The following is a 57,671-nucleotide window of genomic DNA, read 5'->3' as shown; positions in this document are numbered from 1 at the left end:
CGGCCAGTTGCGCATCGCCCGTGCCGGCGGCGGCGAAGTTCCGCTGGTCTCCCTGGCAAGCATTTCCGCCACCAGCGGCCCGGTCAGCGTCAGCCGCGAGAATGCCTCGCGGTTCGCGTTCGTGCAGGCCAACGTCGACGGTCGCGACCTGGTCGGCTTCGTCGATGAGGCGCGTGCTGCCGTCGACAGGGCCGTGATACTGCCCACCGGTTACCGTCTGGCGTGGGGCGGCCAGTTCGAGAACCAGCAGCGTGCCGCCGCGCGTCTCATGCTGGTGGTGCCGATGGCGCTGGGGCTGATCTTCGTGGTCCTGTTCACCACCTTCGGCTCCGCCCGCCAGGCACTATTGATCCTGTGCAACATACCGTTCGCATTGGTCGGCGGCGTGGTTGCACTGTGGCTGTCGGGACAGTACCTGTCCGTACCGGCCGCCGTCGGCTTCATCGCCCTGATGGGCATCGCGGTGCTCAACGGGCTGGTGCTCGTCACCCAGTTCAACCAGTTGCATCAGCTCGGACTGGCGATGGAAGACGTGGTCCGCCAAGGCGCGCTGCGTCGTGTGCGGCCGGTGCTGATGACCGCCAGCATCGCTGCACTGGCACTGGTTCCGCTGTTGCTGGCCAGCGGTCCGGGGTCGGAGATCCAGCGCCCTCTGGCAATCGTGGTGATCGGCGGACTGGTGACCTCCACCGCGCTGACCCTGCTGCTGTTGCCTGCCCTGTATCAGCGCTTCGGCCAGACACCTCCTTCTGCTGCAAAGGCGGCAACTGCATGAGCACCCTGCTGCGTCTTACCCTGATTTTCCCACCGGCACTCGAGCCGGCCATCACGGCGGTGCTGATATCCGAGCCGCGCTGCCCCGGCTTCACCCTGTTCGACGCGGAGGGCCACACCGGCGACTTTGAAAGCGCCTCGACCATCGAACTCGTGCTCGGCCACGTCAGGCGCAGGGTGCTGTGGATGGTGCTGGACGCACAGCACGGAGACGCGGTGCTCGACCTGTTGCGCGAACGCATCCATTCGCGCCAGGTGCGCTGGTGGCTGGAGCCGGTACTGAACGAAGGACACCTGGCATGAAAAGAAGCATTCTTCCGCGCCTGGGGCTGGCGATCGCGATCGCCCTGGCCTGTGCCACCGCAACCGCCCAGGAATTCCTCCCTCCTCCCGAGCTCGTGATGCGCGCGATCGAGGCCCGCCCCGAGGTCCGCGCCGCCGCGTCGGAAGTCGATGCGGCGGGAGCGCAGGCCCGTGCCTACGCCGTCGGCAGTCACGAGGTCGAGCTGAGCGCGATCCAGCAGCGGCGCCGCGTTGACCAGCCATCCGACACCGGGCGCTACGCCGAGTGGGAAGCCCAGATCAGCCGGCGCTTCCGGCTGCCGGGCAAGGCAGCCCTGGATCGCCGGATCGGCGAGGCCGTCGTGGACGCGGCCGACATGTACCGCGATGACGCTCGCCATCAAGCCGCGCGCAGCCTGCTGGAACGCTGGATGCAGTGGCTGGGAGCATCCGCCACAGCCGATGAGGCGGGACGGCAGTACGACTCGGTCACCAGGGCACACCGCTCGGTGAAGCGCCAGGTGGAACTGGGCGAGGCCGCGCTCAAGGACCTGGAACTGATGGAGGTCGAGGTCGCGCAGGCCGAAGTCCACCGCCTGGGTGCCACCACAGCGCTGGACAAGGCTCGCCGTGCCTTCGAGATCCAGTTCCCGCAGCTGCCCCTGCCCTTGCGGCCGCCGGCCCTGCCCGACCCCGTGCCACTGGAAGGCAGTGACCAGACCTGGATCAACCTGATCATCCAGCGCAGCCACGAGATCCGGGGTCTGGAGGCCCTGGCGGCTGCCCAGGACGCCACGGCCGCCCGTGCCCGCGCGGACCGTATCCCCGACCCGAGCCTTGGCTTGCGGGTGATGAGCGATCGCGATGGCAGCGAGCAGGTGGTTGGCCTGGTCCTCAGCATGCCCATCAGCGGCCGCTATCGCCGCTCGTTGATGGACGCCGGCTATGCCGATGCCGCCGCCTCCCACGCACAAGCCGAGGCGATGCGTCGGCAGGTGACCCAGGACGGCGAACTGGCGGTACACGATGCCGCCGGGACACTGGCGCAATGGCGCGCCCTGAAGTCCGCCTACGACGCCAGTGCCGCCGCGAGCCAGCGCTTGAACCGCGGTTGGCAACTGGGGGAGCTGAGCCTGGCCGAGTGGCTGGTCGCCGAACGCAACCACCGCCAGATCGCATGGGCCGAGACGACCGCCCGTGCCAAGGCAATCGAGGCCTGGCTACGCGTGCATGTGGACAGCCATGAGCTGTGGGCGGTTGGGCACTGAGTCGCGGGACGCACACCAACCGCCCGTCGGCATCGGCGCCGACGGTATCCATCCCCGTTGACGATGCAGGCATGGACGGAAAAATCGCACCACCTGCATGACGCCAACACAGCCACCGCCGATCAGGCGGTCACCCGCACTTGCTGTAACCGCAGTTCAGGCAGGTCGCACAGCCATCCATGATCACGATCGCCTTGGTGCTGCACTTGTGGCACATCGCGGCCGACGGCGGGAACGCGACGCCGCCGTCGCCGGTGACTTCGACATCCTCGCGGCGCGGGGTGTCGGCGATCTTCGGCTCGGGAAACAGGTGCCCGCTGTGCTCGTCGCGCGGGGCGACGTCATCGGTGGCAACGGATCGGGCCGGCTGGCTTATTTCAGGGTTTTTTTTTGACTCGCGCGCGGCATAGGCGGCGCGTTTCTCGGCGATCAGGGCGCGCTGCGCATCGCTCATCTCCGGGTCGTGCAGCAGGCCGATCGACTTCAGGTGCTCCTCGACGATGCTGCCCAGCTCGGCCACCAACGAGGGCATGTAGACGCCGCCGGCCTTGAAATAGCCGCCCTTGGGGTCGAACACGGCCTTCATCTCGTCGACCAGGAAGGTCACGTCGCCGCCCTTGCGGAACACGGCGGACATGATGCGGGTCAGCGCCACGATCCACTGGAAGTGGTCCATGTTCTTGGAGTTGATGAAGATCTCGAACGGGCGGCGCTGCTCGTGCTCGCTGCCGGCATTGAGGACGATGTCGTTGATCGTCACGTACAGCGCGTGCTCGAACAGCGGGGTCTTGAGCTTGTAGGTGGAGCCGATCAAGGTCTCGGGACGCTCGATCTTCTCGTGCATCTGGATGACGTTGTCGCCTGCCCGGGCGTCGGCGGCTTCGTGCGCGGCATCGGCCTTCGCGACCTCGCGGGCCTTGTCTTCGGCACTGACGACGCTGTAACCCTTGATTTTCTGTTCGATCTTCATGGCCATCGGCCAGACTCCTGATGCGGTGGTTCTTGACTGGAACGCCGCCACCGGACCCCTCTGCCGACGGACGCACTTGGCATCGCCGTCGGAGAGGGGAGGTACGGCCTATTTTTTCTTCGCGCGGGTCGTGCTTGCTGCGGTCTTGCTGGTGGTTTTGCTTGCTGCCCTGGCTGGGGAGGCGAGCTTCTTTGCCGGTGCCTTGGCGACGGCCTTCTTGCTGGCCGCCGGCTTTTTCGCGACGGTCTTTTTCGCTACCGTTTTTTTGGCAGCCGGTGCCTTGCCGGTGACCTTCTTTGCCGCGACCTTCTTCGTCGCGACCTTCTTTGCCGTCGCCTTCTTGACCGCAGCCTTTTTCACCACCGCCTTCTTCACTGCAGCCTTCTTCACTGCAGCCTTCTTCACTGCAGCCTTCTTTGCGACGGTCTTCGTGGCCTTGGTCGCCTTCTTGCCGGGCGTCGCCTTGCGGGCTGCGGTCTTGCGCTTCAGGCTCGCCGCTTCCTTCTTGGCCTCGGCGCTGACCTTTTCCAGCTTCCTGCGTGCGTCGGCACCGGCTTTTTCAATCGTCTTCTTCGCGCTGGCGGTGGTTTTGGCCACCGTCTTCCTTACCTCTTTGCCGGCCTTCACCAGCTTCTTCCTGGCGGTGCCGACGGTGGTGGTGGCGGCCTTGCGGGCACGGGTGGCACTGGTACGCACCTTGGCTGCGGTTTCCTCCGCGGTGGACACCATCGCAGTGCCGAGGTTGCCGGCGGTTTCGGTGACGCTGTCGGCTGCCTGCGAGAGGATTGCCGTCACTCCATTACCGTTGCTCATGTGCCCTCCTGACGGGCGTCTTGTTGGCTGGTTGGCAACACGGTGAACCCCTTGTTGCCCGCCGATCCTATACACGAGACGCGCGCAATACGCGATGAAATCCGCGGCGGTCAGAACTTGCCGTAATACCCTTCCTTCAAGGCATCGAACAGGTTGGCGGCGGTGTGCATTTCGCCGTCGTATTCGATCTCCTGGTTGCCCTTGGCCTCCACCACGCTGCCGTCCTCCAGCTCGAACCGGTAGGTGGTGTTTTCCAGGTCGGCCTCCTTGACCAGCACACCCTGGAAGGCGGCCGGGTTGAAGCGGAACGTGGTGCAGCCCTTCAGGCCCTGCGCGTGGGCGTAGGTGTAGATGTCCTTGAAGTCCTCGTACGGGTAGTCGGTGGGGACGTTGGCGGTCTTGGAGATCGAGCTGTCGACCCATTTCTGCGCGGCGGCCTGGACGTCGACGTGCTGCTTCGGGCTGACCTCGTCGGCGGCGATGAAGTAGTCCGGCAGGCGGGTCGCGGCCTCCTCGGAGAACGGCATCGCGGCGGGGTTGACCAGTGCGCGGTAGGCGAGCAGTTCGAACGAGAACACGTCGACCTTTTCCTTCGACTTCTTGCCCTCGCGGATCACGTTGCGGCTGTAGTGGTGCGCGAACGACGGCTCGATGCCGTTGGAGGCGTTGTTGGCCAGCGACAGCGAGATGGTGCCGGTCGGCGCGATCGAGCTGTGGTGGGTGAAGCGCGCACCGACCTCGGTCAGCTCGGCGACCAGTTCGGGCGCGACTTCGGCCACGCGCTGCATGTAACGCGAGTACTTCGCGTGCAGCACCTTGCCGGGCACGTCCTGGCCGATCTTCCAGCCGTCGGCGACCATTTCCGGGCGCTTGCGCAGCATCTCGGCATCGACCTTGAAGGTCTCATCCATGATCGGCGCAGGGCCCTTCTCCTTCGCCAGTTCCAGGCCCATCTCCCAGCCGGCGACGGCCATCTCACGCGCGACGCGCTCGGTGAACTCGCAGGACTCGGCCGAGCCGTACTTCATCTTCAGCATGGTCACGGTCGAGCCCAGGCCGAGGAAGCCCATGCCGTGGCGCCGCTTGCGCAGGATCTCCTCGCGCTGTTTCTCCAGCGGCAGGCCGTTGACCTCCACCACGTTGTCGAGCATGCGGGTGAACACACGCACGACTTCCTTGTACTCGTCCCAGTCGAACTCGGCCTGGTCGGTGAACGCATTGCGCACGAACTTGGTCAGGTTGACCGAACCCAGCAGGCAGGCGCCGTAGGCGGGAAGTGGCTGCTCGCCACAGTTGTGTGCGTGTATGCCGTTGCCGTCGAACGTGTTGATGCCCGGCACCTGCACGTCGTAGACGTCCTCGACGCCGTCGGCGGTCACGCTGTCGACGGTCGCCACGAAGCGCGCGCGATTGAGTGCGCGGCGGTAGCCCGACAGTGCGCGGGTCAGGCGAGCGGCCTTGTCGGTGTCGGCGAAGCCGATCAATTCGGCATAGCGCGCCAGCGCCTCGCCACTGATGACGAGTTCGTGCTGGGCACGGGTGGCGTACCCGGCGCTGCCACCGCGGCCGTCGGGCAGCAGCGCCGTGCCGGCCGGACGACGGTCACGGTAGATCGTTGACGGCACGCCCAGGCGCAGCAGCATCCGTTGGGCGGCTTCCAGACGCGGCAGGTCGGACTGGGCCAGACGCACCGAGATGCCTTTCTCCTGGCTGCCCTGCACCGAGCCATCGGCATCAAAGAGCCCACGCAGGAAACCGCGATAACCCTCGCTGGAGGCACGTTCCAGCGCCGGCGTGATCGACTTGTCGCCGACCGTCATGCCCATGTCGTTGGCAAGATCGCGCAGCGCGGCCGACTTCAGCCGCCATTCGCCGCGTCCCGCCACGGCCGACCAGCCGGCGAAATCGGCGCGGTGCGGCAACGTGCGTGCGCAGCGTTCCGCTTCCTGCATCAGGGCCAGCGTGCCGGTACCGACCTGCGCGGCCGGGCCGTTGGCCTGCGCGACAGCCGACCACACCGACAGCACCGCGGCCTCGTGCTTGAGCGTGCCATCGCCGACCAGCAGGCCGAGCAGATAGCCTTGTTCGAGGTCCAGATCGCCCGCCCAGTGCGCGTTGTCGCGGTGGTCGTTGAGCAGCACCCGGTCGCCGGCAACCAGATCGCCGGCGGCACACCATTCGGTATCCACGCTCCAGCGGGTCAGGCGCGAAACCCGGCGCACCCGGTGATCGGCGGTCAGGCGCAGGCGATGGCCCTCACGGGTCTGCAGGGCAAACACCGGCTTGGTCGCGGTATGGAAAAAGCCCTCCGCGGTGGTGGCATGATCGACGCCATCCACCCGCGCTTCGAATGGCCGGCCGAGCAGCTCCGCCACCTGGCGCGGGCCGGCCGAGGTCTGCACCCAGGTATCGGCGGTCACGCAGGGATTGGTCGCGCGGATGTTCTCGCACCACCAGTTGTTGTTCATCTCGTTGACGCGGTCGATCAGGATGAAGCCCGGCTCGGCGTAGTCGTACGTCGAGACCATGATCATGTCCCACAGGTGGCGGGCCCGGATGTGGCCGTAGACCTTGCAGGCGACCAGGCCGTCGTCGCCGACGATGTAGTTGCGGTGGGTCGGCCAGTCGCGCCAGACCACCTGCGCCGGATCGTCGAAGTCGACGTCGTTCTTTTCCTTGCGGTTGACCGGGAACACCAGCGGCCAGTCGGCGTCGTCCTTGACCGCCTGCATGAAGCCGTCGGTGATCAGCAGCGACAGGTTGAACTGGCGCAGGCGGCCGTCCTCGCGCTTGGCGCGGATGAAGTCCTTCACGTCCGGATGCGACACGTCGAAGGTGCCCATCTGCGCGCCGCGGCGGCCGCCGGCGGACGACACGGTGAAGCACATCTTGTCGTAGATATCCATGAAGGACATCGGGCCGGAGGTGTACGCGCCGGCACCGGCGACGAACGCGCCGCGCGGACGCAGGGTGCTGAACTCGTAGCCGATGCCGCAGCCGGCCTTCAGCGTCAGGCCGGCCTCGTGGACCTTCTGCAGGATGCCGTCCATCGAGTCCTCGATGGTGCCCGACACGGTGCAGTTGATCGTGCTGGTGGCGGGCTTGTGCTCCAGCGCGCCGGCGTTGGAGGTGATGCGGCCGGCGGGGATGGCACCGCGGCGCAGCGCCCAGGCGAAGCGCTCGTTCCAGTACTGGCGCAGCTCGGGCGTCGGCTCCGAATCGGCCAGCGCTTTCGCCACGCGGCGGTAGGTCGCGTCGATGTCGGCATCGACCGGCACGCCGTCCTTGGTGACCAGCCGGTACTTCTTGTCCCAGATATCCAGCGATGCCGGTTGCATCGGGATGTCCGTGGCCACCGCGTCGTCGTTGATCAGCGTGCCCATGTTCGACTTGCCATTGTTCACTGCCTCGAGGCGCACCGTACTCATGCCTGTCCTGTCTCCTCGTGATGGCCGCGCGATGGACGCGGCCGGATTGCTCGATAGGGGCCGGGCGATGGTCCGGCTCCCGGGTTGTGGGGTAGTGCTGTCGTGCTGCGGTGGACCGATACCGGGCTGAGCCGCATGGGAGCCGCCATGTCCGGAAATGGCCGGTGGAGCGCTCGCATCGTGTGCAGGGTTCGCCGCGATGGTGGTTGGTAGTGCGGGTCCTTGCGGACACCCGCAAAACCTCGGGAAAAGCTTGTTTCCGGCAGGGCTGCCCGTAGCGGACAGCCTGAAAAACCCCCAATTCCTAGGTTGTTTCCAGCTTCCCACCACAACATGTTGTGTTCGTGACGGAGATCAAACTACCCCCCGCCCCCGCCGAAGTCAACGCTGTTAAACCGCCCGGAAACACGCTATCGAACACCGGTGACAGGCCGCCGCAAATGTGCCGTCAAGGGCCACTTCATCGACGATTTACCGCGCTTGAACCACACTCCCCTTCTTGTTGCCGACACCGTCATGGAACTCCGTATGCGCACGATGCCGACCCTTCCCCGACCCTCCGGAACCCCGCTGCGCACCCTTGCCGCGCTGGCTTTGGCAGCGTGCTTCGGCGGGCTGGTCGCAGGGGTGGTCATCGACGGCCTGCACGCGCCGGCCGCTGCGTCGCCGGCGGTGCCGGCCGGTATGCAGGACGTGACCGCCGACGGGGCCATTTCGGTGGCGATGCCGATGGTCGGCGGCCTGCCCGCGGCCATTGATGGCCAGCCGCTGCCCTCGCTGGCGCCGATGCTGGCCGGGGTCACCCCGGCGGTGGTCAGCGTGCAGGCCAAGCAGCGGGTGCGGGTCAACAACCCGTTCGCGAACGACCCGATGTTCCGGCGCATGTTTCCGCACATCCCGCAGGAGCGGATCGAGCAGTCGCTCGGCTCCGGCGTCATCGTCGATGCGGCGCGCGGGCTGGTGCTGACCAACCACCACGTGATCGAGGGCGCGGAGGAAGTCACGGTCACGCTCGCCGACGGCCGCACGCTGGCGGCGGAATTCGTCGGCTCCGATCCGGACACCGACGTGGCGGTGATGAAGATCCCGGCGCAGGGACTCGCGCAGGTGCCGCTGGCCAACTCGGGGGAGCTGCGGGTCGGCGACTTCGTGGTCGCGGTCGGCAACCCGTTCGGCATCGGCCAGACGGTCACGTCGGGCATCGTGTCGGCGGTCGGGCGCAGCGGCCTGCGCGGGCTGGGCTACCAGAACTTCATCCAGACCGACGCCTCCATCAACCCCGGCAACTCCGGCGGCGCGCTGGTCAACCTGCGCGGCGAGCTGGTCGGCATCAATACCGCCAGCTTCAACCCGCGCGGCAGCATGGCCGGCAACATCGGCCTGGGTTTCGCGATTCCGGCCAACCTGGCGCGCAACGTGATGGACCAGCTGGTGACCCACGGCGAAGTCCGGCGCGGCACTTTCGGGGTGGACGCGCAGGACGTGGATGCCCGCCTGGCCCAGGCGCTGAAGCTGGACGACCCGCGCGGCGCCCTGGTGACGCGGGTGTACCCGGGCTCGGCGGCGGCGCTCGCGGGGCTGAAATCCGGCGACGTGATCGTATCGGCCGATGGCGAGCGCATCGACAGCCGTGACGGCCTGCGCAATTTCGAGGGGCTGCAGGCCATCGGCAGCCGGGTGGCGCTGGGCGTCCGGCGCGACGGCAAGCTGCTGCAGATGACCGCGACGCTGCGCGAACAGGCGCGCGTCCTGGCCGGCGCGGAGCTGGACCCGCGCCTGGACGGGGCCGTGTTCAACGAACTGCCGGAACGCCTGCGCCAGTCCGGCGCAACCGGCGTGCTGGTGGCCTCGGTCGCCGACGGCAGCCGCGCCGCCATCAACGGCCTGCGCGAGGGCGATCTGGTGGTGGCCACCAACGCCGGCGGATTCGATGATCTGGGCGGCTTCCGCGCCGGCTTCACGCCGACTCCGGCACAGTTGGTGCTGCAGATCGTGCGCGGCAACCGCCAGGGCATCCTGACGATGCAGTGACACGGCGCGCGACGACGCAATATCACCCCCATCCCGAGGAACACCCGAATGAGCCCTACCGACACCACCGCCACCCAGGCCCTGAAAAACAACCTCGGTGAAGCCGGCGACCATCTCAAACAGGCCGCACGCGATGCCGGCGATGCACTCAAGGGTGCCACTGGCGCTGCCGGCGACGAGCTCAAGCTGGGCCGCGCCAACCTCAAGGCCGACCTGGCCGATACGGCGCTGGCCGGCATGGCCGCCGCCGGACACGCTGGAACCGCCGCCCGCGAACAGGCCGACGAGTTGATGGACAAGGGCCGCGAGCTCATCGACAGTGCCGCCGAGTTGATCCGCGAGCGACCGATCGCCTCCTTCGGCGCCGCGTTTGCCGCCGGCTGGATCATCGCCAAGCTCGCCCGCAGCAGCGACCGCTAAGCCGGCACGATGGGCGACCGCACAGCAGGCGACTCCGGCGACGACACGGCATCCCGCGCCACCGCACCGGGCGACGCGGCACGCGATCAGGCACCGGATGGGCGGGGCGGAACCGGACCGGACCGCGACGCCGATGCCAGCGCCTCCGACGCAGACGGTGCTCCCGTTCAGCCCGAACTGCTGGAAGCGCTGCGGCAGATCGGCCTGACCGGCCGCGCCAGCCTGACGGCGGCCGGTGACGCGGCCAAGGCGTTGCGCTCGCTGGTGGCGGCCGACGTGTCGCTCGCACGCAGCGCCCTGGGCCGCACGCTGGCCTTGAGCGGGCTGGCGATCGCGTGCGGCGCGTCGTCCTGGCTGTTCCTGATGGGCGCGCTGGTGGTGGTACTCAACGGCCCGGTCGGCCTGTCGTGGACGATCGCCTTGCTGATCCCGGCGATGCTGAGCCTGCTGGTCACCGCGTTCGCCAGCTGGATGGCGGTGCGGTATTTCGAGCACACCCGCCTGCAGGCCACGCGGCGCCAATTGGCGCGGCTGGGAATCGGCGAGCTGGCCGACTTCATGCCCTCGCCGGCCTCGGCCGAATCGGCGCGTGAACGCGACCGGAAAACGCCGGACGATCCGGATGCGCCGCCATCGGGAAGGCCATCGGGAAGCGATCGCGACGCCCGCACTGGCGCCGCGCCACCGTAAGCCAGACCATCCGTCGCCACGCATGACCAGCGCGGTTGCGGTCGCCGCAAACACACACCGTCGGGGCCCGAACGCCCCACTTGCAGGGGAGTCCAGTGCCATGAGATTCGACACGCTTGTCGCCAAGGTCGCGCGAGCCGAGGACGCACTGGAGGCCCACGAACGCCGGATAGGCGCGGACCTGCGCCAACTCGCGCAATCGTGGAAAGCCGCCTGGACGCCGGGGCGGATCGTCGTTGCCGGACTTGCCAGCGGTTTCCTGATTGGCCGCGCGGAGCCGTTGCGCGCGGTTGCCCGCGGCGGCGGCGCGGTGCGGATCGTGTCCTTGCTGACCAGCGTGTTTGCCAGTACCCGCGCGGCCGTGGCGGCGGACGAGGCCGACGACTCGGCCCGGAACGTGGACGCCGTGGCCGGCGTGATGACGGACCGGGCCGCGCCAACCGACGCTGCGATGGCCGCCGGCGAACGGCTGGCCCACGACTACCTGGAACGGGTCGCTGCCGCCGCCCGCCAGGCCGGCAGCACCCGCGAGCCATGAATACCCCGGCACCGGACCCCACCGCGGCAGCCGATGCTACGCGCGCCGCTGCGGCCGGCGCGCCGCCTGCCGCGTCCGATGAGCCGCCCCTGTCGCCCATGCGCCCGCGCGCCTCCAGCGCGTTGATCGTGCTCGCCACACTCGCCGTCGGCTACACCCTGTGGGCCGCACAGGGCGTGATCCTGCCGATCCTGCTGGCGATGTTCTTCGCCTTGATCGGCAACCCCATCATCCGCGGCCTGCGCAGGCTGTACGTCCCGCGTGCGCTGGGAGCCGTCCTGGTGCTGGTCGGCGGCCTCGTGGGCACGGTCGCGCTGGGCACCCAACTGGTCCAGCCGGCATCCGAGTGGGCCCGTCAGGTCCCGCGCGAACTGAAACAGTTGGCACCGAAGCTGCGCCAAATGAGCAAGCCGGTGCACGCAGCCAACGAGGCCGCGGCCAACATCGCCCGGGCCACCGAGGCCGGCGACGGCAAGCCGGTGCAGGTAGTCCGCACGGAGGCCAACGAGCCCTACAAGTCCCTGACCGCCACGCCCCTGATGATTACCTCGTTGTTGGCGGTGGTGCTGCTGACGTTTTTCTTCATGGTCTACGGCGAGAACCTGCAGCGCAACGCGCTGTCGCTGCTGCCAAGCCGCCAGCAGAAGCGCGTCACCGTCGAGATCATGCAGTCGATCGAGACCGAGATTTCCCGCTACGTGCTGACCATCAGCCTGATCAACCTGCTGGTCGGGTTGGCGCTGGCCGGTGCACTGGTCCTGCTGGAGGTGCCGCTGGCCGAGGCGCTGTTGTGGGGGACGATGGCCGCCGTGCTCAACTTTGCACCCTATGTCGGCCCACTGATCGGCATCGCCATCATGTTGCTGATGGGTTTCGTCGCCTTCGATGAGTTGTGGATGTCCCTGCTGCCGGCGGGCATCTACCTGTTTTTGCACACGCTGGAAGGCCAGCTCATCACCCCCATCGTGCTGGGCCGGCAGATGCGGCTGTCGCCACTGGTGCTGATCCTCGCGTTGATGGCGTTCGGCTCGCTGTGGGGGATCATCGGCCTGCTGCTGGCGGTGCCGTTGCTGGTGTGCGTGAAGATCGTGCTGTCGCGGATCGAGGGACTGGAGGGCTGGGCCAAGCTGCTGGAGTAAGGAAAACCCGTGCTGGCCGCGGCGGTAGAATGGCCGGGTGAGTTTTCCCGTCCATGCCATCACCCTCGATCTCGACGACACGATCTGGCCGATCGCGCCGGCGATCGTCCGCGCCGAGACCGCGCTGGATGCCTGGCTGGCCGAACACGCCCCGCGCGCGGCGGCGATGTGGCCGCTGGCCGAGCGCCAGCGTCTGCGCGAAGTGGCCAACACCGAACGGCCGCGCCTGGCCCACGACATGACCGCCCAGCGCCAGTGGATGCTGGAGCGGATGCTCGCACTGGCCGGTGAGGACGTCGCCCTGACCGGCAGCGCGTATGACGCCTATTTCGCCGCGCGCTGCGATGTCGAGCACTACGCCGACAGCGTGCCGGCGCTGGAGCGGCTGGCCGCGCGGGTACCGCTGGCGGCGCTCAGCAACGGCAACGCCTGCCTGCAGACCATCGGGCTGATGCACCTGTTCGCGTTCCAGCTCGGCGCGCGCGAACACGGCGCCGCCAAGCCGGCAGCGAGCATCTTCCGCGCCGCCTGCGACCGGCTCGGACTCGCCCCCGCGCAGGTGCTGCACGTGGGAGACGATCCGCACATGGACGTCATCGGCGCGCACGAGGCGGGCCTGCGCACCTGCTGGGTCAACCGCGTCGACGACGCCGGAAAAACCCGCGACTGGGAACGCCGCAGCCTCCGTCCCGATCTTGAATTCCCCACCCTCGCCGCGCTGGCCGACTGGCTGGATGCGAACCACCTGGAGCCGATATCCCGATGAGCCTGCCCTCCGGCTTTACCACTGATGCCACTGCCGACGCCGACGCCCTGCCGCTGCATGTCGTCAGCCGCGAACACCTGGCCGACTGGCGCGCGACCCAGCCGACGGCGGTGGGCACCTGGCTGGATGCGCAGGCATTCGACGCTGCGCCGGGCACCGCCCTGCTGCTGCCGGGCAACGACGGTGCGGCCAGCGCGGCGGTGATCGGCATCGGCGATCCGCTCGACCCCTACAGCTACGGCCACGCACCGTTTGCGCTGCCGCCGCGCGCGTTCCGGCTGGCCGATACGCAGGACACCGCGACACTGGCCGCGCTGCAACTGGGCTGGGGTCTGGGCGCATACCGGTTCAACCGCTACAAGCAGCCGCCCCGCCCACCGGCACGGCTCGTGGTCGACGACAACCCCGGGGTGCGCGACGCCCTGGCGGCCTGCGTGCGCGTGCGCGACCTGGTCAACACGCCGACCGAGCACATGGGCCCGGACCAGCTGGAGCAGGTCGCCTGCGAGATTGCGGAACGCCATGGCGCGAAGATCGAGGTGATCAGCGGCGACGACCTGCTGGCCCGGAACTTCCCGACCATCCACGCGGTGGGACGCGCCAGCCATCGCGCGCCGCGGCTGATCGCGCTGCGCTGGGGCGATGACGCGCATCCGCACGTCGCGCTGGTCGGCAAGGGCGTGTGCTTCGACACCGGTGGCCTGGACGTCAAGGGTGCCGACGGCATGCGCAACATGAAGAAGGACATGGGCGGCGCGGCGCACGCGATCGCGCTGGCCGAATGGATGATGGCGCGCCAGCTGCCGCTGCGGATCACCCTGCTGGTGGCGGCGGTGGAGAACGCGATCGGCCCGGACGCCTTCCGCCCCGGCGAGGTGATCACCACCCGCGCCGGGATCAGCGTGGAGATCGACAACACCGACGCCGAAGGCCGGCTGGTGCTGTGCGACGCGCTGGCCTACGCCGGCGAGCAATCGCCGGAGCTGCTGCTCGATTTCGCCACCCTCACCGGCGCGGCGCGGATCGCGCTCGGCCCCGACCTGCCGGCGCTGTACAGCAACGACGACACCGTCGCCGACGCGTGGCTCACCGCCGGCCTCGCCCAGCGCGACCCGCTGTGGCGGATGCCGCTGTGGCAGCCGTACTGGCGTTACCTGGGCAGCCCGATTGCGGACATCGCCAACAGCGGGCCGTCGAAGATGGCCGGCAGCATCAACGCCGCGCTGTACCTGGAGCGCTTCGTTCCGGCCGGGCAGAAGTGGGCGCACCTGGACGTGTACAGCTGGAACGACACCGATCGTCCCGGCCGGCCGGCGGGTGGCGAGGCGCAGGGCCTGCGAGCCGCGTTCGCGATGTTGCAGGCGCGCGCGGGGGGTTGATCGCCCACGCGACACCCAGGACCGCAGGAAGTCCAGTCGGACAACAGCCCACCTGTCGCCCGGGGACCGCGACTGTTTGTCGCCAGCCGACCTGTCACGGTTGACAACTCTGTTTTTTAGAGTACTTTGCGAACCACACTTCCGCGGAGCCCCGCCATGACCAGCACCGACCACCTCCGGCAAGACCTCGACTACGTCGCCCGCGCGGTGCGCCGCAGCGACCGCTGCAGCGGCGTCCCGGCGATCTACTTCCTGTGGGCCGCGATCATAGTCGTCGGCTTCGCCCTGCCCGACTTCGCCCCGCAACTCGCGCCGCTGTTCTGGCTGGTGTTCGGCATCGGGGGCGGGCTCGCCAGCTGGTGGCTGGGCGCGCGCGAGGATCAGCGCAGCGGCACGCTCGATCGCGAACTCGGCCGTCGCCACGGCTACCACTGGCTGGTCGGCGGCATCGGTTTCCTGGTCTGCTGGCTGCCGGTGCTGCGCGGCGCGCCGATCGAGTTGATGGCCGGCAATTTCCTGCTGGTCGCCGGCCTGGTCTATGCGCTCGCCGGCGTGCACCTGGAGCGGCCGCTGCTATGGAGCGGCCTGCTGATGCTCGCCGCGTTCGCGGTGTTGTCGCTGTTCGCGCCGCCCTACACCTGGACCATCACCGGCGTGGTGATCGGCGCGTCGCTGCTCTGGGCCGGCCTCGCCAGCCGCAAGACCCGCGAACCGGCCGTGCACCCATGAAAGCGCTCGATGGCCTCGACCCGGTGTTCGAACACCGCGCGCGGCTGGCGATCAGCGTGCTGCTGGCGCGCCATGGCGAGATCAGTTTCGCCCGCTTCAAACAGCAGCTCGAGATGACCGACGGCAACCTCGGCGCACAACTGCGCAAGCTCGAGGAAGCCGGCTGCATCGAGCTGCGCCGCGACTTCGTCGAGCGCAAGCCGGTGACCTGGTATCGCCTGACCAAAGCCGGCCGCAAGGCGCTCGACCGCCACCTGCAGGCGTTGCAGGCAGTGATCGCCGCGGCCGGTTGAGCCCGGGCCGGCACCCCAGCACGGTACGCCGCGAACACGGCGGGAAACTCAATCCCACCGGCCCGAAGGACTTCCAGCAGGTTGGCGATCGCGCCAATCTGCCGTCACACTCGGCGCTGTCCTGCGTCCTGGGTTGCATATGACTGCACAAACCGACCTGTTGAAGGAACTTCGCATCGACCGCAGCGCCCCGCCACCGGCGCCTTCGCGGCGGGGACTCTGGATTGCCGTGGCCATCGCCGCCGCCGTGGCGTTGCTGGCGCTGGCCGGTTGGGCCTTGTTCGGCCGCGACGACGCGCCGCTGGTGCAGACCGCGCCGGTGGTCGCAATCGGCGGCGGCAACGGTGGCAGCGCCTCGGTGCTCGACGCCACCGGCTACGTGGTCGCGCGGCGGATGGCGACGGTGTCGGCGAAGGTCACCGGCAAGGTGCGCGAGGTGCTGATCGAGGAAGGCCAGCGGGTCGAGGCCGGCGAGGTGATGGCGACGCTCGATCCGGTCGACGCCAACGCCCAGCGCGAACTCGCCGTCGCCCAGCTCAATGCGGCGCGCAGCCAGATCGGCGGCGCCCAGGCCCGGCTGCACGAGGCGGACGCGAACGCCACCCGCCTCGGCGCGCTGGTCGGCCAGCAACTGGTGTCGCAGGCCCAGTACGACCAGGCGGTCGCCGAACGCGACGCGCTGCGCTCACAGCTGCTCACCGCGAAGCGCCAGGCCGAGGTCGCCGCCGAGCAGCTCGCCGTCGCCGACAACGGCGTCGACAACACGGTGGTGCGCGCGCCGTTCGCCGGGGTGGTGATCGCCAAGGCCGCGCAACCCGGCGAGATGATCTCGCCGCTGTCGGCCGGCGGCGGCTTCACCCGCACCGGCATCGGCACGATCGTGGACATGGATTCGCTGGAGGTCGAGGTCGACGTCGGCGAGTCCTACATCGGCCGGGTCACCCCGAAGATGCCGGTCGAGGCGATCCTCAACGCCTACCCGGACTGGCGGATTCCCGGCGAGGTGATCGCGATCATCCCCACCGCCGACCGCGGCAAGGCGACGGTCAAGGTGCGCGTGGCGCTGCACCAGAAGGACCCGCGCATCGTGCCGGACATGGGCGTGCGGGTGAGCTTCCTGGAGCCCGCAGCAGCCGGCGGCGCCGACCAGGGCAAGCCCGGCGTGCTGGCTCCCGCGGCGGCGATCGTGTCGCGCGACGGCGAGCAGGTCGCGTTCGTGGTGGCCACGCCCGCCGCGAAGGAAAGCAAGGTCAGCCGGCGCGTGCTCCATCTCGGCCGCAGCCTTGGCGATGACCGCGAGGTCACCAGCGGTCTGGGCGGCGGCGACGTGGTGGTGCTGGATCCACCGCAGGCCCTGGCCGACGGCGCCAGCGTGCGCGTGGCCACGCAGACGGATTCAGACAAGTAATCCGGACAAGTAATCCCGACAAACAATCCAGACAGGTCATCCGGACAGGTCGTCCAGACAAGCATTCCCGGCAATTCCACCAGGCGATCCATCGCCCCATCCCAACGAGGACGGCCCCATGTCACTGGTATCGATCCGCAACCTCACCAAGGCCTACCAGCGCGGCCCGGAAAAGGTCGAAGTCCTGCACGGCATCGACCTGGACATCGGCGAAGGCGAGTTCGTCGCGTTGATGGGGCCGTCCGGCTCGGGCAAGACCACCCTGCTGAACCTGATCGGCGGGCTCGACTCGCCCAGTGACGGGCAGATCGAGATCGAGGGCCAGCGCATCGAGCAGATGAGCGGCGGCCAGCTGTCGCAGTGGCGCAGCAACCACGTCGGCTTCGTGTTCCAGTTCTACAACCTGATGCCGACGCTGACGGCGCAGAAGAACGTCGAGCTGCCGCTGCTGCTGACCCGGCTGTCGGCGGCGCAGCGCAGGCGCAACGCGGGGATCGCGCTGGAGCTGGTCGGCCTGGCCGATCGCGCCAGGCACCGCCCCAACGAGTTGTCCGGCGGCCAGCAGCAGCGCGTGGCGATCGCCCGCGCGATTGTGTCCGACCCGACCCTGCTGATCTGCGACGAGCCCACCGGCGACCTGGACCGGCAATCGGCCGAGGAGATCCTGGCGTTGCTGCAGTCGCTCAACCGCGACCACGGCAAGACCATCGTGATGGTCACCCACGACCCCAAGGCGGCCGACCACGCGCAACGCACGATCCACCTCGACAAGGGCGTCCTGGTCGACCGTGATGATCAGGACCGCGATCTGGCACTGGAACACTGAGGGCGCCGCCATGAAATACCTGCACCTGATCTGGGCAGCGTTGTTTCGCAGCAAGACGCGCACCCTGCTCACCCTGCTGTCTGTGGTCGCGGCCTTCCTGCTGTTCGGCATGCTCGATTCGGTGCGGGTGGCCTTCAGCTCCGGCGGCAGTGTCGCCGGCGCCGACCGGCTGGTGGTGTCCTCGCGGCTGTCGATCACCCAGCCGTTGCCGTACCGCCTGGTGGCGCAGATCGAAGCCGTTCCCGGCGTGAAACAGGTCGCCTTCGCGAACTGGTTCGGCGGCATCTACCGGGACCCGAAGAACTTCTTCCCCAACTTCGCCGTCTCGCCGAACTACCTCCAGTTGTACCCCGAATACCGGGTGCCGGCGGAACAGCTGAAGGCCTTCCAGGCCGACCAGACCGGCGCAATCGTCGGCGCTTCGCTGGCCAGGCGTTTCGGCTGGAAAATCGGCGACACCATCCCGCTGCAGGCGACGATCTTCCCGAAGAACGGCAGCAACGACTGGAGCTTCACCCTGCGCGGCATCTACGAGATGGAGGACCGCAAGCGCGCCGGCGAGGAGAACCAGCTGATGTTCCACTGGAAGTACTTCGACGAGGCCAACGACTACATGCACGGCCGGATCGGCTGGCTCATGGTCCGGCTCGACGATGTCGACCAGGCCTCGCGCGTGGCGCTGGCGATCGATGCGCTGTCGCAGAACTCCGACCACGAGACCAAGACCCAGACCGAGCAGGCGTTCAACCAGGCCTTCATCAAGCAGTTCGCCGACATCGGGCTGATCGTCAGCGCGATCATGGGCGCGGTGTTCTTCACTCTGCTGCTGCTGACCGGCAACACGATGGCGCAGGCGGTGCGCGAGCGCATCCCGGAACTGGCGGTGATGAAGACGATCGGTTTCAGCGACCGCAGCGTGCTGGGGCTGGTGCTGGCCGAGTCGATCCTGTTGATCGTGCTCGGCGGGCTGCTCGGGCTGGGCCTGGCCTCGGCGCTGATGCCGATGGTGAGCTCCCTCAGTGGCGGCACGATCCAGTTGCCCACCGTGCCGGCGGGCACCTGGCTGGTGGGGTTGGCATTGATGGTCGGCATCGGCGTGGTCGTCGGCGTGCTGCCGGCGTTGCGCGCGATGCGGCTGAATATCGTCGATGCCCTGGCCGGGCGCTGAGCGGAGAATCCGATGAAGCACTTCAAGAAACGCCTGAAGGGATGGCTGCTCAATGCCGGCATCGTGCTGGCGATCCTGGCCGCGCTGGTGGCATGGATCCAGCTGCCGTGGCAGGGAGTGGTCGCGCTGGTGGTGCTGCTGGCCGCATGGCTGGGATTGACCCGCCGCGGCCGGCAGACGCTGGCGGTCGCCGGCGTCGGCATCGCCGGGCTGCCGCAGCGCTGGGGCGCATCGATGGTGATCGTGGTCGGCATCGCCGGCGTGGTCGCGGTGCTGGTGGCGATGCTGGCAATGGGCGAAGGCTTCCAGGCCACCCTCAACCAGACCGGCAGCGACGACGCGGCGATCATCCTGCGCGGTGGCTCGCAGGCGGAAACCAACTCGATCATCAGCCGCGACCAGGTGCCGCTGATTTCCTCATTGCCCGGTATTGCGCGCGGCAGCGACGGCCGCCCGCTGGTGTCGCCGGAGTTGTCGCAGGTCGTCAACATGCGCAGCAAGGGCGACGGCAGTGACGTCAACGCGCAATTGCGCGGCGTCGGTGCGCAGGCGTGGGAACTGCGCCCGCAGGTACGGCTGGTCGAAGGCCGCAAGTTCCAGCCGGGGCTGCGCGAGCTGGTGGTCGGCAAGGGCGCGCAGGCGCAGTTCCTCGGGCTCGACGTGGGTTCGTCGGTCAAGCTCGGCAACCAGCAATGGAGCGTGGTCGGCCTGTTCGCCAGCGGCGATGCGCACGAGTCGGAACTGTGGGCCGATGCCGAGGTGGTCGGATCGGCCTACAACCGCTCCTCCTACCAGTCCGTCACCGTGAAGCTCGCCGGCAAGGACGGTTTCACCCAGCTCAAGGCCGCGCTCGCGGCCGACCCGCGGCTCAAGCTCGACGTGGAAACCACCCGCGCCTACTACTCCAAGCAGTCCGAGGGCCTGACCAGGCTGATCACGGTGCTGGGCACGGTGATCGGGACGATCATGGCGATCGGCGCAGTGTTCGGCGCGCTCAACACCATGTTCGCCGCCGTCGCCGGTCGCGCGCGCGAGATCGCGACCATGCGCGCGCTCGGCTTCCGCGGCCTGCCGGTGGTGGTGGCGGTGATGCTGGAGACGATGCTGCTTGCGTTGCTGGGCGGCCTGCTCGGCGCCGGACTCGCGTGGCTGGTCTTCAACGGCTACACGGTGTCGACGCTGGGCAACAACTTCAGCCAGGTCGTGTTCCAGTTCAAGGTCTCCCCCGAACTGCTGTGGAACGGCCTGAAGTGGGCGCTCGGCATCGGCCTGGTCGGTGGCCTGTTTCCGGCATTGCGGGCGGCAAGGTTGCCGGTGACCGAGGCGTTGCGGGCGGCGTGAGACGGTCGCTGCGATCTGTATGGCCGCTGGGCCAACCGGGGCCGGTAGCGGCCGGGCTCGACTGGCTGCATTGACTGTTGCGCTGGCTGCATCGGCTGGCCGCCAATTTGGAGCGTCAGCAATTGACGGGCTGATGATTGGTGCGCGCGGGAGCCGCGGTGCGGGGCATTGCTGCACCCCTCGGTCAGGGCGTCCTGCCCTGACTCGGGGCCGCAGGCCATCCATGGCCTGCTTTCCGCAACAACCCCACACCACGCCTCCCGCCGGATGTCTCGTCGCTTCGGTGGATGAGCCGGCCTCGTCGTAGCAGCGACGTCAGTCGCGAATCTGCGGATGCTGGAAGCGGTGGTCAGGTCGCGACTCACGCGGCTTTGCTCCGCTCCTACTGGACACCATGAAAACCAAGCGACGGGGCGGCGTCCTGGGTGGGCATTGCGTAGAGCGGACATGGATGTCCGCGGCGGCGAGCCGGCCAAGGGTGAGCGCAGGTGGCTTGCGCGGCACTGCCGCGCGCCTGTGCGAACGCCCGGCGTGCCGCGCCGGGCTGGACCGCAGAGCGGGCCGACCGAGCCGAGGAGCAATACCCACCCAGGGCGACGCTCCCACCCGAAGCCATTCATCGCACACCTTGCCCTTGGTCGTTGCCCCTTGGCTGCCGTTGCCGTTGCCACGATCCACCGACCCACCGCACAAACGGCTTCCCGACGGCCGCTGAAGACATCCGCTCGATAGGCAGACAGCCGCACATCTGGCATTCGCGTCACGCAAAACAACACGGGCACCCGAAGGTGCCCGTGAGTCTGCGTCGCTATCGCGTGGGCTTCAGTCAGCCCAGTGCCCGGCCCGCGTGGAAGCCGGCAACACGACCGCCGACAGCTTGCGGTCGTTGTCGAGCAGGTACACGGCGTCGGCGAGGATCGCGGCGGATTCCTGCAGCAACGGGTCCGGCCGATCCTCGGCGGCCTTCTCGCGCGCGGTGTCCTGGCGGATGTCGCGTTCGTTGGCGGTCAGGCCATCGTCGGCGGAGGCCAGGGCCAGCGGATCCAGCGCGAGACCCAGCTCCTTGCGGGTTTCCTGGCGCTTCTGGCGGCGCGCTTCGTTCGTGTCCCGCTCGGTCCGGCGCTCGGTTTCGTTCAACGAGATCGACGTCTTCGCCGTCTCGGCACGGAACCTGGCAACGTCCTCCCTCCACCACTGGAACTCCAGGTTGTTCGCCACGCGCCGGCTGTGCAGCTGTTCCAGCGTCGGCAACATCGGGGCGAAATTGCCGTACGTCACATGCGGCACCGCGGCGATGCGGGTCCAGGGCAGCGCGTTGTCGTAGGTGCTCTCGCCGTATTCGCTGGCGTCCACCGAGGCCGGGAAGCTGATGTCCGGCACCACGCCCTTGTTCTGGGTCGAGCTGCCGCCGGGCAGGAAGAACTGGGCGACGGTCAGCTTGACCTGGCCGAAGCGCTCTTCCTCGTTGGCCGGCCAGCGGTCCAGGTCGACCAGGTTCTGCACGGTGCCCTTGCCGAACGTGGTTTCGCCGATCACCAGCCCGCGGCCGTAGTCCTGGATCGCGCCGGCGAAGATCTCCGACGCCGAGGCCGAACCGCGGTTGACCAGCACCGCGAACGGGCCGTCCCACGCCACGCCGGGTTCCTCGTCGCTGTTGACCGAGATCCGGCCGCCGGACTCACGCACCTGCACCACCGGGCCGCGGTCGATGAACAGGCCGGTCAACTCGATGGCTTCGTTCAACGAGCCGCCGCCGTTGTTGCGCAGGTCCAGCACCACGCCGTCCACCTTCTTGGTTTTCAGCTCGCGCAGCAGCCTGGCCACGTCGCGGGTGGCGGAGGCGTAGTCGTCCTTGTTGAGGCGACGGCCTTCGAAGTCCTGATAGAAGCCGGGCAGTTCAATGATGCCGATCTGCTTTTCGGGCATGTTCCCCTTGGCCGGGATGTCGAGCACCTTCGACTTGGCGGCCTGGTCCTCCAGGCGCACCCGGTCGCGGGTGATCAATACCCGCACAGGCTTGCTGTCCATGCCCGCTTCGGCAGGCACCATGTCCAACCGCACCTGCGAGCCCTTCGGCCCGCGGATCAACGCGACCACGTTGTCGATGCGCCAGCCGATCACGTCCTCCATCGCGCCACTGGTGCCCTGGCCGACGGCGACCACGCGGTCACCCGGGGCGAGGAGGCCGGACTTGTCGGCCGGACCGCCGGGCATGATCTCGCGGATCGCGACCACGTCGTCCTGCTTCTGCAGCACCGCCCCGATGCCTTCCAGCGACAGCGACATCGACAGGTTGAAGTTCTCCGCCGAGCGCGGGGTGAAGTAGCTGGTGTGCGGGTCGATCGCGCTGGTGTAGCTGTTGAGGAAGGTCTGGAACACGTCCTGGCCTTCCAGCTGGGCGACGTTGTCGGCCAGGCCGGCGTAGCGCTTGTCGAGCGTCTCGCGGATCTTGTCGGCCTCCTTGCCGGCCAGCTTCAGCCGCAGCCAGTCGTTGCGCACCGACTGTTTCCACAGTTCGTCCAGCTCCGCCCGGTCGGCCGCCCACGGCGCTTTCTTGCGGTCGTAACGGAACTCGTCGTTGCCGTCGAAGGTGAAGATGTCCTGTTTCAGCAGTGCACGGGCGTAGGCGATGCGCTCGTCGACGCGCTGGCGGTAGGTCGCGAAGATCGCGTAACCCGGCTCCAGCTCGCCGCTCTTGATCGCGTCGTCGAGCCGGGTCTTGTACTGGTCGAAACTGTCGATGTCGGCCTGGGTAAAGAATTGCTTGCCACCGTCGAGCGCTTCCAGGTAGCGCTTGTACATGTCGGCCGACAGCGCGTCGTCGAGCGGCCGCGGGCGGTAGGCGTAGCGGCTGTCGGACAGCAGCCCGTAGACCAGTTTGGCCGCCGTGGCCTGGTCGGCCGTCGGCGCGCTGGGCAGGGCGCCGGCTTTTTTCGGGGTGACCGGCTGGGCCAGCGTGGCCGGCGGATCGACCGCAAGCGGGGAAACAACCGGACCGTTGTCGGCACGCGCCAGCAACGCCAGGGGCGCGGTCAACAGCAACGCAAGCAGGTGGGTCTTGGCAATCATCGGGAAAGGCTGGGCGGCCGGCAGTGAAGGGGGATGGCGCGGGGACGGCGGGGTGACTGGGAGGCCTGGCGCGGGACTGCGAGGCTCAGGTTGCAAGGGGATTGGACAGTTCGACAGTGCCTAAAGTTGCGCCGGCTGTCATGCATGCCGGCGGAATGCAGCGGGCCAATCACGGGGCTTCGGCCGCATCCGCGCGGCGTGTCGGACACCGTAAGGCATTCGATGTGACGCGAATACGACGGCCGGACGGCCAACGCCGCCGGCGCTCACTGTCCGGCACGAAGGCGGCGTCAGGATGAATCAGGCGGTAACCGCCAGTCCGGCTTCGGCCGCCGAGCGGTCCGCGTGGTACGAGGAACGCACCAGCGGCCCGGAGGCGACATGGCTGAAGCCGAGCCCCATGCCGAACACCTCCAGCAGCTTGTACTCCTCCGGCGTCCAGTAGCGCATCACCGGGTGGTGGTGGGCGCTGGGCTGCAGGTACTGGCCGATGGTGATCATGTCGACGTCGTGCGCGCGCAGGTCGCGCAGGGTCTGCTGCACCTGCTCCATGGTCTCGCCCAGGCCGAGCATGATGCCGGACTTGGTGACGACCTCGGGGTGCTGCGCCTTGAACCTCGAAAGCAGGGTCAGCGACCACTGGTAGTCGGCGCCGGGGCGGACGTTGCGGTACAGCTCCGGCACGGTTTCCAAGTTGTGGTTGAACACGTCCGGCGGACTGGTGACGAGGATCTCCAGCGCGCGCTCCATGCGGCCTTTGCCGCGGAAATCCGGGGTCAGGATCTCGATCCGGGTGCCGGGGCTCTGTGCGCGGATCGCCTCGATGCAGTCGACGAAGTGCTGGGCCCCGCCATCGCGCAGGTCGTCGCGGTCGACCGAGGTGACCACCACGTACTTCAGGCCCATGTCGGCGACGGTGCGGGCCAGGTTCGCCGGCTCGGACGCGTCCGGCGGCTTGGGCCGGCCGTGGGCCACGTCGCAGAAGCTGCAGCGGCGCGTGCAGACCTCGCCCAGGATCATGAAGGTCGCGGTGCCGTGGCCGAAGCACTCGTGGATGTTCGGGCAGCTGGCTTCCTCACACACGGTGACCAGCCGGTTCTCGCGCAGCTTGGCCTTGAGCTTGGCGACCGCGTTGCCGGACGGAATCCGCACCCGGATCCACGACGGCTTGCGCAGCACCGGCGCGTCGGCGAACTGCACCGGCGAGCGGTTGATCTTGTCCCCGGCGAGCTGCTTCACGCCGGGCTGCAGGGAGGCCGGGGCATCGCTGCTGATGACCGCAAGCGGGATGGTTCTGGTGGCGTTATCGGTCATGTCGATGCGGAACTCTTGATGTTGACCCCCTCTTCCGTTTGCGGAAGACGGCCGGGGTGAGGGTGTGCGAAACGGACTGGCGTCGAACGCGCGGGTCGCCTGCCCTCACACCCCAAGGGTGCTTCCTTCGGGGCCTCCGCCCCCGGATCAAGTCCGGGGCAGGCCCTTCGGGCACCTTCTCCCGCTCGCGGGAGCAGGGAAGAACAAAAAGGAGAGGCTCACCAGGTCGCCACACATTCCGGCAACGGCGCGCTTTCGACGGCCAAGCCGAACTGCGCGGCCAGGTGTTCGACCAGCGCCGGCTTGACCGCCTGCAGCCCCGAAGGGCCGCCCAAGTCTACCATCGAGGTCACCTGCAACCCCGCGTAACCACAGGGATTGATGCGCCGGAACGGCGACAGGTCCATGTCGATGTTGAACGCCAGCCCGTGGAAGCTGCAGCCGCGCCGCACCCGGATCCCGAGCGCGGCGATCTTGGCGCCGGCGACGTAGACCCCGGGGGCGCCTTCGCGGCGGACCGCCTCGATGTTCCAGTCGGCCAGGGTGTCGATGATCGACTGCTCGATCCGGCACACGTACTCGCGCACGCCGACCTTCAGCCGGCGCAGGTCCAGCAGCGGATACAGCACCAGCTGGCCGGGGCCGTGGTAGGTCACCTGGCCGCCGCGATCGACCTGGATCACCGGGATGTCGCCGGCCATCAGCACGTGCTCGGGCTTGCCGGCCTGGCCGAGGGTGAACACCGGTTCGTGCTCGACCAGCCACAGCTCGTCGGCGGTATCGGCATCGCGCGCGTCGGTGAACGCCTGCATCGCGTGCCAGACCGGCTCGTAGGGCTGGCGGCCGAGGTCACGCACCAGCGCCACCGGCAACCGGCGGCGCTTGTCGATCCTGCCGGCGGTCCCGGCTGGGTCGGCGGCATCGGAAACCGCGGGTTCAGCGGCCATGACGGTATCTGCTACAGCGTCCACTTCACTTCCGGATGATCGCGCAGCAACTGATGCGCCCTGTCGTATTGCTCGCGGCTGTCGGCCAGGAACACCACCCGCACCGACACGTACTTGCCGTTGGAGGAATGTTTCCACTCGACCTGCTCGCTGCGCACCTCGATGCCGGCGTCGATCAGGCGCTGCGGCAGTTCGCGCTCCAGCCCGGCATCGGCCGCGCCCATCGCGCTGAGCTGGAACTCGCCCGGAAACTGGAAGCCGTGTTCAGGGTTGTCGGATTTGATTTCCATCCGCCGATTATGGGCGCGATGGCGGGCCAACCCAAGGGCGGATGAGATGACCGGGAAAGCCCAGTGCCGCAACCGCGGCATGACGGACGATGCGCGGGAACCGCATCCATCACACGCCTGCCGTGCCCGTCGGGTGGCCCACGGATCCGGCTTGCAGCGCGCACGGCGCCAAACGCGAACGACCGGCTTGCGCCGGCCGTTCGTGGGTTCCTGCCCGGGGATCATCGCGGCACCGCCACCATCGCGGCGATGCCCATGGCCCGGCTCAGGCCGACTGCCACCACATCAGCAGCTCGTGCCACAGGCGCTTGAAGAAGCCGCCCTCCTCGACCGCGGCCAGCGCCACCAGCGGCCGCTCGGCAACGACCTTGCCGTCGAGCATGACCTTCACCGTGCCGATCGCCTGGCCTTGGCTGATCGGTGCCACCAGGGTCCTGGGCACGTCCATGGTCGGCTTGAGCTGGTCGTACCTGCCGCGCGGGACCGTCACCAGCAGCGGCTCGGCCAGCCCGAGCTGGATTTCGTTGGCGACACCCTTCCACACTTTCTGGTCGGCGATCGAGACGTCCGCGTCATACAGCTTGTGGGTCTCGTAGAAGCGGAAACCCCAGTTCAGCAGCGCCTGGCTGTCGCTGGCACGCTGCTTTTCCGAGGTCGAGCCGAGCACCACCGATACCAGGCGCTGCTCGCCGCGCTGGGCCGAGGCCATCAGGCAGTAGCCGGCGCCGGAGGTGTGGCCGGTCTTGATGCCGTCCACGCTGCTGTCGCGCCACAGCAGCACGTTGCGGTTGGGCTGGGTGATCGGCCCGACGGTGAACTCCTTGATCTTGTTGTAGGCGTAGGTTTCGGGGAAGTGCAGCGCCAGGGCGCGGCCCAGCAACGCCAGGTCGCGCGCGCTGGACAGGTGGCCCTGGTCCGGCAGGCCGGTCGCGTTGGCGAAGTGGGTGTTCTTCATGCCGATACGCGCCGCGTACTGGTTCATCAGCGCGGCGAACGCCTCCTCGCTGCCGGCGACGTGCTCGGCCAGGGCGATCGCGGCGTCGTTGCCGGACTGCACCACCATGCCCTTCTCCATCTCCAGCAGCGGCGCGGTCTGGTTGACCTGGAAACCCGAGTAGCTGCCGTCGGTGCCGGCGCCGCCCTTGCGCCAGGCGTTCTCGCTCATCATCACCTGGTCGTCGGGCTTGATCTTGCCGCCGGCCATCTCGGCGGCGATCACGTAGCTGGTCATGACCTTGGTGATACTGGCCGGCTCCAGCGGGGTGTCGATGTTCTCGCCTGCCAGCACGTCGCCGCTGGCCGCATCCATCACCACCCACGCCGTGCCGACCACTTCGGGTGGCGGCGGGACGGGCAGCGCTTCGCTGGCCGGGGCCTGTTCGGTCGGCTTCGGCAGCGCGGGCGTCTGCGCGAAGGCGAAGCCGACGGCAAGGGTGGTCAATGCGGCAAGGCCGATCACGCGGAAAGCGGCGGGAGACTTCATCGTTCAAAACTCCGGATCGGCCCGTGGCCGACGTGTATCAAGGTGTCTGGGAAGGGAGCGCGGCTATTCGTTGACGCGCTGGGGTGCGCCGAAGCCCAGGCCGGCGATGCGGTTGGCCAGTCCGTTGGCGGTTGTGGCCTCCAGCGGCCCGACCCGCAATCGCCAGACCCGTTGGCCGTTGGCGGTGGCGTCATGCAGGCTGGCGCGGTCGATACCCGCGCCGCGCAGGATCGCCAATGCGCGGTCGGCGTTGTCGCGGGCGGCGAAGCTGGCGACCTGCAGGGTCACGTTGTCGGCCTGGTTGGTGCCGGTGACGATTTGAACGGCCGGCGCGGTGCCCGCGGCGACCCGGGCGGTCGATGCAGCCGGCCTGCCGCCCCGGCCGGTGGCGACGCGCACCTTGCGCTGCGTCATCCAGGCATCGAATTCGTCGGCCGTCATTGTCCGGCCGTCCTGGTTCATGTCGAAACGCCAGCTCTCGTCCGCGCTTGCGGGCGGTGGCGCCGTCGACGATGGAACGCTCGCCGTCGTTGCGCCTGCCGCCGCAGAGCTCCCGGCCCGGTCCAGCCGGGTGGGCTTGCCGGTGGCGATGCGCACGCCGGGCGGCAACGACAATGCGCCGGCACCCGTGGCACCCTTCGGCAGCGCGGCCACCAGGGTGTCCATCGAGCTGGGCGGTGCCGGCTTTGGTGCCACCGCAGCGACCGCGCGGGCGGCGTCCTCGCGGTCGCGCTTGCCGGCGCGACCCGCGTCGTCCTCACCCGGCTGCAACGCACGCACCTCGACCCGGCCGGTACCGGCGCGGGTGATGCCCAGCTTGAGGGCGGCGGCGTAACTCAGGTCGATCACCCGGCCCTCGTGGAAGGGGCCGCGGTCGTTCACCCGGACCACCACGGATTCGCCGTTGTCCAGGTTGGTGACGCGCGCGAAGCTCGGCAGTGGCAGCGACTTGTGCGCGGCGGTGAACGCGTACATGTCGTAGACCTCCATGTTGGAGGTGCGCCGGCCATGGAACTTGTTGCCGTAGAACGAGGCCACGCCCTGTTCGAGGTAGCCGTCGGTGTCGTCCAGGACCCGGTAGCTCTTGCCCAGCACGGTGTAGACCGGCCGGTTGCCGTAGGCCGAGCGGGGTTCGGCGACCACCTCCGGCTCGGGGATCAGCGACACGTCGATGTCGATGTCCGGGGTGGAGTCGGCGATATGCGGCGCGTACAGGCCCCCGGCGGTGTAGTGGCCACGCTTGCCGGGGTCTTCCTGGGCCGGCGGGTACGGCGACTTCCTGCCCGCCTGCGGCGTGGTCGCGCCGGCCGCTTTGCCGGCCACGGCCTTGGCGCCGGTGTCGGGCTTTTTCGGGGCGCTGGCGCAGGCCGCCAGGCCGAGCACCAACGTCGCGGCCAGCAGCCGCTTCATGCGCCCGGCTGACCCGCGGCGGCGTTGGCGGCGAGCGGGTTCTCACGGCCCGCAATCGCCTCCGACAGCTGGTAGACCGCCATCGCGTAGTGCTTGGAAATGTTGTAGCGGGTGATCGCGTAGAAGTTCTGGTACGCGATCCAGTGCTCCTTGCCGTTCACGCCGTCCAGGTTCACCAGGGTGACGTCACCGGCATGGGCGGCGCGGACGCTGGGCGTGTAGCCGCGGGCGGCCAGCTGGTCGAGCGTGTAGCGCGGCTCCAGGCCTTCCGGCTCGAAATCCGCGGCGCCCTTGGCACGCTTCGCGCGCACGGTGACCGGTTCGCCGCGCTGCCAGCCGCCCTTCTTGACGAAGTAGTTGGCGACCGAGGCGAATACGTCGTCGAGGTTGTTGAACAGGTCGACCTTGCCATCGCCATTGCCGTCGACCGCGTAGTCGCGGTAGCTGGACGGCATGAACTGCCCCCAGCCCATCGCGCCGGCGTAGCTGCCCTTCAGGGTGGTGATGTCGAAACCGGTTTCCTTGCCCAGCGCGAACAACTGCGCGAGCTCGTCGCGGAAGAACGCCTCGCGGGTGTTCTCGCGCGCGATCTTGTCGGGCTGGTTGGTGCGCGGGTAGGCGAACGCCAGCGTGTACAGCGCGTCCACCACCGGATAGCTGCCGGCGTTGCCGCCGTAACTGGTCTCCACCCCGAGGATGGCGACGATGATCTCCGCCGGCACGCCGTATTCCGCCTCGACCCTGGCCAGCGCGTCGCGGTGCTGGGCCAGGAACGCCTTGCCGGCATTGATGCGCGGCTGGGTGATGAAGATCGGACGGTAGTCGCTCCACGGTTTGGCCTCGGCCGGGCGTGACATCGCCTTGATGATGCTGTCGCGGATTTCCGCCTGCTCCATCACCGAGCGCACATAGGCCGCATCGACGTCATATTTGGCCGATGTGGCGCGCACGAATTCGGGCAGTGCGGTTTCGACCGGCTGCGCGTTCGACACGGCAGCCGGAGCCGGCTGCGGTGGCGCGGCGGGTTCGACCACGGCAGCCGGCCGGGGCTGCGGATTCGGCGGCGGGGTCTGCGTGGCGCAGGCCACCAGCGCGAGCGGGAGCGCACATACCAGGGCGCGTCTGGCGAGGTATCGAGTCATCGCAACGAGGTTAGCACTTGTTCGCAAAGGCCTGAACCGGCTCGCCCAGTCAGGTTGGTGTTGTCATTCACGCGCGCCACCTGCCGACGTGATTCAACGGCCATGCACCGGCCGATGCGCGCGCACCGCCATCACCACGCCCATGCCGGCCAGCAGTGATATCGCCGAGGTGCCGCCGTAGCTGAGCAGCGGCATCGGCACCCCGACCACCGGCAGCAGGCCCGCCACCATGCCGCCGTTGACCAGCACGTAGACGCAGAACGCCAGCGCCAGGGCACCGGCCAGCAGGCGCGAATAGCCGTCGCGCGCCTCCGCCGCGATCCACAGGCAGCGCCCGACCACGAACAGGTACAGCCCCAGCGTCACCACGACCCCGATCCAGCCGAACTCCTCGCTGAGCACGGCGAAGATGAAGTCGGTGGTGTGCTCGGGGATGTAGTTCAGGTGGGCCTGGGTGCCATCGCCCCAGCCCTTGCCCGACATGCCGCCACCACCGATCGCGATTTTCGACTGGATGATGTTCCAACCCGCACCCAGCGGGTCGCTCTCGGGGTCGAGGAAGGTCAGGATGCGGTCCTTCTGGTACGGCATCAGCAACCAGAACCAGGCCGCCGGCGCACCCGCGGCGATGGTGCCGAGCGCGGCGGCGAACCACCACCACGACAACCCGGCCAGATACAGCACAAACGCCCCGCTGATGCCGACCAGCATCGCGGTGCCGAAGTCGGGCTGCAGCAGGATCAGTCCGGTCGGCACGCCGATCAGCACCGCGGCTACCAGCACGGCCCGTAGCGAGGGCGGCGAAGGCTCGCGGTTGAGGTACCAGGCCACCATCATCGGCAGGCTCAGCTTGAGCAGCTCGGCGGGCTGGAAATAGAACACGCCCAGGTTGATCCAGTGCGCGCCATGCTTGCCCTGGCCGATGAACAGCACCGCGACCAACGGCAGCAGGCAGACGGCGTAGACCAGCGGCGTGATGTTGCGCAACTGGATCGGCGAGACCCGCGACAGCGCCCACAGCACGACCAGGCCGACGGCGAAACGCGAACCCTGGGCCATCACCAGCGCTTCCGATTTCCCGCCCGCGCTGTACAACACCGCCAGGCCGATCCCCATCAGCGCCAGCAACGCGCCCAGCAGCGGCAGGTCGAGGGTGCGCATGGCGCGCCACAGCAGGTCGAACAACCAGCGCAGGATCACGCTCATGGCGCAGGCTCCGGGCCGCCGGCCGCATCGGAACCGGTGACATCCCCGGCAACGCCGGCACCAGTGGCCGCCGCCTCGGCACCGTCCGGATCTGCCGCCTCCAGCGGATCGGCCGGCGTGCCGTCGAGCGGCTCCAGGCCTTCGGGCAGCTTGCCCAGCAGCCAGGCATCGAACACCGCGCGCGCGATCGGCGCGGCCGCACTGCCGCCGTAGCCGCCGTGCTCGACCACCACCGAAATGGCGATCTGCGGGTCTTCCGCCGGCGCGTAGCCGACAAACAAGGCGGTGTGCCGCAGGTGGTACGGCAGGGTGTGCGGGTTGAGGCTGATGTTGCCCTTGCGGCTGGAACGCTGGGCGGTGCCGGTCTTGCCGGCCATCGTGTACTCCGCACCGCGCGCCATCGCCCGCGCGGTGCCGCGCGCGCCGTGGATGGTGTCCACCATGCCTTCCTGCACCGCGCGCAGGTTGGCGGGGTGGTCGCTGATGCGGGTGCTCGGGGTCGCCGGCAGCGCCTGCCAGGGCGCCTGGTAGCCGTCGCGCCGCGATGCCAGCAGACGCAGCTGGTGCAGGTCGCCGCCATTGGCGATCGCCGCGGTGGCGCGCGCCAGCTGCAACGCGGTCGCGATCCAGTAGCCCTGGCCGATGCCGGAGATCACCGTCTCGCCGGGGTACCAGGGCTCCCTGCTGATCGTGCGCTTGTACTCGCGCGAGGGCACCACGCCGGCACTCTCGCCGGCCAGGTCGATGCCGGTCTTCTCGCCGAAACCATAGCGGTGCATGTACTCCGAAAACCGGTCGATGCCCATGTCCAGGGCCAGCTTGTAGTAGTAGGTATTGACCGACTGCGAGATCGAGTCGCGCAGATCGGTCCAGCCGTGGCCGCCGCGGCTGGCATCGCGGTAGCCGCGGCTCTGGCCGGCGATGTGGAACTCGCCGCTGGAGAAGATCCGGTCGGACGGCGTGCGCAGGCCGCTGTCGACCCCGGCCAATGCGACCATCGGCTTCACGGTCGAACCCGGCGGCCCGCCGCCCAGCACGTTGCGGTTGAACAGCGGCCGCGACGGGTTGTCGATCAGCGCGTTGTAGTCGGCGTGGGAGATCCCGTTGACGAACAGGTTGGTGTCGTAGGACGGCAGGCTGACCATCGCCAGCACCTGTCCGGTCTTCGCGTCCACCGCCACCGCCGAGCCGTCGGCATCGCCGAACGCGGCGGCCATCGCGCGCTGCAGGTCCAGGTCGATCGACAGGCGCAGGTCCGCGCCCGGCACCGCCGGCACCCGGCCGACCACCCGCATCGGCCGCCCGTCGACATTGGTCTCGACCTTCTCGTAGCCGACCTTGCCGCGCAGCGCCGCCTCGTAGGAGCGCTCCATGCCGGTCTTGCCGGTATGGCTGAAGGCGGAACTGGTCTCGCCCATCTCCTTCAGGTCATCGACATCGATCCGGCCGACGTAGCCGATGATGTGGGCGAACAGTTCGCCGTACAGGTAGCGGCGCTGCAGGTAGGACACCACCTCCACGCCCGGATACCGCCAGCGGTCGACCGCCAGCCGCGCGACTTCCTCGGGCGTCACCCGCAGCTTCAGGATGATCGGCTTGTAGCCGCGGGTGACCTTGCGGGTCTCCAGGAAGTCCTCGATCTCCTGCGGCGACAGATCGACGATCCCGGCCAATGCCGGCAGCCAGGTGTCGGGGTCTCCGGCCTCGCCCGGGGTGACCTCCAGCCGGAATGCGGGCACGTTGTCGGCCAGGATCCGGCCGTTGCGGTCGTAGATCAGCCCCCGGCCGGGCACCACCGGGCGCAGCTTGATGCGGTTCTGCTCCGCGCGCGTGGCGTACTCGTCGTACTGCCAGACCTGCAGGCGGAAATAGCCCAGCGCCAGCCCCCCCAGCGCGAGCACCACGCCGAGGAAGGCGATGCCGGCACGCACCCGGAAATGGCTGGCCTCGACGCCGGCGTCCTTGATCACGCGGCGGGGGCGACGCGGACGCACGGCCTAGCTCCTGCGCCAGCTGCCCAGACGCAGCGCGTCCAGCAGCAGGAACACCGGTGGCCACAAGGCCATGCCCGTCAACGGCGCGAGCCAGAACATCATCGGCAGCGGCTGGATGCCCAGGGCGACATGGATCGCCGCCACCACAATGCGGTCGTTCAGCAGCAGCCCGCCGATCGCCAGCGCCTGCTGCCACAACGGGAAGAACCGCAGCCGCGCGCGGAAGCGTTGCAGGATGAACGCCATCACCACCAGCCGCAGCGCCTGCTCGCCCAGCAGGCTGCCGAAGCTGATGTCGGCCACCACCCCGACGATGAAGGCGAACCCCAGGCCGATGCGGTCGGGATCCTCGATCACCCAGTAGGCGACCACCAGCGCGAGCCAGTACGGACGCAGCGGCTGCATCGCCGGCGGCAGCGGCAGCAGGCCCAGCAGCAGCCCGACGATCACGCTGACCGGCAACAGCCAGGACTGGTAGCGGCGACTCATCGGCGGGCACCGTTGCTGGCGGGCACCGGCGAGGGCGTGACGGCCTCACCGGTATCGGCGGCAACCGGCGCTGGCATCGACGCCGGCGCCGCACTTTCCGGGCGTTCCGTATCGGGCCCGGTCGACGCCGTTTCCCCGTCGCGCGGCAGCACGCCGCGCAGCAGCAGCACGTCGCGCCCGCGATCCAGCTGCGCCGCCGGCCGTACCTCGCCAACGAGGAACGCGCGGCTGTCGTCGGGATGCAGGGTGACGATCGTGCCGACCGGAAAACCCGCCGGGAAACGACCGCCCAGGCCGGATGTCAGCAGCTTGTCGCCGACCTTGACGTCGCTCGACAGCGGCACGCTGGGCAGGCGCAACAGATCGCTGCGGCCCTCGCCATAGACCACCAGCCGCACGCCGTTGCGCTCGATCGCCACCGGCACCGCATGCGCGGCGTCGGTCACCAGCAGCACGGTGGCGAGCATCGGTTGCACCTCGATGATCTGGCCCAGCAGACCGCCGGCATCGATCACGCTCTGGCCCAGATGGACGCCGTCATTGCCGCCGGCATCGACCACCAACCGCTGCCGGGCCGGGTCCAGGTCGATATCCAGGATCGGTGCGAGCTGCACGTCCAGGCGGTTCCTGTCGGCCGCGTCCAGCAGGCCGCGCAGGCGGGCGTTGTCGGCGGCGAGGGTCTGCAGCCGCGCGATGCGCGCACTGTTGACCAGCAACTCGTTGCGCAGGCGGGCGTTGTCGGCACGTAACTGGCCCATCGTGCCGGCATCGTCGTAGAGCCGGGTCACCACCCGGCCGGGCCAGCCGGCCACCACCCACAGCGGCTGCACCAGCATTGACGCCTGCCCCCGCGCCTGGGTCAGCCAGCCGCCGCGGTGGTCGAGCACGATCAACACCACCGCCAGCACCAGGTAGGCCAACAGCCACAGCGTCGCGGCAACGTCGCCCGGGCGGTTGGGCGTGGAGGAATTGGCGTAGGGGCGCACGGTGGTTGGTCAGTCGGCCTGCACCGGTCTATTCGGGGGCAAAGAACTCGTTGCCGTGCATGTCGAGCAGGTCCAGCGCGCGGCCGCCGCCACGGGCAACGCAGCTCAACGGGTCGTCGGCGACCTGCACGTGCACGCCGGTCTCCTCGCTGACGAGGCGGTCGAAATCCTTCAGCAGCGCGCCGCCACCGGTCAGCACGATGCCGCGCTCGGCGACGTCGGCGCCCAGCTCCGGCGGGGTCTGCTCCAGTGCCAGCTTGATCGCGGTGACGATCCCGGCCAGCGGCTCGCGCAGCGCGTCGAGCACTTCGTTGGCGGTGATGGTGATCATCTTCGGCACGCCCTCGGCGAGGTTGCGCCCGGTGATCTCCATGCTGGTGTTCTCGGCCTGCGGGTACGCACAGCCGAGGGTTTCCTTGACCCGCTCCGCGGTCGCCTCGCCAATCAGGGTGCCGTAGGTGCGACGCACGTAGGCGATGATGGATTCGTCGAACCGGTCGCCGCCGATCCGCACCGACGCCGCGTAGACGATGCCGTTGAGCGCGATCACCGCGACCTCGGTGGTGCCGCCGCCGATGTCCACCACCATCGACCCGCGCGCCTCGGCCACCGGCATGCCGGCGCCGATCGCGGCCGCCATCGGCTCCTCGATCAGGTACACCTCGCGCGCACCGGCCTCCTCGGCCGATTCCTTGATCGCGCGGCGCTCGACCTGGGTCGATCCGCACGGCACGCACACCAGCACCCGCGGGCTGGGACGCAGGAAACGCGACTTGTGCACCTTGCGGATGAAGTGCTTGAGCATCTCCTCGGTGTAGGTGAAGTCGGCGATGACGCCGTCCTTCATCGGCCGGATCGTGGTGATGTGGCCCGGCGTGCGGCCGAGCATCTGCTTGGCCTCGGTGCCGACCGCCGCGACGGTGCGGTTGCCGCCGACCACCCGGTCCTGGCGCACCGCGACCACGGAGGGCTCGTTCAGCACGATTCCCTGTCCGCGCACGTAGATCAACGTGTTGGCCGTGCCCAGATCGATGGACAGGTCGTTGGAGAACATGCCGCGAAACTTCTTGAACATCGTCGATTGGGCCGTGGAAGGGGTGCCGGAAGCGGTCGACTAGACTAGCAACCGCCCCCTTGCCGGGCAAGGGAAAATGGCGTACTCCGGCGCTTTCCGACGTTGATGGTCGCTTTGCCGAATCCGGCGCGTGCACGATGCGCGCCTGGCGCGCGGGCGGCGTGCGAACCAACCGGCCTGGACCGCGGCCGCGCCACTTCGCGACTGGCCGCAACCCGGGCCAACGGCTAATCTATGCGCCGCGCGCCGTCCGGCGTCGAAACCCGTCAATCCCCAACCCTGCCTGCACTCCGGCGGCGGGTGCCTCCCGGAGTGTGATTACCGATGTCTGCCCTGATCTGCGGCTCGCTGGCGTACGACACCATCATGGTGTTTCCCGACCAGTTCAAGAACCACATCCTGCCGGACAAGGTGCACATCCTGAACGTCTCGTTCCTGGTGCCGCGGATGCGCCGCGAGTTCGGCGGCTGCGCCGGCAACATCGCCTACAACCTCAAGCTGCTGGGCGGCGACCCGATCCCGATGGCGACCGTGGGCCAGGACTTCGGCCCGTACCGGGAGTGGTTCGAGCAGCAGGAGATCCGCCTGGAGCACGTCAAGGTCATCGACGAGCTGTTCACCCCGCAGGCGTTCATCACCACCGACCACGACAACAACCAGATCACCGCGTTCCACCCCGGCGCGATGATGCGCTCCTACGAGAACCACGTGCGCGACGTGCCCGGCGTGAGCATCGGCATCGTCAGTCCGGACGGTTACGAGGGCATGATCCAGAACGCGAACGAGTTCGCCGAGGCCGGCATTCCCTTCATCTTCGATCCGGGCCAGGCCATGCCGCTGTTCAACGGCGATGAGCTGCGCGCGTTCATCGAGCAGGCCGACTACGTCACCGTCAACGACTACGAATCCAACCTGCTGCAGGAGCGCACCGGCTGGAGCGAGAAAGAGATCGCCAGCAAGGTGAAGGCCTACATCGCCACGCGCGGGCCGAAGGGCGCGGTGATCCATACCGGCGGCGAGGTGCACGACATCCCGCCCGCGCACGAGCGCCGCATCACCGACCCGACCGGCTGCGGCGACGCGTTCCGCGCCGGCCTGATCTTCGGCATCCAGAAGAACTACGACTGGCTGACGATCGGCCGCATCGGCAACCTGATGGGCGCGCTCAAGGTCGAGCACCCCGGCACCCAGAACCAGCGCTTCGACTACGACGAGTTCGCCGGGCAGTTCCGCCAGCAGTTCGGTTACGCGCTGTAGAAGGTTTTTTCGGGGCCCCCGGCTGCCCCCATCCGCCCTTCGGGCACCTTCCCCCGCTGAAGCAGGGGAAGGGAAGAGGCGCACGACGCCGAGTTACGACTTTCCTGGCCGTCACCTGCAAGGGAGTGGCGGATCGCTCATTCCGGCAATACTTCCTTCCCCCGCTGCGGGGGAAGGTGGGCACAGGCGCTGATCATGGACATGCTGGAGGATTCCTACCTCCCGCCTGCGGGGGAAGGTGCCCCGGAGGGGCGGATGGGGGCGTGCCGCCTAGTTCCAGCCCGGCATCCGCTCCGGATCCAGGCCGCCGACCTCGAATGACGCGGTGCGTTTGCCGCCGGCCTTGACCGGGAACTCGATGCTGAGCACGCCGGCCTGTTTGGCCAGCTTCCACAGCGTCTTCTCGTCCTCGATGAACATCGCGATCGCCTCGTCGGTGTCGGGCCGGCTGCCGGCCATCGTGCGCGTGACGTCGTCGGCGCTGACCTTGAGCTTGCAGCCGCGGTAGCAGTCGAAGTCGCCCGCCTCCAGCACCAGATAGCTGCTGCGGCCCCACTCCGGATGGTCGCGGAAGATCAGCCGCACCGGCCGCGCGACCTTGCCATCGGTCTCGACGTTCTCGCGCGCATAGATGGCGGCCGACAACTGCTGTTTCTTGCCAACCGGCTGGGTCTGATAGGCCCACAACGCCGCCGTGCGGCGCGCTTCCCGGATGGCGCGGGCCTTTTCTGCGGCCTGCTCATGCTGCGCCTTGATGCGCTCGGCGGCCCGGCTGTCGGGATACTCGGCAAGCAACACATCGCCGTGCGCCTTGGCCAGGTCCCAGTTCTCCGCCGCGAACTGCTCGTCGAACTGTTGCGCCATCGCCTCGGCCTTCCGTTCGGCCGCGGCAGCCTGTTCGGCGCGGACGACCTCCGGATCCGGTGCCGGCTCGCAGCCGCCAAGCACCATCGCGCATACCAGGGCAACGAGCAGCGGTGATCCCGCCCGCACCATTCGCCGATCGAGTTGCGATGGATGGGCGGCGGTCCGGGTACGCGTAAGGGTCATTGCGGGGTTCTCTTGGATGTCGGGTTCAAGCCTGTCTGAATCTTAATGGTTCTTCTCCGATCCGAAGGGGGGGAGCGTCGCAGGGGTGGTGTGGGCGGGGTGGCGCCTCCGGGGCGCAGGGGGTGAATGCCCTTGGTGCGAATGTCCCCCGGCACCGATGAAGCCGGTGCCTCCTCCTTTATTTCGCACCAAGAGCATTCACCCCCGTCGTTCCAGCATGACGGTGGTTGTAGAAGCGCAAATCCACCAACACAGGCGTGTCCTGTATGTCTTCGGGGCGAAATAAAGGAGGAGGCACCCGCCGCAGGCGGGGCCGGGGGACATTCGCCCGGAAGGCGTACAGGTCGCGCCCAGGCACCAGCCCGGATGGGTGCGGACGCACAAGCTGGATACGACGCGACCGCCCGGAGGCGGTCGCGAAGCAGGCTTTCAACCGATGACAGCGATCAGTCGACCGGCTTGACCACCGTGTCATCACCCTTGGCCTTGGCGATCACCGACTCGACCGAGCCGGTGGTGATCGGGTGATAGCCCGGTCGCGCCTTCTCCAGGATCGTCTCGGCCATCGCCAGACCGGCCGGGCTTTTCACCAGCTCGGCATAGGTCGGCATGATCAGCTTGCGGCGGCCGACGCGCTCGAGGAACTCGGCGATCGCCTCGTTCGCTTCCGGATAGCCGCTGCGCACGGTCAGCGGGTACCAGCGCATCGCGATTTCGCCGTTCGGCGTGCCGGTGAATGCGTACGCGGCATCCAGCGCTGCGAGCTGGTCATGGCTCAGCGTGGCCGGCATGCCTTCCAGGAAGTGCAGCCATTCCTGGGTGCTCCACTTCGCGGTGACCTCCGTGGACGGCAGCGCACCGCCATCGATCCAGGCCTGGCGCACGGCATCGACCGCATCGAACTGCGGCGAAACGGTGACCGGCGCCGACTCCGGGATGCCCGGGCCGTAGATCCACTCGTCCAGCTCGGCCTCGGTGACCTTGCCGGGATGCTTGGCCAGCAGATTGTCCTTGGCGTACTGCACGAAGGTGGTGGTCGGGATCGACTGGAACGCGAAGTGGTCGAAGTAGCCGCGCAGGAACGGGTCGAAGTCCTCGCGGCCGAAACGGTGCTCCAGGAACATCATGAACCACGCGCCCTTGTCGTACGCCACCTCGGTCAGGGTGTCGCCGGCCTTGACGTGGATGTCGGGACGGATCGCCAGCGCCTGCGCCTGCGGCTCCATGTCACCGATGGTCTTGCGCAGTTCGTTCTGCGCGATCGCCGCTTCCATGTTGGCGAAGTCCTTGCCGTACAGCGCCTCGATGATGCGGTTCTCGACGTAGCTGGTGATGCCCTCGTTCATCCACTGGTCTTTCGGGCTGGAGAAGGTCACCAGGTTGCCGGCCCAGCTGTGCGCCAGCTCGTGCGCGATCAGCGACACCAGCGACTTGTCGCCGACGATCACGGTCGGGGTGGCGAAGGTGATGCGCGGGTTTTCCATGCCGCCGTAAGGGAACGACGGCGGCAGCACGAGGATGTCGTAGCGGCCCCAGCGGTACGGGCCGTACATGGCTTCGGTGGCCTCGATCATCTTCTCGGTATCGGCGAACTCGGCCGTGGCCTTGTCGACCATCGCCGGCTCGGCCCACACGCCGCTGCGGTCGGAAATCGGCTTGAACACCAGGTCGCCGGCGGCGATCGCGAGCAGGTAGGACGGGATCGCCTGCGGCATCTCGAAGGTGTAATCGCCGTCACGCACGGCCTTGGGATCGTTGTCGGCGCTCATCAACACCATCACGTCCTTCGGGCTGGTCACGTGCGCGGTGTAGGTGAAACGCACCCGCGGAGTGTCCTGCAGCGGCACCCAGGAACGGGCGTGGATCTGCTGCGACTGGCTGAACATGAAGGGCTGCTTGCCACCCTCGGTCATTGCCGGGGTCAGCCACTGCAGGCCCGAGGCCTGCGGCGCGGTGTGGTAGGTCACGCGGATGCGCCCGTTGCGCTCCGGGGCCTGGATGCTGAGCTTGCTGCCCAGCAGCTTGTCGGCGTCGGCCAGCTCGTACTTCAGGTCGACCCACTTGCCGTCGCTGCGCTCGCCGACCACTTTCTCGATGGTCAGGTCACGGGTGTCCAGCACCAGCTCGGTGGCCTCGGGATCGACCCAGTCCAGGTCGTAGGTGGCGCTGCCGCTGATCTGCTTGTCGTTGAAATCGACATCCAGCGCGAGCGCGAGGTCCCTGATCCGGACCTTGTCGGGCTCGGCATAGGACAGCGAATCGTATTCGGCACCCGGCGCGGTGACGGCGTCGGATTTGGCGGCGGTGTCGGCGGCCGGCGCGGCATCGCGCGAGCAACCGCCGAGCACGACGGCGGCGGCAAAACACAGGGTCAGGATCGAGGAACGCATTGGCGGGCCCACAGTTTCAGGTGAGCCCGCGAGTGTAGCCGCGACCGGCCACGCGCGCGAAGTGCCGCCTTTCCTACACCTTGTAGCCGGTATGCACCGCGACGATGCCGCCCGACAGGTTGCGGTAGTCGCAACGCGCGAAACCGGCCGCCTGCATCATCGCCTTCAGCTCGTCCTGCGGTGGATGCTTGCGGATGCTCTCGGCCAGGTACTGGTAGCTGTCCGCATCGTTGGCGAACAGCTTGCCCAGCCGCGGCAGGACCTTGAACGAGTGGAAGTCGTAGATCGGCTTGAACCAGTCGTACTTCACTTCCGAGAACTCCAGCACCCGCGCCTGCCCGCCGACCTTCAGCACCCGGTGCATCTCGGCCAACGCCGCGTCCTTGTCGGTGACGTTGCGCAGGCCGAACGCGATGGTGACCAGGTCGAAGGTCGCATCCGGGAACGGCAGCTTCTCGGCGTTCATCTGCACGTATTCGAAGCCGCCGACCTTGCCCCTGTCGGTCATCCGGTCGCGGCCGACACGCAGCATCGAACCGTTGATGTCGCCCAGCACGATCGAGCCGGTATCGCCGACGCGGTCCTTCAGCAGCAGCGCGATATCCCCGGTGCCACCGGCCAGATCAAGCACCCGGTCGCCGCGCCGCACCTGCGCGGTGGCGACGAAGTAGCGCTTCCAGACCCGGTGGATGCCCAGCGACATCAGGTCGTTCATCAGGTCGTAGCTGCCGGCCACCGAAGAGAACACCTCGGCCACCAGCTTCTGCTTGTCCCCGGTGGGAACGTCGCGGAAACCGAAGTGGGTGGTGCCGTTCCGGTTGGCGTCCGGGGCCGCGGAAGCGCCGGACTGATCGGGGCTGCGGTGATCGTTGGGAGTCGGATCGTTCATGTGCCGATTATCGCACCGGCCCGCCGGCCGCGTCGCCGCTCCCTCAGTACCGACCTTTTGCCTACAGGGACTTCCCAGACGTAGGAGCGGCTTCAGCCGCGACCTGTACATAGTGGCCACCGTCCGGCGTGCTTTGACCAACTGGAAGACAACGCCGGAGCCATGCTCTTTCCCGCTCCATACAGGGTCGCGTCACCCATCCTCGACATCCCGCATCACCACGACGACGATCAACCCATCCATTCCTTACGGACCCATCCGGATGATCGCCACCCCCGACTACCGCGCCCTGCTCGCCACCGCCGTCGCCGAAGCCCGCCAGGGGCTGGCCGAAGGCGGCATTCCGATCGGCGCCGCGCTGTACCACGCCGACGGCCGCCTGCTCGGCTGCGGCCACAACCGCCGCGTGCAGGAAAACGACCCCTCGATCCACGGCGAGACCGACGCCTTCCGCAAGGCCGGCCGCCAGCGCAGCTACCGCGACACCATCATGGTCACCACGCTGGCCCCGTGCTGGTACTGCAGCGGCCTGGTGCGGCAGTTCAACATCGGCACCGTGGTGGTCGGCGAATCGGAGACCTTCCGCGGCGGCATCGACTGGCTGCGCGAAGCCGGCGTCACGGTCATCGACCTCGCGGATCGCGAATGCATCGAGATGATGCAGGGGTATATCGCCGCGAATCCGGACGTGTGGAATGAGGATATCGGCGAGGGGTGAGGCTGCTCAGGCTCCCGTCTTGACGGCCTCGGCCAGCGTTGAAACCAACTCTCGCACCAGCTTGCGCTGTGTCGACGGCAGGCCGACGAAAGCCTGGATCATCTCGCGATCCTGAGGCCCCAGCTGCGCGGTCCAATCCAACCTTGCCTCCCCGACCCGCAGCTTTCCGCCGAACCGCAGCACATGCGGCTCGACATTGAACAGCGCCGCCAGCACCTGCAGCCTGTCCTGCCGCGGGAGCGCCTGTCCGCTCAGCCACTTGGAGGCTGTCGAGAAAGCGACCGACTGCCCCTCGTAATGACTGTTGAAGAGCTTGTGCAGCACCCCCGGCCTGGGCGCATAGCCCTTTCCGCGCATCGCCGCGGCCAGCCGTAAAGAGAACTCGTGTCGCTCATCGCCCATGGCCGTTGAAGGTACGGACGCGGGCCGCTGAGAATTCGCTTATCGGGCTTATTTGAATTAGCGTATCGGGCTAATTTGCTCGATACGCTCATGCCCAAGTCCCTGCTCGAACCACTACTGGACATCGCTGCCAAGCGCGGGCGCGAGTGCGTGTGGGCGCGCAGGCGGCACGTGCTGTGGGATTCCTCGGCGGGGAACCGCTAGATGCCGGTACTGGACTGGATCGGGAAGTCTGCTGTGGTCAAGCACCACAAGGACGTGCCCTACCGGCTGCTCGAACCGGTGCCCGCGTTGAGCTGCAGTGCGGATGACGGTACTGACAGCGGAAACCTGATCATCCAGGGCGACAACCTGCACGCCCTGAAGGCGCTTCTGCCGCGCTACGCGGGACAGGTGAAATGCATCTACATCGACCCGCCGTACAACACCGGCAACGAGGGCTGGGCCTACAACGACAACGTCAACAGCCCGGAAATCCGCCGGTGGCTGGGCGAGGTGGTGGGCAAGGAAGGTGAGACGCTCGACCGCCACGACCGCTGGCTCTGCATGATGTATCCGCGGCTGGTGCTGCTGCGGCAGTTTCTGCGGGATGACGGCGTAATTTTCGTTTCGATCGACGACAACGAGATCCACCATCTTCGATCCGTTGCCAAAGAGATCGGCCAGCTTTCCTTTGTTGGTTGCATCGTATGGGAGCGCAAGAGGAAAGGTTCCCATCTGTCCAAGAAGCTGACAAAGAAAACCGAGTACATCGTTGTCCTGAGCGGGAAATCCAACGATATCGAGTTGGTCGGCGAAGACGTGGGGGAGGACGAGGACTTCCCCTTGGTAAAGCGGACGAATGCGGTAAAGGAACTCAAGATCCCGGCCGAGTATCTGGGCCCAACCAAACTTCAAGACGGCATCTATCCGCGAGGTCGCTATGGGCGCGGTGGTACGGCGGTGGAGTTGTTGACGGAGGCGACGGTCAAGGGCGGCAACTTCGTGTCCGATGTCCACCTGAGAGGACCATTCGTCTGGACCCAGTCAAACCTGGACGATGAGCTGGGAAAAGGCGGCAGGTGCTTCCTTCGCACCAAGAACATGTCTCTGCGCGCGGTTAAGGCCGCGGCGAGCCAGGGTCAAAAGGGCCTGAGTAGCCTGCTCACGAAGGAAGTCGGGACCAACGAGGACGCCTCGTCTGAGTTGGCCGAAATACTCGGCGTGGATCTCAACTCCGTCTTCCAGTATTCGAAGCCGGCAAACCTGATCCAGACCCTTGTCCGGGCAGCGACTTTTGCCGACCGGGATGCCATTGTCCTCGACAGCTTCGCCGGCTCTGGCACTACCGCCCACGCCGTCCTGAAGCAGAACGCCCAAGACAGAGGCAAACGGCGCTTCATCCTGGTCGAAATGGATGAAGACATCGCCCGAAACGTCACGTCCGAGCGAGTCACACGCGTCGCACACGGCTACACCAATGCAAAAGGCGAGCGCGTCAAAGGCCTTGGCGGCGGCTTCCAGTTCTGCCGCCTGAGCAAGGAGCCACTGTTCACCGCCGACGGCCGGATTCGCGAAGACGTGCGCTTCGCCGAACTCGCCGAGTTCGTCTGGTTCGCCGAAACCGGATCGGGCCGCGTGCGCAACAAGCGACATAAATCGAACTCCCCGCTGCTCGGTACTGCCAATGGCAAGGCGATCTTCCTGCTCTACAACGGCATCCTCGGTGACCGCAGCGACCCGGGCGGCAACGTGCTCAATGGCCGCACGCTGGAATTGCTGCAGGAAGAGGTCGGCGACTTCGAAGGCCCATGGGTGGTGTATGGCGCCCGTACCCGCTTCGACCCGGTCCGGCTCAACCAGCTGGAGATCGACTTCAAGTTGCTGCCCTACCGGCTGAGAGAACTGTCGTGGGCCTGAAGGACTATCAGCAACGCCTGCTCGACGACTACGAGTCCTTCCTGTCGCGTACCCGTGAACTGGGCGACCCGGCGCGGGCCTTCGCCGAAAGCACGCTGCAGGCCTTCGGCCATTCGCTTCCGTATCACCCGCTGCCCGACGCGGCGTCCGTTCCCTATGTCTGCCTGCGCGTGCCGACGGGTGGCGGCAAGACCCGGCTGGCCGGACAGGCGATCGATTGCGTGCGTCGTACTTTCCTGTCGGCAGACTTTCCGCTGGTGATCTGGCTGGTGCCTTCGGATCCCATCCGCGAACAGACGCTGTATGCGCTGACCACGCCGGGCGAGTTGCTTTACGAAGACATGCGCTCGCTGTTCGGTGGCGTCAACGTCCTGAATATCGACCAGGCCCTGTCCGTCCAACCGGCCACGCTGGATACCGCGCCAACCATCGTCGTCACCACAATGCAGTCATTCAAGCGCGAAAGCGCCGAGGGCCTGCGCGTAAACCGCCAGAACGGCAGCCTGATGGCGCACTTCACCGATGTGCCGGAGCAACTGCGCGGCGAACAGTCGCTGGTGGATGTCATCCGTATGCGCCGCCCCTTCATCGTGGTCGACGAAGCACACAGTCAGGGCGCGCCGCTGGCGATGGAAACGCTGGTGAAGCTCGGCCCGAGCTGTGTACTGGAACTGACTGCCACGCCAGACCGCAACCACCATCCATCCAACGTCCTGCGCAGCGTGTCCGCCTCCACCCTGCAGGGCGAGGACATGCTCAAGCTGCCGCTGGAACTGGCCGTGCACGCGGAATGGCGTGTCACCCTGACCGAGGCCATCGCGCGGCTGCGTGCGCTGGAGCAGGACGCCGCCGCTGAAACCGCGCAGACCGGCGAAATCATCCATCCGGTCGTGATGCTGATCCAGGCCGAACGCAGGAGCGCGCACACGGCAACCTTCACTCCGGACGTGGTGAAGCAGCACCTGATCGCCGACTTCCAGGTTCCGGCCGAGTCCATCGCCATCGCCACCGGCGAGCTGGACGAGCTGTCCGGCAAGCGCGTTGGCGACCCGGACTATCCGCAATTCATCATCACCGTCGACAAGCTGCGCGAAGGCTGGGATTGCCCCAACGCCTATGTGCTGTTCACCTTCCGCAACACGACCTCGGCCACGGCGGTGGAGCAGATACTCGGCCGCGTGCTGCGCATGCCGAGCGTGAAGCGCAAGCAGCACGAGAGCTTGAACCGCAGCTACGCCTACGTGGTGTCCAGCGAACTGGCCGCCACCGTGCAGGGGCTGCGCGATGGACTGGTACAAAGCGGCTTCGAGCGGTTGGACACGAAGCAGCTGATCCGGTTGCCGGATGACGTGGTATCAACCGGCAACGTGTTTTCGCAGGACGTGACCGTGCCGCTCCCGGAAGCGGACAACGCCGTCGTGCTGCCCGACCCGGACGCGATCGCCAACCTGTCCGCCTCGCTGCGCAAGCGCGTGGAGGTATCCCCTGAGACCGGCACGCTGACGATCAAGGGCGACACGACAGCACAGGACATCCGGAAGATTGCCGCGACCTTCTCCCTATCGAGTGCTGCGATGGCAGTACAGCACGGACTGGATGCCGCGCTGGCGGCCCGGATTTCGCCATCGCCTGCGGAGCGGACGCCAGCCGAACGTGGTGAGGAAGCACGGATCCCGCAGCTTGTCCTGAAACAGGGCAGCTTCTTCGGGATATTCAATGAGACCGCGTTGCTGGACGCGGATTGGGAGATCGACAGCTTCGATCCGGAGCTGACCGAAGGCGAGTTCGCCCATGACCTTGAAGCCATGCGCCGCGCGCAACTCTCGATCTCCGAGCTGGAAAAAGTGGAGTGCGGCATCTACGACCGGCTGGACAGTCAACTGGCGCTGTTCTCGGTGGAGGACGACTGGAGCGCGACCGAACTGGTGCACTGGCTCGATGCCAACATCCACTTCCCCTACGCCGACCGCGACCAGAAGGTGGCCTGGATCAATGCGGTGGTGACGTGGCTGCTCGAACGACGCCAACCGCAGTTCACCATCGCCGAACTGGCTTATCGCAAATACCGCCTGCGCGGCGCGGTGGAGCGGAAGCTGGTCGCAGGCTTGAAAGTCGCCAAGCAGACGGTGTTTGATGCCCTGCTCAGCGACGAATTCCGCTTCCAGACCTCAGACGACAAGGCGCTGCTGATCAAGCAGGGCCGCTACGCCTACGACACGCCGTATACCGGCCTGATCCCGCTGAAGCGGCACTTCTTCCCGGTGATCGGCAACCTCAAGGATCGGGGCGAGGAGTTCGAGTGCGCCGAGTACATCGCGAACCAGTTGCCCGGCGTTGCATGGTGGATACGGAACGTCGAGCGCAAGCCGACCTCGTTCTCATTGCAGACGGCGTCGGATCGCTTCTATCCGGATTTCCTCGTCGGACTGGAGAACGGCGGCATCGTCGCGGTGGAATACAAGGGTGGCCACCTCGCCGATGCCGGCGACAGCCAGGAGAAAAAGCGCATCGGCCAGCTGTGGGAACGTCGCAGCAAGAACTGCGCATTCGCCTGGGTCGAGCGAGGCGATTGGGATGCGATCAAGGAGGCTGGAACGCGTATCGCCAGCAAGGGCCTGCAAGGTGACCCTACAAACGGCACGCCGGCCGCCCCACAAATCCCAACCCGGGGAGGTAGCAATCATTCATCCGATCGACGTGATTAGCGAACGCCTCGGTCGCCGTAGCGAGTGAAAGCGCGACGTAGTCAAACCAGTTGCCCACCGATCTGGGCCGCAGTGCCGCAAATAGCGAGAGAACCATCCCGCTTTGCGTCATGATGGGCGCGATCCCATCTGCGATGCCGGCGTCATTCGTGCCCCACTCCCAACCCGCCTCCCCGTCCCGCCTTGGTCGTCGGCCTTCGATCACGCGCGAGGATCTGCTCACTGCCGCGCTCGCACTGCTTGGGCCGAACCGCAGCGTTTCCACGCTGGGTCTGCGCGAGGTGGCGCGCGAGGCGAACATCGCCCCCAACAGCTTCTATCGTCATTTCCGCGATATCGACGAACTGGCGGTGGTCTTGATCGATCGGGCCGGCAGCTCGTTGCGCACGATCATCGGCCAGGCGCGCAATCGCGCGAGCACGGGGCGCGGCGTGGTCCGCAGCTCGGTGGAGGCCTTCTTTGACCGCCTGCGCGCCGACGACAGGTACCTGCACCTGCTGCTGCGCGAGGGTCTGGCCGGCTCGAACGCATACAAGCAGGCGGTCGATCGGCAGCTCAGCTTCTTCGAGGAGGAGCTGCAAGAAGACCTCATCCGCCTGGCAACAAGTAGCGGCATACCGCTGCACGAACCTGAACTGGTGGCCCGTGCCATTACCCGCCTGGTGTTTGCGGTTGGCGGCAGCGCGATCGACCTCCCGCGCTCGAGCGACCCGGAGCAGATCGACCAGCTGACCACGATGGTCAAGATGATCGTCGTTGGCGCGCAGCGGATGCATCCGCAGGCCAAATGACAACGCCGGACCAATGTCCGGCGCTGCCATTTCAACAAGAGCCAAACACCCCGACGCGTCAGCGCCGGGGTGACGTCAGTTACTGCACGCCGCAGCTGGGCGCGTAGCCCGAGAAGTACCCATCGTTACCGCAGCGCCCGCCGGTGGTGCTGTAGGACTGCCCGCGCACCGCACGGACCTGCACCGATGAATCGTCGTGGCAGTTGTGGCCACCCGCCGTGCTGAACACGTTGTACTGCGTTGAGCAGGTATGTCCACCCGCGTCTGTCCGGATGGTTGGACGGCGGTAATAGGTCAGGCGCGGCCCGGTATAGGTGCACCTGTGCGTCATTGGAGACACGGTGGCGCAGGTACCGTGGTTACAGAAACTGCGCCAGCCCGCATGCGTTTTAACGCTGGACGTGGTGCTGTTGTAAAGCCAATGGCCAACGCGGGTTCCCGAGTGTTGGGCGATAAGCACGAACGGTTTGCTCCAGACCTGGATATAGGTCTGATAACGGCCACCGGCGGCAATCTGGTTGTCCGGCCCACCCAGTAGCGGCTGAGGTGTGGTGTCGCGCACCGGCAACAGGTGGGTCACCATCGTCTGCGCCAAGCGGTGCATCGCCGCCAGTTCGGCCGGATTGCCCAGCGTCACGCCCGAAGTCGAGCCGGAGTTATATGCCAGAGCATTCAACGCCGTTGCCGCACGACCGAAGTCCGCCGCGATGGCATCCGGGTCCCGCGCGGTCTCGAGTTCCATCTCATCCGCCCAGCCCTCCGGTACCAGATCGCCGCCCAGCTCGCTGGCCAAGACGTAACCGTCGACGGCCTTCACCATCGAGTAGGCGTCGATACGACCCATCTCACCCGTCACCGGATCCGGCTCGTCGACGACAAACTGCTGCGAGCTCACGAACGCGATGCCGTTGCCCAGCTTCGCCTCCAGCATGCCGTCGCGGGTACGGGTCATCTGGATGTCCCTTGCCGATTGCCGATAGAAGTCGACCACCTGCATGACATCGGGAGTGAACGACGCCCGCATGCGCTCGGTGGCACGGGCGGGGTAGCTGCCCGCCGACGTGGTCGACGCCTGCCGGGCGAGGTCGGCCAGACCGGATTTCTCGGCCGACAACGACACATGCAGATCGGCGGCCTCCAGCGCCTTGCCCAGTCCGGTCAGTGATCGCGCATAGGAAAAGCCCTCCCTGGCTGTGAACTCTCCCTGCTGTGGAACCCAGTTCGTGGCATACGACTCGCCGCCAAGCGCCACGGTGCGCGCCTCGCCGTCCACCACCCGGAGGCTGAGCGCACCCGGCGCGCCGCTCACTTCGTCCACCGACCGGCGGGCTTCGAAGTAGAGATCGACCCCATTGGCGTTGTAGACACCGGCCAACCCGAGCTCCGGATCGGCCAGGAAGAACTTGATCTTGCCATTGGACAGTTGGGCTCCATCAGAGGGAGCGGCGGCGGCGTTACCCGCAAAGGCCATTGCAATGGCCATCGCGATGCCTCCCACGAACATTCCTTTGTATTTCATATCGGTATTCCCCGAGGTTGTTTCGCTGGATAAGAAAACCCGAACAACATGAGCAACCGATCCCGGGACCGACCTGAAATACCCCCCTGTGGCAGGCACCGGACAATGGCTTGTGGCCGCTCAAGGACAACTGTACACAAACAATACAGTTGTGCATCTTGCGCTGCAGCATTGCCGGACTTACGCTAAATCAGCGTGAAAACAGTGGCTTGTGGAACCGCCTGCTCCCAGGTGGTTGCGGAAATGCTTTCAATGCGCCGTCACCGCGATAGACCGGCAGCGCCTTCATACCGCCAACGACATCTCCTGGGTGAGATCGCGTCGCGTGCCGCTCCCAATGTGTAGAGGGGCTACCGGGCGCCTCTAACGGCATGGATCCACGCCTTCGCGGGGATGACGATCAGACGCGAGCCGCCTAATACATCTCCACCGGCCCCAGCGGCACGATGCCGGTCGGGTTGATGGTCGGATGACTCTCGTAGTAATGCCGCTTGATGTGGTCGAAGTGCACCGTATCGCGGACGCCGGGAAGTTCCATCATCCGCGCGGTGAATGCGTGCAGTGCGGGGTAGTCGGCGATCCGTCGCAGGTTGCATTTGAAGTGGCCGTGGTAGACGGCATCGAAGCGCACCAGAGTGGTGAACAGGCGGATGTCCGCCTCGGTCAGCCGGCTACCGACCAGCCAATGCTCTGCCGCCAGTCGCGACTCCAGCCAGTCGAGGGTGTCGAACAGGGGCCGCACGGCCTCTTCGTAGGCGGCCTGGGTGGTCGCGAAGCCGGCGCGGTACACGCCGTTGTTGACGTCCCGATAGACGCGGGTGTTGATCGCGTCGATCTGCCCCCGCAATGCCTCGGGATAGAAGTTGCTCGGCTTCGCGCCCAGCCCGTCATAGGCGGTGTTGAACATGCGGATGATCTCGGACGATTCGTTGTTGACGATCGTGTCCGTGGCCTGGTCCCACAGCAGCGGCACCGTCACCCGGCCGGTCATGCCGGGGCGGGCACGGGCATACAGCTGGTGCATGTACATCGCGCCCATCACCGGGTCGGGGATGACACCGGGGGCGTCCTCGAAAGTCCAGCCATGGTCGCGCATCCGCCAGTGCACGGCCGAGACCGGCACCAGATCCTCCAGTCCCTTCAGCACGCGCACGATCAAGGTGCGATGCGCCCATGGGCAGGCGTAGCTGACGTACAGCCGGTAGCGGCCGGGCTCGGCGCGATGGCCGGCCTGCCCATCCGGACCCGGGCCGCCGTCGGCGCTCAGCCAGTCGCGGAAGCCCGCTTCCTCGCGCCGGAACTTGCCGTCACCGGCCGTGTCGTACCACTTGTCCTGCCACTCACCGTCAACCAGCAATCCCATGAAAGTCTCCTCGTTGGTCGACGGCTACAGGATGTAGCGACTCAGATCCGGATCCTTCACCAGCTCGCCCAGGTTCGCATCGACGTAATTGCGGTCGATGGTGATGGCCTGGCCGTCGCGGTCGGGGGCTTCGTAGCTGAGGGTGTCGAGCAGGCGTTCGAGCACGGTGTGCAGGCGGCGGGCGCCGATGTTTTCCTGGCGCTCGTTGACGATGGCGGCGATCTCCGCGATGCGTTCGATCGCGTCGTCGGTGAAGGCGACGCTGACGCCTTCGGTCTTCATCAGCTCGACGTACTGCACGGTCAGCGCGGCCTTGGGTTCGGTCAGGATGCGGATGAAGTCGGCCTTGCTGAGCGCGGACAGTTCGACCCGGATCGGGAAGCGGCCCTGCAGCTCGGGGATCAGGTCGGACGGCTTGGCCATGTGGAACGCGCCCGAGGCGATGAACAGGATGTGGTCGGTCTTCACCGAGCCGTACTTGGTGCTGACGGTGGAGCCTTCCACCAGCGGCAGCAGGTCGCGCTGCACGCCTTCGCGGGAGACGTCGCCGCCGCCGATGTTGTCGCCGCGCTTGGCGACCTTGTCGATCTCGTCGATGAACACGATGCCGTGCTGCTCGCAGGCCTCGATCGCGGCCTCGCGGATCTCCTCCTCGTTGACCAGCTTGCCGGCCTCTTCCTCGATCAGCAGCGGGCGCGCGGCCTTGATCGCGAGGGTCTTTTTGTTGACCTTGCTGCCGGCCATCTGCGAGAACATCTGCCGCAGCTGCTGGCCCATCTCCTCCATGCCCGGGGGCGCCATGATGTCGACGCCGACGTTCATCGCGGTCTCGATGTCGATCTCGCGCTCGTCCAGTTCGCCGGCGCGCAGCTGGCGGCGCAGCTTGATGCGGGTTTCGGACTCCTGCGCCGAAGGCTCGGCCGCCGCGACGTGCGGATCGAAGCCGATGCCGCCGCCAAGACCCTTGGTCCGGGTCGGCAGCAGCGCATCCAGGATGCGGTCTTCGGCACGCTCCTCGGCGTGGGTGCGGACCTTGTGCTTGGCCTGTTCGCGGTACAGCTTGACCGCGGTGTCGGCCAGGTCGCGGATGATCTGCTCGACGTCCTTGCCGACATAGCCGACCTCGGTGAAGCGGGTCGCCTCGACCTTCACGAACGGGGCGTTGGCCAGGGTCGCCAGCCGCCGCGCGATCTCGGTCTTGCCCACGCCGGTGGGGCCGATCATGAGGATGTTCTTGGGCATGACCTCGTTGCGCAGCTCCTCGTCGAGCTGGCTGCGCCGCCAGCGGTTGCGCAGCGCGATGGCGACCGCGCGCTTGGCGTCCTGCTGGCCGACGATGTGGGTGTCCAACGCCTGCACGATCTCGCGCGGGGTCATGGTGGCGTTCGTGTTGTCCAGTTTCATGCTCACAGTTCTTCCACCACGACGTTGCGGTTGGTGTAGATACAGACATCGCCGGCGATGTTGATGGCTTCGGTGGCGATGGCTTTGGCGTCCAGTTGGGAGTGCGCCATCAGCGCGCGCGCGGCGGACAGGGCGAACATGCCGCCGGAGCCGATCGCGAGGATGCCGTCGTCGGACTCGATCACGTCGCCGGTGCCGCTGATGACCAGCGAGGTCTCCTTGTCGGCGACGACCAGCAGGGCTTCGAGCTTTCCGAAGCGGCGTTCGGTGCGCCAGTCCTTGGCCATCTCGACGGCGGCGCGGGTCAGTTGGCCGTGCTTTTCGAGCTTGGCTTCGAAGACTTCGAACAGGGTGAAGGCATCGGCGGCGGCGCCGGCGAAACCGGCGATGACCTGGCCGTCGCGGCCGAGCCGGCGCACCTTGCGGGCGTTGGATTTCATCACCGTGTTGCCGAGTGTCACCTGGCCGTCGCCGGCGATGGCAACGCGGCCGTCGCGACGCACCGAGACGATGGTGGTGGCGTGGAACACGTGGGGGTTCTGGCTGGGGTCCATGTGGCCTCCGTTGGTGTCCGCAAGAGGTGGGGTTCGCGGGCGGCGGGTTCAAGGTTGGGGGGTGTTGCTGCCTGGAGGCAACGGCAGCGGCAGCGGCAGCGGCAGGGGCAACAGCAACAGCAACAGCAACAGCAACAGCAACAGCGACGGTAGCGGCGGATACAGATTGGGGGCGGCCATCGGGTGCCGTTTTCAGTCGCTCCACGATATTCGCTTGGTGAAAACGGCACCCGACGGCCGCTACCTGCGTTCAGGGCGGTTGTTGGAGCCAGGTGCTGATCTGCTGCGACGGATTGCCGCACTCCGGACTGCGGGCTGCTCCTGTCGCGTCGTGCGACATTTCTGCGGAGGTCGTGCCGGGTGTCCATTCCACCAAGCGAGTATCGGGGAGCGACTGGAATGGATACCCGGCACGACCTGTCCACGCGGCATCAGCGTCGATGTCATACAACGAGCCTCGACGTTCCCTTCAGAGCGAAGTGGGAGCCCGGTTCAACCAGGCGGATATCCGTTGAGCAACTTGAGCCGGATGCCCGGCTCGCCGCGCGTAACTTTGTTCAGTCTTCGTCCGCAGACTTCCGCTTCGCGCGCGGATGGGTCGCGTCGTAAACGCTGGCCAGGTGCTGGAAGTCGAGGTGGGTGTAGATCTGGGTGGTCGCAATATCGGCGTGGCCGAGCAGTTCCTGCACGCCACGCAGGTCGCCGGAGGACTCCAGGATGTGGCTGGCGAAACTGTGGCGGAGCATGTGCGGGTGGACGCGTTTGGAAAGGCCTTGCCGCAGGGCCAGCTGACCCAGGCGGTACTGCACCGCGCGCGGGGTGATCGGGCCGTTGCGGCCGGGGAATACCGGGCTGTCGTTGGCGGCGCCGGTGGAGGCGCGCCATTCGGCCAATGCCGCGCGGGCGAACGAGCCCAGCGGCACGCTGCGCTGCTTGCCGCCCTTGCCGAGCACGGTGACCAGGCCGTCGTCCAGATCGAGATCATGCCAGCGCAGGGCACACAGCTCGCCCAGGCGCAGGCCGGAGGAATAGAACAGCTCCAGCAATGCGCGGTCGCGCAGGCCCAACGGCGCGTCGGTGGGCACCTCGACCAGCACCTTGACCTCGTCGGCGTCGAGCACCTGCGGCAGTTTTCTCGGCGCTTTCGGGGCACGGATCGCGGCGGCCGGGCTGGCCTCGATGCGGCCGTGCTTCAGCAGCCAGCCGTAGAAACTCCGGCACGCGGACAGGCGTCGCTGGAGGCTTTTGGGCGACAGCTTGCGGCGGTGCTCGGCGGCGATGAATGCGCGCAGCGATTCGGTTTGCAGGCCGACCAGATCCAGTTGCTGCGCGTCCGCCCACTGCGCCAGCGCGGTCAGGTCACGCCGGTACGCGTCGAGCGTGTGCGGCGACATCCTCCGCTCCACCGCCAGATGGGACAGGAAGTCCTCGACTGGTGTGCTCATGGCCACGGAGCGAAAGTCCCTGGATCTTGCGATCCCCGGCTCTCGCGCGTAGCGCTCGTGCGTTCAATCAGGCGCGAGCCAGCGGCTCGCAAGCGCCTGATCTCACCCCCGCCTTCGCGGGGATGACGACAGGTGGCGGGGCCGGTAGCGGGCAACGGGCGACCGATAGCAGCCTGGGTGTGGTCAATTGAACGGCGACGTGGCGTCCTGTCGGGAGTTTGCGGACAGCAGGCCATGGATGGTCTGCGGCGGCGAGTCAGGCCAGGGATGGCCTGACCGAGCCGGGTAGCAAACCCCCGACAGGGCGCCGCCCCCGCCAGAGCCGGGAATCCGCTCTTGCCGTTGCCGTTGCCGTTGCCGACACGGTCGCGGTCATGGCAACTAGCGCGCATACCTCGCCAGCGCCGTTTCCAGCGCCTCGCCCATCATCCGCAGGAACAGCGTGCCCATGCCCGGGAAGAACCGGTTCGGGTCGTGGCTGCCCACCGCGATCAGGCCCAGGTTCGGCAGCGGCAGCAAGGCGGTCGACTGCACTTCCCCGGCACGCAGGCCGTACAGCAGGTCGTGCTTTTCCGGCTGCAACCGGCCGCACAGGGGCTCGCCATCGGCCAGGCAATCGCGGAATGCCTGCAGGCGGATGTCGGCGGCATCGACCACCTGCAGCCAGTCGCCCTCGTCCAGGCCATCGATCGGCTTGAACAGCACCAGCCGCACCAGGTCGCCGTTGAAATCCTCCGCCAGCGTGGCGGCCATTGCGCGCACGGTGTCGGCGGCGTTGTCCTGCCGCATCAGGGCCAGGGCCAACTGGTGGGTGCGTACCGCGAGGCGCTCGTTCTCCTGCGCGTTGCCGAACAGCTCGCGCAGCCGCTTGGACAGTTCGCGGTTCTTGTCGCGCAGCACTTCCAGCTGGTAGCTCGCCAGCGACGCCGCCGAGCCCTCCTCGCGCGGCACCACCAGGGTCAGCGACAGGTCGGGGAACTGCTGCAGGAATGTGGGATGGCGACGCAGCCAGGCCGCGACGTCGTGGGCACCCAGGGTCTCGATTGTCTCGCTCATGCCATCCACTCTCCTTCAAACACGAATGTCGCCGGGCCGGTCATCGTCATCGGGGCGTCGTCGGCCGGCCAGGCGATGCACAGGTCACCACCGGGCAGGGACACCCGCACCTCGCGATCGACCCGGCCACGGCGGCCCAGGATCGCGACCGCCGCACAGGCGCCGCTGCCGCAGGCCAGGGTCTCGCCGACACCGCGCTCGTACACGCGCAGGCGGATGTGGTCGCGCGCGACCACCTGGGCAAAGCCGACATTGACCGATTGCGGGAAGGCCGCGTGCTGCTGCAGGCCCTGCCCCATCAATTCGACCGTTACGGTCCCGACGTCATCGACCTCGATCAGCGCATGCGGGTTGCCCATCGACACCGCACCGACCGAGATGATCGAGCCGCGCACCGGCAGCACGTACGCCTCGCGCACGGCATCGAAACCACGCAGTGGAATGCGCTCCGGTTCGAACTCGGGAACGCCCATGACCACCCGGACGCCGCCGTCGTCGTGCCGGTCCACGACATGGGTGCCGTTCGGGCTGTCGAGGTTGAACGCACCGGTGGCCGGCGCGGCACCATCGCGGACCAGCCAGGCGGCGATGCAGCGCGCACCGTTGCCGCATTGTCCGGCCGGCGAGCCATCGGCATTCCAGATGCCATAGCTGGCGACCGAGCCAGGTTCGCGCGGGTCCTCGACGGTGAGGATCTGGTCGCAACCGACACCGCGGTGGCGATCGCCCAATGCGCGGCACTTTTCGGGGCTCGGGGCCGCGATGCCACCGCGCAGGTCCAGCACGACGAAGTCGTTGCCTGCGCCGTGCATCTTGCTGAAACGCAGCACGGGACCGGCCGCGGGGTTGGCGGGTTCAGCCATTCCCGTCGTCGGCGCCGGGGTCGACATCGTCGGGAATGGCGTCCGGTTCGGGGGCGTCATCGTCGACCGGCAGCAACTGATCGGCATCGATATCCGACTCCGCGTCGGTATCGGCCGCCGGGACGGCGTCGGGCATCACCAGCGGGCCGCTGTTGCCGCAACCGGCAAGCATCAACGGCAGCGCAACGAGGAGGGACGCCAGGCAAAGCGGGAGTCGTGTGTTCATCGCCGAAGTGTAACGGCGGCGGCGGGGGCTGCGAAGTCCGGGGTGGCGAAGTCCGGGGTCGCCAAGTCCGGGGGAGCGAAGTCCGGTGCCGCGACCTTCATGACTGCGCCGGCTCCGGTCGCAGCCACAGCCACAATGCGACCACCGCCATGATCGCTGTGCCGGTGGCCGCCATCCACCAGCGCGGCGCGGTCAGGAACAGGATCGCCGCGCACACTGCCATCGAGCCGCTGGCCAGCCACTTGGCCCGGCGCGCGACGGCACCGAAGCGCTGCCAGTCCCGGATCATCGGCCCGAACACGCGGTGCGCCTGCAGCCGGTCGTGCAGGCGCTGCGAACCGCGAGCAGCGGCGTAGGCGGACAGCAGGACGAACGGGACGGTCGGCAGTCCCGGCACCACGACGCCGACCACGCCCAGCCCCAGCGCGAGATAGGCCACCAGCCACCAGACCCAGCGCAGGCGACCGGGCCGGGGAGCAGGCGGTGGTGGAAGATCAGGCATGGATGCGTAGTCGCGGCGTCACTCGCCGGCCGGCGCTACTCCCAACTGGTCGAGCATGAACGCGTACATCTCGGCCAGTTCGCGGTAGCGGCGGAAGCGGCCGGACTTGCCGCCGTGGCCGGCGTCCATGTTGATGCGGAACAGGACCGGCGCGGCGCTGGTGTCCAGGTCGCGCAGGCGGGCGACGTACTTGGCCGGCTCCCAGTACTGCACCTGCGAATCCCACAGGCCGGTGCCGATGAACATCGCCGGGTAGTCCTGCGCGACCAGGTTGTCGTATGGCGAGTAGGCCAGCATGACGTCGTAGAACGCCCTGTCTTCCGGATTACCCCACTGGTCGTACTCGTTGGTGGTCAGCGGGATGCTCGCATCGAGCATGGTGGTGACCACATCGACGAACGGCACCTGCGACAGGATCACCCGGTAGTCGGCCGGCGCCTGGTTGGAGATCGCGCCCATCAGCAGGCCGCCGGCGCTGCCGCCGTAGGCCGCCACGCGGTCCTTCGCCGCGTAGCCTTCGCCGACCAGGAAACGGGTCACGTCGATGAAGTCGGAGAAGGTGTTCTGCTTGTGCATCAGCTTGCCGGCGTCGTACCACTTGCGGCCCATCTCCTGGCCGCCGCGGACGTGGGCGATCGCGTAGACCATGCCGCGGTCGAGCAGGCTCACCACCGGCAGGTTGAAGGCCGGGTCCATCGAGTAGCCGTAGCTGCCGTAGGCGTACTGCAGCAACGCCGCCTGGCCGTTCTTCTCGAAGCCCTTTTTGTAGACCAGCGACACCGGCACCTTCGCGCCGTCGCGCGCGGTCGCCCACACGCGCTCGGTCACGTAACGCTCCGGGTCGTAGCCGATCACCGGCTGCTGCTTGAGCAGACGGCGCTCGCCGGTTTTCGTATTCAGCTCGTAGGTGGTCGCCGGGGTGGTCAGCGAGGTGTAGCTGTAGCGCAGCCAGTCGGTGTCGGGCTCGGCG

At 67.5% G+C, this 57,671-nt stretch carries 50 protein-coding genes and 1 pseudogene (2 of these 51 cut by a window edge); 21 read left to right on the top strand and 30 right to left on the bottom strand.

What is annotated here, in order from left to right:
* The 3 genes in view from N792_RS01160 to N792_RS01150 are tightly spaced (each overlapping or abutting the next) and all read left to right on the top strand, a layout consistent with a single transcriptional unit that may run on beyond the window.
* Positions 1-775, top strand: the 3' end of a protein-coding gene (locus tag N792_RS01160) for an efflux RND transporter permease subunit (RefSeq protein ID WP_036191679.1). 2,315 nt of this gene lie to the left of the window's left edge; the window shows 775 of its 3,090 coding nt (coding positions 2,316-3,090); the start codon falls outside the window, past its left edge; its stop codon occupies positions 773-775.
* Positions 772-1,077: a DUF3240 family protein gene (locus N792_RS01155; protein ID WP_036191677.1), complete on the top strand. Its 306-nt coding sequence runs from the start codon at positions 772-774 to the stop codon at positions 1,075-1,077. The genes N792_RS01160 and N792_RS01155 overlap by 4 nt, the downstream gene beginning before the upstream one ends.
* On the top strand, positions 1,074-2,324 hold the full coding sequence (locus tag N792_RS01150) for a TolC family protein (RefSeq protein ID WP_084105261.1): 1,251 nt from the start codon (positions 1,074-1,076) through the stop codon (positions 2,322-2,324). Before N792_RS01155 ends, N792_RS01150 begins: the two co-directional genes overlap by 4 nt.
* Before the next feature lie 130 nt (positions 2,325-2,454).
* Here N792_RS01150 and N792_RS01145 read toward each other — a convergent pair whose 3' ends face one another.
* The 3 genes from N792_RS01145 to N792_RS01135 all read right to left on the bottom strand — a co-directional run bounded on the left by N792_RS01145 (position 2,455) and on the right by N792_RS01135 (position 7,535).
* Positions 2,455-3,300: a TSCPD domain-containing protein gene (locus tag N792_RS01145; protein WP_036191675.1), complete on the bottom strand. Its 846-nt coding sequence runs from the start codon at positions 3,298-3,300 to the stop codon at positions 2,455-2,457.
* Between the two features lie 102 nt (positions 3,301-3,402).
* Entirely contained in the window at positions 3,403-4,182 is a 780-nt protein-coding gene (locus N792_RS01140; protein WP_224743897.1) for a hypothetical protein, read from the bottom strand.
* Positions 4,183-4,217: 35 nt separating this feature from the next.
* The gene (locus N792_RS01135; protein WP_084105259.1) at positions 4,218-7,535 is read right to left on the bottom strand and encodes an LAGLIDADG family homing endonuclease; all 3,318 of its coding nucleotides are present in this window, start codon (positions 7,533-7,535) and stop codon (positions 4,218-4,220) included.
* A 537-nt stretch (positions 7,536-8,072) separates the two neighbouring features.
* Here N792_RS01135 and N792_RS01130 point away from each other — a divergent pair.
* The 13 genes and pseudogenes from N792_RS01130 to N792_RS01070 all read left to right on the top strand — a co-directional run bounded on the left by N792_RS01130 (position 8,073) and on the right by N792_RS01070 (position 20,263).
* Complete coding sequence (locus tag N792_RS01130) at positions 8,073-9,566, top strand: Do family serine endopeptidase (RefSeq protein WP_036192298.1); 1,494 nt, start codon at positions 8,073-8,075, stop codon at positions 9,564-9,566.
* Between the two features lie 48 nt (positions 9,567-9,614).
* Positions 9,615-9,986 (top strand): hypothetical protein, encoded by a 372-nt coding sequence (locus N792_RS01125; protein WP_036191670.1) that lies wholly within the window; start codon positions 9,615-9,617, stop codon positions 9,984-9,986.
* A 120-nt stretch (positions 9,987-10,106) separates the two neighbouring features.
* A pseudogene (locus N792_RS14295) lies at positions 10,107-10,526 on the top strand (phage holin family protein); the annotation flags it as partial.
* A 250-nt stretch (positions 10,527-10,776) separates the two neighbouring features.
* Positions 10,777-11,214 carry a hypothetical protein gene (locus tag N792_RS01115; RefSeq protein WP_036191667.1) on the top strand — a complete coding sequence of 146 codons (438 nt, stop codon included), beginning with the start codon at positions 10,777-10,779 and terminating at the stop codon, positions 11,212-11,214.
* A 98-nt stretch (positions 11,215-11,312) separates the two neighbouring features.
* Entirely contained in the window at positions 11,313-12,353 is a 1,041-nt protein-coding gene (locus tag N792_RS01110; protein ID WP_224743966.1) for an AI-2E family transporter, read from the top strand.
* Positions 12,354-12,390: 37 nt separating this feature from the next.
* Positions 12,391-13,119 (top strand): HAD family hydrolase, encoded by a 729-nt coding sequence (locus N792_RS01105; protein ID WP_036191662.1) that lies wholly within the window; start codon positions 12,391-12,393, stop codon positions 13,117-13,119.
* Positions 13,116-14,498 (top strand): leucyl aminopeptidase family protein, encoded by a 1,383-nt coding sequence (locus tag N792_RS01100; protein ID WP_036191660.1) that lies wholly within the window; start codon positions 13,116-13,118, stop codon positions 14,496-14,498. Before N792_RS01105 ends, N792_RS01100 begins: the two co-directional genes overlap by 4 nt.
* Before the next feature lie 156 nt (positions 14,499-14,654).
* Positions 14,655-15,227 (top strand): hypothetical protein, encoded by a 573-nt coding sequence (locus tag N792_RS01095; protein ID WP_036191658.1) that lies wholly within the window; start codon positions 14,655-14,657, stop codon positions 15,225-15,227.
* Positions 15,224-15,520, top strand: a complete 297-nt coding sequence (locus N792_RS01090; RefSeq protein WP_036191656.1) for a transcriptional regulator — start codon at positions 15,224-15,226, stop codon at positions 15,518-15,520. Before N792_RS01095 ends, N792_RS01090 begins: the two co-directional genes overlap by 4 nt.
* Positions 15,521-15,659: 139 nt before the next feature.
* Complete coding sequence (locus tag N792_RS01085; RefSeq protein ID WP_036191653.1) at positions 15,660-16,928, top strand: efflux RND transporter periplasmic adaptor subunit; 1,269 nt, start codon at positions 15,660-15,662, stop codon at positions 16,926-16,928.
* A gap of 118 nt (positions 16,929-17,046) precedes the next feature.
* Positions 17,047-17,754, top strand: coding sequence for an ABC transporter ATP-binding protein (locus N792_RS01080; protein ID WP_052103235.1), 708 nt, complete (start codon positions 17,047-17,049; stop codon positions 17,752-17,754).
* A gap of 10 nt (positions 17,755-17,764) precedes the next feature.
* Positions 17,765-18,922, top strand: coding sequence for an ABC transporter permease (locus N792_RS01075; RefSeq protein ID WP_036192289.1), 1,158 nt, complete (start codon positions 17,765-17,767; stop codon positions 18,920-18,922).
* Between the two features lie 12 nt (positions 18,923-18,934).
* On the top strand, positions 18,935-20,263 hold the full coding sequence (locus N792_RS01070) for an ABC transporter permease (RefSeq protein WP_036191650.1): 1,329 nt from the start codon (positions 18,935-18,937) through the stop codon (positions 20,261-20,263).
* 822 nt (positions 20,264-21,085) lie between these two features.
* Here N792_RS01070 and N792_RS01065 read toward each other — a convergent pair.
* The 12 genes from N792_RS01065 to N792_RS01010 all read right to left on the bottom strand — a co-directional run bounded on the left by N792_RS01065 (position 21,086) and on the right by N792_RS01010 (position 35,668).
* Positions 21,086-23,332, bottom strand: coding sequence for a carboxy terminal-processing peptidase (locus N792_RS01065; RefSeq protein ID WP_084105257.1), 2,247 nt, complete (start codon positions 23,330-23,332; stop codon positions 21,086-21,088).
* 300 nt (positions 23,333-23,632) lie between these two features.
* On the bottom strand, positions 23,633-24,646 hold the full coding sequence (gene lipA / locus N792_RS01060; RefSeq protein WP_036191647.1) for a lipoyl synthase: 1,014 nt from the start codon (positions 24,644-24,646) through the stop codon (positions 23,633-23,635).
* Between the two features lie 218 nt (positions 24,647-24,864).
* Positions 24,865-25,593 carry a lipoyl(octanoyl) transferase LipB gene (lipB, locus tag N792_RS01055; RefSeq protein WP_084105255.1) on the bottom strand — a complete coding sequence of 243 codons (729 nt, stop codon included), beginning with the start codon at positions 25,591-25,593 and terminating at the stop codon, positions 24,865-24,867.
* A gap of 11 nt (positions 25,594-25,604) precedes the next feature.
* Positions 25,605-25,883 carry a DUF493 family protein gene (locus tag N792_RS01050; RefSeq protein ID WP_036191645.1) on the bottom strand — a complete coding sequence of 93 codons (279 nt, stop codon included), beginning with the start codon at positions 25,881-25,883 and terminating at the stop codon, positions 25,605-25,607.
* A gap of 265 nt (positions 25,884-26,148) precedes the next feature.
* On the bottom strand, positions 26,149-27,366 hold the full coding sequence (locus N792_RS01045; RefSeq protein WP_052103234.1) for a D-alanyl-D-alanine carboxypeptidase family protein: 1,218 nt from the start codon (positions 27,364-27,366) through the stop codon (positions 26,149-26,151).
* A gap of 63 nt (positions 27,367-27,429) precedes the next feature.
* A complete protein-coding gene (locus tag N792_RS01040) occupies positions 27,430-28,776 on the bottom strand; it encodes a septal ring lytic transglycosylase RlpA family protein (protein WP_036191640.1) in 1,347 nt (448 codons plus the stop codon).
* Positions 28,773-29,918 (bottom strand): lytic murein transglycosylase B, encoded by a 1,146-nt coding sequence (mltB, locus tag N792_RS01035; protein ID WP_036191637.1) that lies wholly within the window; start codon positions 29,916-29,918, stop codon positions 28,773-28,775. Before mltB ends, N792_RS01040 begins: the two co-directional genes overlap by 4 nt.
* Before the next feature lie 93 nt (positions 29,919-30,011).
* Positions 30,012-31,124, bottom strand: coding sequence for a rod shape-determining protein RodA (gene rodA, locus N792_RS01030; protein WP_036191635.1), 1,113 nt, complete (start codon positions 31,122-31,124; stop codon positions 30,012-30,014).
* Positions 31,121-33,118, bottom strand: coding sequence for a penicillin-binding protein 2 (gene mrdA, locus N792_RS01025; protein WP_084105253.1), 1,998 nt, complete (start codon positions 33,116-33,118; stop codon positions 31,121-31,123). Before mrdA ends, rodA begins: the two co-directional genes overlap by 4 nt.
* 3 nt (positions 33,119-33,121) lie before the next feature.
* Positions 33,122-33,607 (bottom strand): rod shape-determining protein MreD, encoded by a 486-nt coding sequence (gene mreD, locus N792_RS01020; protein WP_036191632.1) that lies wholly within the window; start codon positions 33,605-33,607, stop codon positions 33,122-33,124.
* A complete protein-coding gene (mreC, locus tag N792_RS01015; RefSeq protein ID WP_036192279.1) occupies positions 33,604-34,593 on the bottom strand; it encodes a rod shape-determining protein MreC in 990 nt (329 codons plus the stop codon). Before mreC ends, mreD begins: the two co-directional genes overlap by 4 nt.
* A gap of 28 nt (positions 34,594-34,621) precedes the next feature.
* The gene (locus tag N792_RS01010) at positions 34,622-35,668 is read right to left on the bottom strand and encodes a rod shape-determining protein (RefSeq protein WP_036191630.1); all 1,047 of its coding nucleotides are present in this window, start codon (positions 35,666-35,668) and stop codon (positions 34,622-34,624) included.
* 324 nt (positions 35,669-35,992) lie between these two features.
* Here N792_RS01010 and N792_RS01005 point away from each other — a divergent pair, with 324 nt between their 5' ends.
* Positions 35,993-36,925 (top strand): carbohydrate kinase family protein, encoded by a 933-nt coding sequence (locus N792_RS01005; RefSeq protein WP_036191628.1) that lies wholly within the window; start codon positions 35,993-35,995, stop codon positions 36,923-36,925.
* A 270-nt stretch (positions 36,926-37,195) separates the two neighbouring features.
* Here N792_RS01005 and N792_RS01000 read toward each other — a convergent pair whose 3' ends face one another.
* The 3 genes from N792_RS01000 to ubiE all read right to left on the bottom strand — a co-directional run bounded on the left by N792_RS01000 (position 37,196) and on the right by ubiE (position 41,254).
* Positions 37,196-37,921, bottom strand: a complete 726-nt coding sequence (locus N792_RS01000) for a hypothetical protein (RefSeq protein ID WP_036191627.1) — start codon at positions 37,919-37,921, stop codon at positions 37,196-37,198.
* Between the two features lie 500 nt (positions 37,922-38,421).
* Positions 38,422-40,365, bottom strand: coding sequence for a M1 family metallopeptidase (locus N792_RS00995; protein WP_036191624.1), 1,944 nt, complete (start codon positions 40,363-40,365; stop codon positions 38,422-38,424).
* 73 nt (positions 40,366-40,438) lie between these two features.
* The gene (gene ubiE, locus N792_RS00990; RefSeq protein WP_084105251.1) at positions 40,439-41,254 is read right to left on the bottom strand and encodes a bifunctional demethylmenaquinone methyltransferase/2-methoxy-6-polyprenyl-1,4-benzoquinol methylase UbiE; all 816 of its coding nucleotides are present in this window, start codon (positions 41,252-41,254) and stop codon (positions 40,439-40,441) included.
* Between the two features lie 262 nt (positions 41,255-41,516).
* On the opposite strand from ubiE, the gene N792_RS00985 reads away from it, so the two are divergent.
* On the top strand, positions 41,517-41,972 hold the full coding sequence (locus N792_RS00985; protein ID WP_036191622.1) for a nucleoside deaminase: 456 nt from the start codon (positions 41,517-41,519) through the stop codon (positions 41,970-41,972).
* A 6-nt stretch (positions 41,973-41,978) separates the two neighbouring features.
* On the opposite strand, the gene N792_RS00980 is transcribed toward N792_RS00985, so the two are convergent.
* A complete protein-coding gene (locus N792_RS00980; protein ID WP_036191618.1) occupies positions 41,979-42,374 on the bottom strand; it encodes a hypothetical protein in 396 nt (131 codons plus the stop codon).
* A gap of 204 nt (positions 42,375-42,578) precedes the next feature.
* On the opposite strand from N792_RS00980, the gene N792_RS00975 reads away from it, so the two are divergent.
* The 3 genes from N792_RS00975 to fabR all read left to right on the top strand — a co-directional run bounded on the left by N792_RS00975 (position 42,579) and on the right by fabR (position 47,769).
* Entirely contained in the window at positions 42,579-44,273 is a 1,695-nt protein-coding gene (locus N792_RS00975; protein WP_036191616.1) for a site-specific DNA-methyltransferase, read from the top strand.
* A complete protein-coding gene (locus N792_RS00970; RefSeq protein ID WP_198025559.1) occupies positions 44,264-46,978 on the top strand; it encodes a DEAD/DEAH box helicase in 2,715 nt (904 codons plus the stop codon). Before N792_RS00975 ends, N792_RS00970 begins: the two co-directional genes overlap by 10 nt.
* Positions 46,979-47,112: 134 nt before the next feature.
* Positions 47,113-47,769, top strand: coding sequence for an HTH-type transcriptional repressor FabR (gene fabR / locus N792_RS00965; protein ID WP_036192272.1), 657 nt, complete (start codon positions 47,113-47,115; stop codon positions 47,767-47,769).
* A gap of 79 nt (positions 47,770-47,848) precedes the next feature.
* Here the strand turns inward: fabR and N792_RS00960 are convergent, their stop codons facing one another.
* The 11 genes from N792_RS00960 to N792_RS00915 all read right to left on the bottom strand — a co-directional run.
* Complete coding sequence (locus N792_RS00960; RefSeq protein ID WP_036191614.1) at positions 47,849-49,288, bottom strand: hypothetical protein; 1,440 nt, start codon at positions 49,286-49,288, stop codon at positions 47,849-47,851.
* Between the two features lie 415 nt (positions 49,289-49,703).
* Entirely contained in the window at positions 49,704-50,651 is a 948-nt protein-coding gene (locus N792_RS00955) for a glutathione S-transferase family protein (RefSeq protein ID WP_036191611.1), read from the bottom strand.
* Between the two features lie 24 nt (positions 50,652-50,675).
* On the bottom strand, positions 50,676-52,055 hold the full coding sequence (gene hslU / locus N792_RS00950) for an ATP-dependent protease ATPase subunit HslU (protein ID WP_332248761.1): 1,380 nt from the start codon (positions 52,053-52,055) through the stop codon (positions 50,676-50,678).
* 2 nt (positions 52,056-52,057) lie between these two features.
* Entirely contained in the window at positions 52,058-52,609 is a 552-nt protein-coding gene (gene hslV, locus N792_RS00945; protein WP_036191608.1) for an ATP-dependent protease subunit HslV, read from the bottom strand.
* Between the two features lie 48 nt (positions 52,610-52,657).
* Entirely contained in the window at positions 52,658-52,789 is a 132-nt protein-coding gene (locus N792_RS14245) for a hypothetical protein (protein WP_255516710.1), read from the bottom strand.
* 377 nt (positions 52,790-53,166) lie between these two features.
* A complete protein-coding gene (gene xerC / locus N792_RS00940; protein ID WP_036191605.1) occupies positions 53,167-54,054 on the bottom strand; it encodes a tyrosine recombinase XerC in 888 nt (295 codons plus the stop codon).
* 381 nt (positions 54,055-54,435) lie between these two features.
* The gene (locus tag N792_RS00935; RefSeq protein WP_036191603.1) at positions 54,436-55,110 is read right to left on the bottom strand and encodes a DUF484 family protein; all 675 of its coding nucleotides are present in this window, start codon (positions 55,108-55,110) and stop codon (positions 54,436-54,438) included.
* On the bottom strand, positions 55,107-55,973 hold the full coding sequence (gene dapF, locus N792_RS00930; RefSeq protein ID WP_036191601.1) for a diaminopimelate epimerase: 867 nt from the start codon (positions 55,971-55,973) through the stop codon (positions 55,107-55,109). The genes N792_RS00935 and dapF overlap by 4 nt, the downstream gene beginning before the upstream one ends.
* Positions 55,966-56,199, bottom strand: a complete 234-nt coding sequence (gene lptM, locus N792_RS00925) for an LPS translocon maturation chaperone LptM (RefSeq protein WP_156969249.1) — start codon at positions 56,197-56,199, stop codon at positions 55,966-55,968. The genes dapF and lptM overlap by 8 nt, the downstream gene beginning before the upstream one ends.
* A 97-nt stretch (positions 56,200-56,296) precedes the next feature.
* A complete protein-coding gene (locus N792_RS00920) occupies positions 56,297-56,701 on the bottom strand; it encodes a YbaN family protein (protein ID WP_036191597.1) in 405 nt (134 codons plus the stop codon).
* An 18-nt stretch (positions 56,702-56,719) separates the two neighbouring features.
* Positions 56,720-57,671, bottom strand: the 3' portion of a protein-coding gene (locus N792_RS00915; protein ID WP_084105247.1) for a prolyl oligopeptidase family serine peptidase. The gene runs 1,238 nt beyond the window's last position; the window shows 952 of its 2,190 coding nt (coding positions 1,239-2,190); its start codon lies off the right edge, out of view; the stop codon is at positions 56,720-56,722.

This window comes from Lysobacter concretionis Ko07 = DSM 16239, assembly GCF_000768345.1.
In the GTDB taxonomy this organism is placed as follows: Bacteria; Pseudomonadota; Gammaproteobacteria; order Xanthomonadales; family Xanthomonadaceae; genus Novilysobacter; species Novilysobacter concretionis.
This window is presented reverse-complemented; position numbering and strand designations above follow the sequence as displayed.

Coding starts and splice junctions, on each gene's coding strand:
- dapF (WP_036191601.1), bottom strand. CDS start 55,973: ATGGCTGAACCCGCCAACCCCGCGGCCGGTCCCGTGCTGCGTTTCAGC.
- N792_RS01080 (WP_052103235.1), top strand. CDS start 17,047: ATGTCACTGGTATCGATCCGCAACCTCACCAAGGCCTACCAGCGCGGC.
- N792_RS00920 (WP_036191597.1), bottom strand. CDS start 56,701: ATGCCTGATCTTCCACCACCGCCTGCTCCCCGGCCCGGTCGCCTGCGC.
- N792_RS00935 (WP_036191603.1), bottom strand. CDS start 55,110: ATGAGCGAGACAATCGAGACCCTGGGTGCCCACGACGTCGCGGCCTGG.
- N792_RS00975 (WP_036191616.1), top strand. CDS start 42,579: ATGCCGGTACTGGACTGGATCGGGAAGTCTGCTGTGGTCAAGCACCAC.
- N792_RS00985 (WP_036191622.1), top strand. CDS start 41,517: ATGATCGCCACCCCCGACTACCGCGCCCTGCTCGCCACCGCCGTCGCC.
- N792_RS00995 (WP_036191624.1), bottom strand. CDS start 40,365: ATGCGTTCCTCGATCCTGACCCTGTGTTTTGCCGCCGCCGTCGTGCTC.
- N792_RS01050 (WP_036191645.1), bottom strand. CDS start 25,883: ATGGAAATCAAATCCGACAACCCTGAACACGGCTTCCAGTTTCCGGGC.
- N792_RS01045 (WP_052103234.1), bottom strand. CDS start 27,366: ATGAAGTCTCCCGCCGCTTTCCGCGTGATCGGCCTTGCCGCATTGACC.
- ubiE (WP_084105251.1), bottom strand. CDS start 41,254: ATGAACGATCCGACTCCCAACGATCACCGCAGCCCCGATCAGTCCGGC.
- N792_RS01125 (WP_036191670.1), top strand. CDS start 9,615: ATGAGCCCTACCGACACCACCGCCACCCAGGCCCTGAAAAACAACCTC.
- N792_RS01010 (WP_036191630.1), bottom strand. CDS start 35,668: ATGTTCAAGAAGTTTCGCGGCATGTTCTCCAACGACCTGTCCATCGAT.
- N792_RS01070 (WP_036191650.1), top strand. CDS start 18,935: ATGAAGCACTTCAAGAAACGCCTGAAGGGATGGCTGCTCAATGCCGGC.
- N792_RS01040 (WP_036191640.1), bottom strand. CDS start 28,776: ATGAAGCGGCTGCTGGCCGCGACGTTGGTGCTCGGCCTGGCGGCCTGC.
- N792_RS01065 (WP_084105257.1), bottom strand. CDS start 23,332: ATGATTGCCAAGACCCACCTGCTTGCGTTGCTGTTGACCGCGCCCCTG.
- N792_RS01090 (WP_036191656.1), top strand. CDS start 15,224: ATGAAAGCGCTCGATGGCCTCGACCCGGTGTTCGAACACCGCGCGCGG.
- N792_RS01115 (WP_036191667.1), top strand. CDS start 10,777: ATGAGATTCGACACGCTTGTCGCCAAGGTCGCGCGAGCCGAGGACGCA.
- N792_RS01005 (WP_036191628.1), top strand. CDS start 35,993: ATGTCTGCCCTGATCTGCGGCTCGCTGGCGTACGACACCATCATGGTG.
- N792_RS01110 (WP_224743966.1), top strand. CDS start 11,313: ATGCGCCCGCGCGCCTCCAGCGCGTTGATCGTGCTCGCCACACTCGCC.
- lipB (WP_084105255.1), bottom strand. CDS start 25,593: ATGGCCGCTGAACCCGCGGTTTCCGATGCCGCCGACCCAGCCGGGACC.
- N792_RS01145 (WP_036191675.1), bottom strand. CDS start 3,300: ATGGCCATGAAGATCGAACAGAAAATCAAGGGTTACAGCGTCGTCAGT.
- lipA (WP_036191647.1), bottom strand. CDS start 24,646: ATGACCGATAACGCCACCAGAACCATCCCGCTTGCGGTCATCAGCAGC.
- hslU (WP_332248761.1), bottom strand. CDS start 52,055: ATGAAACTGGACAACACGAACGCCACCATGACCCCGCGCGAGATCGTG.
- rodA (WP_036191635.1), bottom strand. CDS start 31,124: ATGAGCGTGATCCTGCGCTGGTTGTTCGACCTGCTGTGGCGCGCCATG.
- N792_RS01100 (WP_036191660.1), top strand. CDS start 13,116: ATGAGCCTGCCCTCCGGCTTTACCACTGATGCCACTGCCGACGCCGAC.
- N792_RS01155 (WP_036191677.1), top strand. CDS start 772: ATGAGCACCCTGCTGCGTCTTACCCTGATTTTCCCACCGGCACTCGAG.
- fabR (WP_036192272.1), top strand. CDS start 47,113: ATGCCGGCGTCATTCGTGCCCCACTCCCAACCCGCCTCCCCGTCCCGC.
- N792_RS01085 (WP_036191653.1), top strand. CDS start 15,660: ATGACTGCACAAACCGACCTGTTGAAGGAACTTCGCATCGACCGCAGC.
- N792_RS00980 (WP_036191618.1), bottom strand. CDS start 42,374: ATGGGCGATGAGCGACACGAGTTCTCTTTACGGCTGGCCGCGGCGATG.
- N792_RS01130 (WP_036192298.1), top strand. CDS start 8,073: ATGCCGACCCTTCCCCGACCCTCCGGAACCCCGCTGCGCACCCTTGCC.
- lptM (WP_156969249.1), bottom strand. CDS start 56,199: ATGAACACACGACTCCCGCTTTGCCTGGCGTCCCTCCTCGTTGCGCTG.
- mltB (WP_036191637.1), bottom strand. CDS start 29,918: ATGACTCGATACCTCGCCAGACGCGCCCTGGTATGTGCGCTCCCGCTC.
- N792_RS00960 (WP_036191614.1), bottom strand. CDS start 49,288: ATGAAATACAAAGGAATGTTCGTGGGAGGCATCGCGATGGCCATTGCA.
- N792_RS01000 (WP_036191627.1), bottom strand. CDS start 37,921: ATGGTGCGGGCGGGATCACCGCTGCTCGTTGCCCTGGTATGCGCGATG.
- xerC (WP_036191605.1), bottom strand. CDS start 54,054: ATGAGCACACCAGTCGAGGACTTCCTGTCCCATCTGGCGGTGGAGCGG.
- N792_RS01095 (WP_036191658.1), top strand. CDS start 14,655: ATGACCAGCACCGACCACCTCCGGCAAGACCTCGACTACGTCGCCCGC.
- hslV (WP_036191608.1), bottom strand. CDS start 52,609: ATGGACCCCAGCCAGAACCCCCACGTGTTCCACGCCACCACCATCGTC.
- N792_RS00955 (WP_036191611.1), bottom strand. CDS start 50,651: ATGGGATTGCTGGTTGACGGTGAGTGGCAGGACAAGTGGTACGACACG.
- N792_RS01135 (WP_084105259.1), bottom strand. CDS start 7,535: ATGAGTACGGTGCGCCTCGAGGCAGTGAACAATGGCAAGTCGAACATG.
- N792_RS14245 (WP_255516710.1), bottom strand. CDS start 52,789: ATGGCCGCCCCCAATCTGTATCCGCCGCTACCGTCGCTGTTGCTGTTG.
- mreD (WP_036191632.1), bottom strand. CDS start 33,607: ATGAGTCGCCGCTACCAGTCCTGGCTGTTGCCGGTCAGCGTGATCGTC.
- N792_RS01075 (WP_036192289.1), top strand. CDS start 17,765: ATGAAATACCTGCACCTGATCTGGGCAGCGTTGTTTCGCAGCAAGACG.
- N792_RS01150 (WP_084105261.1), top strand. CDS start 1,074: ATGAAAAGAAGCATTCTTCCGCGCCTGGGGCTGGCGATCGCGATCGCC.